The organism is Streptomyces tamarix, from assembly GCF_032423885.1.
GTDB classification, from domain to species: Bacteria; Actinomycetota; Actinomycetes; order Streptomycetales; family Streptomycetaceae; genus Streptomyces; species Streptomyces tamarix.
Genome location: NZ_JAWCTQ010000038.1, coordinates 1 through 57,671, shown reverse-complemented (window position 1 = coordinate 57,671; position 57,671 = coordinate 1). Strand labels below are relative to the sequence as shown.

General features: G+C 74.8%; 49 protein-coding genes (1 of these 49 running past the window's edge). 15 read left to right on the top strand and 34 right to left on the bottom strand.

Annotated features, from left to right (window positions below):
* Both RND61_RS24895 and RND61_RS24890 read left to right on the top strand, forming a co-directional pair.
* Positions 1-2,020, top strand: partial view of a hypothetical protein gene (locus RND61_RS24895; protein ID WP_315880319.1) — the 3' portion only. Its footprint begins 1,799 nt before the window's first position; only the last 2,020 of its 3,819 coding nucleotides appear in the window; the start codon falls outside the window, past its left edge; it ends in the stop codon at positions 2,018-2,020.
* On the top strand, positions 2,013-2,771 hold the full coding sequence (locus RND61_RS24890) for a hypothetical protein (RefSeq protein ID WP_315880318.1): 759 nt from the start codon (positions 2,013-2,015) through the stop codon (positions 2,769-2,771). Before RND61_RS24895 ends, RND61_RS24890 begins: the two co-directional genes overlap by 8 nt.
* A 49-nt stretch (positions 2,772-2,820) precedes the next feature.
* On the opposite strand, the gene RND61_RS24885 is transcribed toward RND61_RS24890, so the two are convergent.
* The 21 genes from RND61_RS24885 to RND61_RS24785 are packed head-to-tail and all read right to left on the bottom strand — an operon-like array spanning position 2,821 to position 27,242.
* The gene (locus RND61_RS24885; RefSeq protein WP_315880317.1) at positions 2,821-3,120 is read right to left on the bottom strand and encodes a hypothetical protein; all 300 of its coding nucleotides are present in this window, start codon (positions 3,118-3,120) and stop codon (positions 2,821-2,823) included.
* A gap of 5 nt (positions 3,121-3,125) precedes the next feature.
* Entirely contained in the window at positions 3,126-5,351 is a 2,226-nt protein-coding gene (locus RND61_RS24880; protein WP_315880316.1) for an ATP-binding protein, read from the bottom strand.
* 5 nt (positions 5,352-5,356) lie between these two features.
* Positions 5,357-7,066, bottom strand: a complete 1,710-nt coding sequence (locus tag RND61_RS24875) for a hypothetical protein (RefSeq protein WP_315880315.1) — start codon at positions 7,064-7,066, stop codon at positions 5,357-5,359.
* The gene (locus RND61_RS24870; RefSeq protein WP_315880314.1) at positions 7,063-7,599 is read right to left on the bottom strand and encodes a hypothetical protein; all 537 of its coding nucleotides are present in this window, start codon (positions 7,597-7,599) and stop codon (positions 7,063-7,065) included. Before RND61_RS24870 ends, RND61_RS24875 begins: the two co-directional genes overlap by 4 nt.
* Before the next feature lie 2 nt (positions 7,600-7,601).
* Positions 7,602-8,741: a hypothetical protein gene (locus tag RND61_RS24865; protein WP_315880313.1), complete on the bottom strand. Its 1,140-nt coding sequence runs from the start codon at positions 8,739-8,741 to the stop codon at positions 7,602-7,604.
* The gene (locus RND61_RS24860; protein ID WP_315880312.1) at positions 8,738-10,726 is read right to left on the bottom strand and encodes a hypothetical protein; all 1,989 of its coding nucleotides are present in this window, start codon (positions 10,724-10,726) and stop codon (positions 8,738-8,740) included. Before RND61_RS24860 ends, RND61_RS24865 begins: the two co-directional genes overlap by 4 nt.
* Positions 10,727-10,728: 2 nt before the next feature.
* The gene (locus RND61_RS24855; protein WP_315880311.1) at positions 10,729-11,994 is read right to left on the bottom strand and encodes a hypothetical protein; all 1,266 of its coding nucleotides are present in this window, start codon (positions 11,992-11,994) and stop codon (positions 10,729-10,731) included.
* Positions 11,995-12,006: 12 nt separating this feature from the next.
* The gene (locus RND61_RS24850; protein ID WP_315880310.1) at positions 12,007-13,995 is read right to left on the bottom strand and encodes a phage tail protein; all 1,989 of its coding nucleotides are present in this window, start codon (positions 13,993-13,995) and stop codon (positions 12,007-12,009) included.
* Entirely contained in the window at positions 13,992-16,031 is a 2,040-nt protein-coding gene (locus tag RND61_RS24845) for a putative baseplate assembly protein (RefSeq protein WP_315880309.1), read from the bottom strand. Before RND61_RS24845 ends, RND61_RS24850 begins: the two co-directional genes overlap by 4 nt.
* Complete coding sequence (locus RND61_RS24840; protein ID WP_315880308.1) at positions 16,028-17,968, bottom strand: putative baseplate assembly protein; 1,941 nt, start codon at positions 17,966-17,968, stop codon at positions 16,028-16,030. The genes RND61_RS24845 and RND61_RS24840 overlap by 4 nt, the downstream gene beginning before the upstream one ends.
* On the bottom strand, positions 17,965-18,387 hold the full coding sequence (locus RND61_RS24835) for a GPW/gp25 family protein (protein WP_315880307.1): 423 nt from the start codon (positions 18,385-18,387) through the stop codon (positions 17,965-17,967). The genes RND61_RS24840 and RND61_RS24835 overlap by 4 nt, the downstream gene beginning before the upstream one ends.
* Positions 18,384-19,085: a phage baseplate assembly protein V gene (locus RND61_RS24830; protein WP_315880306.1), complete on the bottom strand. Its 702-nt coding sequence runs from the start codon at positions 19,083-19,085 to the stop codon at positions 18,384-18,386. Before RND61_RS24830 ends, RND61_RS24835 begins: the two co-directional genes overlap by 4 nt.
* Complete coding sequence (locus RND61_RS24825) at positions 19,082-20,263, bottom strand: phage late control D family protein (RefSeq protein ID WP_315880305.1); 1,182 nt, start codon at positions 20,261-20,263, stop codon at positions 19,082-19,084. Before RND61_RS24825 ends, RND61_RS24830 begins: the two co-directional genes overlap by 4 nt.
* A gap of 10 nt (positions 20,264-20,273) precedes the next feature.
* Entirely contained in the window at positions 20,274-20,945 is a 672-nt protein-coding gene (locus RND61_RS24820; protein WP_315880304.1) for a CIS tube protein, read from the bottom strand.
* Positions 20,942-21,118, bottom strand: coding sequence for a putative phage tail protein (locus RND61_RS24815; protein WP_315880303.1), 177 nt, complete (start codon positions 21,116-21,118; stop codon positions 20,942-20,944). The genes RND61_RS24820 and RND61_RS24815 overlap by 4 nt, the downstream gene beginning before the upstream one ends.
* Positions 21,119-21,132: 14 nt before the next feature.
* Entirely contained in the window at positions 21,133-21,651 is a 519-nt protein-coding gene (locus RND61_RS24810; RefSeq protein WP_315880302.1) for a phage tail protein, read from the bottom strand.
* Complete coding sequence (locus tag RND61_RS24805; RefSeq protein WP_315880301.1) at positions 21,648-23,171, bottom strand: phage tail sheath family protein; 1,524 nt, start codon at positions 23,169-23,171, stop codon at positions 21,648-21,650. The genes RND61_RS24810 and RND61_RS24805 overlap by 4 nt, the downstream gene beginning before the upstream one ends.
* 1 nt (position 23,172) lies before the next feature.
* Positions 23,173-23,628, bottom strand: a complete 456-nt coding sequence (locus tag RND61_RS24800) for a phage tail protein (RefSeq protein ID WP_225830072.1) — start codon at positions 23,626-23,628, stop codon at positions 23,173-23,175.
* 31 nt (positions 23,629-23,659) lie between these two features.
* Positions 23,660-25,924 (bottom strand): phage tail sheath C-terminal domain-containing protein, encoded by a 2,265-nt coding sequence (locus RND61_RS24795; RefSeq protein ID WP_315880300.1) that lies wholly within the window; start codon positions 25,922-25,924, stop codon positions 23,660-23,662.
* A gap of 11 nt (positions 25,925-25,935) precedes the next feature.
* Positions 25,936-26,667, bottom strand: a complete 732-nt coding sequence (locus RND61_RS24790) for a carboxypeptidase-like regulatory domain-containing protein (protein ID WP_315880299.1) — start codon at positions 26,665-26,667, stop codon at positions 25,936-25,938.
* Positions 26,664-27,242 (bottom strand): DUF4255 domain-containing protein, encoded by a 579-nt coding sequence (locus RND61_RS24785; RefSeq protein WP_315880298.1) that lies wholly within the window; start codon positions 27,240-27,242, stop codon positions 26,664-26,666. Before RND61_RS24785 ends, RND61_RS24790 begins: the two co-directional genes overlap by 4 nt.
* 186 nt (positions 27,243-27,428) lie before the next feature.
* On the opposite strand from RND61_RS24785, the gene RND61_RS24780 reads away from it, so the two are divergent.
* Entirely contained in the window at positions 27,429-27,626 is a 198-nt protein-coding gene (locus RND61_RS24780; protein ID WP_315880297.1) for a hypothetical protein, read from the top strand.
* A gap of 146 nt (positions 27,627-27,772) precedes the next feature.
* Positions 27,773-28,528 (top strand): AfsR/SARP family transcriptional regulator, encoded by a 756-nt coding sequence (locus RND61_RS24775; RefSeq protein ID WP_315880296.1) that lies wholly within the window; start codon positions 27,773-27,775, stop codon positions 28,526-28,528.
* A gap of 153 nt (positions 28,529-28,681) precedes the next feature.
* On the opposite strand, the gene RND61_RS24770 is transcribed toward RND61_RS24775, so the two are convergent.
* Positions 28,682-29,164, bottom strand: coding sequence for a hypothetical protein (locus RND61_RS24770; protein WP_315880295.1), 483 nt, complete (start codon positions 29,162-29,164; stop codon positions 28,682-28,684).
* Entirely contained in the window at positions 29,161-35,262 is a 6,102-nt protein-coding gene (locus RND61_RS24765; RefSeq protein WP_315880294.1) for a DNRLRE domain-containing protein, read from the bottom strand. Before RND61_RS24765 ends, RND61_RS24770 begins: the two co-directional genes overlap by 4 nt.
* A gap of 577 nt (positions 35,263-35,839) precedes the next feature.
* On the opposite strand from RND61_RS24765, the gene RND61_RS24760 reads away from it, so the two are divergent.
* Positions 35,840-36,364, top strand: coding sequence for a hypothetical protein (locus tag RND61_RS24760; RefSeq protein WP_315880293.1), 525 nt, complete (start codon positions 35,840-35,842; stop codon positions 36,362-36,364).
* Positions 36,365-36,445: 81 nt separating this feature from the next.
* On the opposite strand, the gene RND61_RS24755 is transcribed toward RND61_RS24760, so the two are convergent.
* From RND61_RS24755 to RND61_RS24735, 5 genes are all read right to left on the bottom strand, one after another.
* A complete protein-coding gene (locus RND61_RS24755) occupies positions 36,446-37,471 on the bottom strand; it encodes a hemolysin family protein (RefSeq protein WP_315880292.1) in 1,026 nt (341 codons plus the stop codon).
* The gene (locus RND61_RS24750) at positions 37,468-38,832 is read right to left on the bottom strand and encodes a hemolysin family protein (protein WP_315880291.1); all 1,365 of its coding nucleotides are present in this window, start codon (positions 38,830-38,832) and stop codon (positions 37,468-37,470) included. The genes RND61_RS24755 and RND61_RS24750 overlap by 4 nt, the downstream gene beginning before the upstream one ends.
* A 661-nt stretch (positions 38,833-39,493) precedes the next feature.
* A complete protein-coding gene (locus RND61_RS24745) occupies positions 39,494-40,414 on the bottom strand; it encodes a hypothetical protein (RefSeq protein WP_315880290.1) in 921 nt (306 codons plus the stop codon).
* A complete protein-coding gene (locus RND61_RS24740) occupies positions 40,411-40,695 on the bottom strand; it encodes a hypothetical protein (RefSeq protein ID WP_315880289.1) in 285 nt (94 codons plus the stop codon). Before RND61_RS24740 ends, RND61_RS24745 begins: the two co-directional genes overlap by 4 nt.
* Before the next feature lie 235 nt (positions 40,696-40,930).
* On the bottom strand, positions 40,931-41,326 hold the full coding sequence (locus tag RND61_RS24735) for a VOC family protein (protein WP_315880288.1): 396 nt from the start codon (positions 41,324-41,326) through the stop codon (positions 40,931-40,933).
* Positions 41,327-41,529: 203 nt separating this feature from the next.
* Between RND61_RS24735 and RND61_RS24730 the strand changes: the two genes are divergently transcribed.
* From RND61_RS24730 to RND61_RS24720, 3 genes are read left to right on the top strand one after another with little or no spacing between them, the layout of a single operon-like run.
* Positions 41,530-42,213: a HemK2/MTQ2 family protein methyltransferase gene (locus RND61_RS24730; RefSeq protein ID WP_315880287.1), complete on the top strand. Its 684-nt coding sequence runs from the start codon at positions 41,530-41,532 to the stop codon at positions 42,211-42,213.
* Positions 42,197-42,412, top strand: a complete 216-nt coding sequence (locus tag RND61_RS24725; RefSeq protein WP_315880286.1) for a CDGSH iron-sulfur domain-containing protein — start codon at positions 42,197-42,199, stop codon at positions 42,410-42,412. Before RND61_RS24730 ends, RND61_RS24725 begins: the two co-directional genes overlap by 17 nt.
* A 3-nt stretch (positions 42,413-42,415) precedes the next feature.
* Positions 42,416-43,429 (top strand): iron-containing redox enzyme family protein, encoded by a 1,014-nt coding sequence (locus RND61_RS24720; protein ID WP_315880285.1) that lies wholly within the window; start codon positions 42,416-42,418, stop codon positions 43,427-43,429.
* 267 nt (positions 43,430-43,696) lie between these two features.
* Here RND61_RS24720 and RND61_RS24715 read toward each other — a convergent pair whose 3' ends face one another.
* Both RND61_RS24715 and RND61_RS24710 read right to left on the bottom strand, forming a co-directional pair.
* Positions 43,697-43,867, bottom strand: coding sequence for a hydrophobic protein (locus RND61_RS24715; RefSeq protein WP_315880284.1), 171 nt, complete (start codon positions 43,865-43,867; stop codon positions 43,697-43,699).
* Positions 43,868-43,988: 121 nt separating this feature from the next.
* A complete protein-coding gene (locus tag RND61_RS24710) occupies positions 43,989-46,403 on the bottom strand; it encodes an ATP-binding cassette domain-containing protein (protein ID WP_391654064.1) in 2,415 nt (804 codons plus the stop codon).
* A 419-nt stretch (positions 46,404-46,822) separates the two neighbouring features.
* On the opposite strand from RND61_RS24710, the gene RND61_RS24705 reads away from it, so the two are divergent.
* From RND61_RS24705 to RND61_RS24695, 3 genes are read left to right on the top strand one after another with little or no spacing between them, the layout of a single operon-like run.
* Positions 46,823-48,043: an FAD-dependent oxidoreductase gene (locus tag RND61_RS24705; protein ID WP_315880282.1), complete on the top strand. Its 1,221-nt coding sequence runs from the start codon at positions 46,823-46,825 to the stop codon at positions 48,041-48,043.
* On the top strand, positions 48,040-48,774 hold the full coding sequence (locus tag RND61_RS24700) for a class I SAM-dependent methyltransferase (protein ID WP_315880281.1): 735 nt from the start codon (positions 48,040-48,042) through the stop codon (positions 48,772-48,774). The genes RND61_RS24705 and RND61_RS24700 overlap by 4 nt, the downstream gene beginning before the upstream one ends.
* Positions 48,771-50,330: an FAD-dependent oxidoreductase gene (locus RND61_RS24695; protein WP_315880280.1), complete on the top strand. Its 1,560-nt coding sequence runs from the start codon at positions 48,771-48,773 to the stop codon at positions 50,328-50,330. The genes RND61_RS24700 and RND61_RS24695 overlap by 4 nt, the downstream gene beginning before the upstream one ends.
* A gap of 115 nt (positions 50,331-50,445) precedes the next feature.
* Here RND61_RS24695 and RND61_RS24690 read toward each other — a convergent pair whose 3' ends face one another.
* From RND61_RS24690 to RND61_RS24675, 4 genes are read right to left on the bottom strand one after another with little or no spacing between them, the layout of a single operon-like run.
* Positions 50,446-51,450 carry a DUF5914 domain-containing protein gene (locus tag RND61_RS24690; RefSeq protein WP_315880279.1) on the bottom strand — a complete coding sequence of 335 codons (1,005 nt, stop codon included), beginning with the start codon at positions 51,448-51,450 and terminating at the stop codon, positions 50,446-50,448.
* On the bottom strand, positions 51,447-52,436 hold the full coding sequence (locus RND61_RS24685; RefSeq protein WP_315880278.1) for a phytoene/squalene synthase family protein: 990 nt from the start codon (positions 52,434-52,436) through the stop codon (positions 51,447-51,449). The genes RND61_RS24690 and RND61_RS24685 overlap by 4 nt, the downstream gene beginning before the upstream one ends.
* Positions 52,423-53,991 carry a phytoene desaturase family protein gene (gene crtI / locus RND61_RS24680; protein WP_315880277.1) on the bottom strand — a complete coding sequence of 523 codons (1,569 nt, stop codon included), beginning with the start codon at positions 53,989-53,991 and terminating at the stop codon, positions 52,423-52,425. Before crtI ends, RND61_RS24685 begins: the two co-directional genes overlap by 14 nt.
* Positions 53,988-55,139, bottom strand: a complete 1,152-nt coding sequence (locus RND61_RS24675) for a polyprenyl synthetase family protein (RefSeq protein ID WP_315880276.1) — start codon at positions 55,137-55,139, stop codon at positions 53,988-53,990. Before RND61_RS24675 ends, crtI begins: the two co-directional genes overlap by 4 nt.
* A 524-nt stretch (positions 55,140-55,663) precedes the next feature.
* Here RND61_RS24675 and RND61_RS24670 point away from each other — a divergent pair.
* From RND61_RS24670 to RND61_RS24655, 4 genes are all read left to right on the top strand, one after another.
* Positions 55,664-56,308, top strand: a complete 645-nt coding sequence (locus tag RND61_RS24670; RefSeq protein WP_315880275.1) for a tryptophan 2,3-dioxygenase family protein — start codon at positions 55,664-55,666, stop codon at positions 56,306-56,308.
* Between the two features lie 218 nt (positions 56,309-56,526).
* Entirely contained in the window at positions 56,527-56,877 is a 351-nt protein-coding gene (locus RND61_RS24665; protein WP_315880274.1) for a PRC-barrel domain containing protein, read from the top strand.
* Between the two features lie 34 nt (positions 56,878-56,911).
* The gene (locus RND61_RS24660) at positions 56,912-57,061 is read left to right on the top strand and encodes a hypothetical protein (protein WP_315880273.1); all 150 of its coding nucleotides are present in this window, start codon (positions 56,912-56,914) and stop codon (positions 57,059-57,061) included.
* 183 nt (positions 57,062-57,244) lie between these two features.
* Entirely contained in the window at positions 57,245-57,625 is a 381-nt protein-coding gene (locus RND61_RS24655) for a VOC family protein (protein ID WP_315880272.1), read from the top strand.
* Positions 57,626-57,671 lie beyond the last annotated feature (46 nt).

The following is a 57,671-nucleotide window of genomic DNA, read 5'->3' as shown; positions in this document are numbered from 1 at the left end:
CCTCGCCAAGGCCGCCCAGGCGGTCATGCTGATCCTCAAGGACCCGATCGGCTTCCTGCGCAACCTGGTCTCCGCCGTCGGCGCCGGTCTGCGGCGGTTCCTCCAGAACATCGGCCGCCACCTCCAGCAGGGCATCCTCTCCTGGCTGCTGGGCAGGACGGCCGAGGCGGGCATCGAGGTGCCGGCGAAGTTCGACACCCAGGGCGTGGTGAGGATGGTCGCCGGGCTGCTCGGCCTGACGTGGCAGAACATCCGGGGGCGGATCACCCGCAAGGTCCCGGAACCGGCGGTCGCCGCGGCCGAGACGGCCGTACCTCTCCTCGCCGACGTACGCAAACGGGGCGTCACGGCGATGTGGGAGGACGTGCGGCCACGCGTCGGCGACCTGAAGAGGAAGCTGCTCGACGACGTCATCAAGTACGTCACCCCGACGATCGTGGTCGCCGGCATCATGTGGGTGATCTCGCTGCTCAACCCGGCGTCCGCGTTCGTCCGGGCCGTAAAGCTGATCATCGACTTCATCCGGTTCATCGTCACCCAGGCCCGCCAGATCTTCGACTTCGTCAACGCGGTCCTCGACGCGGTCATCGCCATCGCGCGCGGCGGCAGCGGCGGCGTACCGGCCCTGATCGAACGCGCCCTGGCCCGCTCGATCCCCGTCCTGCTGGGCGTCCTGGCGGCGATCCTGGGCGTGGGCGGCATCGCCGCGCGGGTCCGGCAGATCGTCCAGCGGCTCTCCGCCCCGGTCAACAGGGCGGTGGACTGGGTCATCGACAAGATCGTCGGCCTGGTCAAGAAGCTGTGGAGCAAACTCAAGTCCAAGCCCGCCAAGAAGAAGACGCCCGAGAAACCCACGACCGAGAGGCCGAAGAAACCCACGCGGCGCCCCCGCGGGCCCCGCCGCCCCGACCGCCGCAGGCCGAAACAGCGCAAGGATCGCCCCGACCGCAGGAAAGGCAGAGAAGACAGGAGAAAGGAGGCACAGCAGAAGAAGGACCGCGAGCTGCCGGTCGTCCTGGCCAAGGCCAAGGCGATCGCGGAACAGCACGAGAAGCGCGGCGAGTCCACGAAGGCCCTGCTGGCCGCGCTCGCCCCGCTCAAGCGCCGGTACTCCTGGGTCCGCAGCTTCCTGGTCGAGGGCAAGGGACCGTTCAAGGTCTGGCTGCTCGCGAGCAAGCACTCCGTCGACGCCAATTACTCGCCGTTCCTCTCCGAGAAAGAGGTCAAGCAACTGGTGTTCAGCGCGCTCCACAAGGTGCGCGGCGAGATCCTGACCCAGCGGAAGGAAGCCGGGCGGACCGAGCCGAAGAAGGACGACGAGCTGCACACCCAGGTCGAGCGGATGTTCTCGCGGGTGACGGCGGCGTACGAAGCGGCCTGTCGTCCCGCGCCTCCCGGGGCCGATCCGACCACCTACACGGGGAACGTCTTCACCTTCGGCGGCCATGAGTACTTCGTCGACCACGACAACAACTACATCGTTCCGAAGAGCCGGGTCGAGAAAGCCGTCAACGACAACGGAAAGATCAAGGTGGAGAACCGGGGGTTGCTGGACGAGTACCGGTACGGGAACTTCGGGCACTCGCCCTCCCAAATGCGGGACATGGCAGTCAAGATCTCCGCTGGCGCCCGTATAAAAAACGAGAACGATGTGAACATGATGCTCGCCGCGCTGGTCGCCGAAGCCCGCCGCAACCCCATTTCCCATGTGACGAACCTGCTGCTCCTGAAGGACGCGTCAAAGCTGGAGGGCACCTTCTACAAGCACGCCCCGATGACCGGCGGCGGCACGGACAACCCGGAAGCACCACGGGACCCGGACCTGACCGGCACGTGGGAGAAGGGACAGCCACAGCCACCGGTGAAGGTGACCGACGCCGAGTACGCTATGGTCCGCCGGCTCTACGAGAAGGAAATAGGCGAGAGCATGCTCAGGATCGAGAAGAGCGAGAAGGCCACGCACGAGGAACTCCTGCTCACCATGCTCAGGGAAAAGACGAGACTCACCTGGAGTGACTGACTTGCGCAGCGCCGACCATTGGGCGGAGGTGGCCCGCGACGCGCTCCGGGAGGTACGCGAGGAGTACGTGCGGGCTCTCGACGCATCGGGCCCCGGGGCGCCCGAGATCTCCTGCATGGGGGTCGGGTTCCAGGTCGACCAGGTGCGTCAGGTGATCCTCACGCCGGAGGACCCGGAGTACTGGGCGGAACGGGACGGCAAGTGGTACGTCCCCGCGCACTCGATGCTCACCTGCCTGTACCTGTCATCCGTGATCGGCACAAACCGCTTCCTGCTGGCGGGCGGCTTCGTCCGTGTCCTGACCCTGCTGTGTGCGGGGCCGCCGTGGCGGGCGGTGTCGGAGACGGAACTGGCCGCCTTCCTCAATATCACCGTGGTCGAGGGCGTCGCGAACCCGCGCTCCGAACGCGTGGTCTGGCTGACGGTCGCACGGGAACTCGCCGCCGGGCACGAGGACGCGGAGCTGCACGCGCTGCTCCCCGAGCTGATCACCGATCACGACGTTCTGTACGACCCCGGACTCCCCGCCCTGCAAGCCCCGGCGTCCCATTACGCGAAGCGACTGGTCCCGGGCAGGGCCGAGAAGTTCGAGGGCACCCCCGAGGCGTACGAACGTCGGCTCCTGGACGCCGTCCTGCCCGCCGAGCGCGGGCGCGCGACCGGCCCTGAGGCGTTCGCCGGGTACGAGGAGCGGCTGGACGCGTACGTACGGGACCACGTCTTCGGCCGCGTGGCGAAGGTGCTGGGCTGACGCACCCCTCCCTCGGGGCCACCCCTCGCTCAAGGCGCACAGGGGCCGTTCACTTCGCCTTCGGCGCGACGACCGCCACCGGTGGCGCCGCCGGTACCGGGTTGAGCGCCGCCTTCGCCACCGCCGCGTTGCCCGTCTGGTCCTGGCCCGCGAGGAGCATCGCGCCCGCCGGACCCAGGGCTCCGGCCGCCTGGGCCACCGAGGCGTTGCTCACCGGTAGGGCCACCGACAACGGCACCACGGCCACCGGCTCCCCTTGGCGGGCCGCCGTCGCGGTCTCCTGGGGGCGTGCCGGCGGGACCGGCGCCACCAGGCGGTGCAGGGAGAGCGGGGGTTCGGTGGGCAGCATGGGTGTCACCCCTGGGACGTGTCGCCGAGCAGGTGGGCGTGGGGACCGAGTTCGGACGGGCGCAGCAGGCGGGCCTCGCGCTGGAACTGGCGCGCCACTCCGCGTACGACGTGCCGCATGGCGATCGCGTCGCCGCCGCCGTCCGCCGCGGCCAGGGCGGCGGTGCGGGCCGCCGCGGTGATGCCGGCGCCGGTCATGTCGAGGCGGGCCAGCGCGTCCAGGTCGACGTCGGGGGCGAGGGGGGCCTCCTGGGGGAAGGCCAGCCGCCACAGCCTGCGCCGCTCGGCCGCGCCGGGGCGGGGGAAGTGGACCACGAAGTGGAAGCGCCGGGTGAACGCCGGGTCGATGTTGTCCTTCAGGTTGCTGGTGAGGATCACCAGTCCGTCGCTGGCCTCCAGGCGCTGCAGCAGGTAGCCGACCTCCATGTTGGCGTAGCGGTCGGTGCCGTGCTTCACCTCGCCGCGCTTGCCGAACAGGGCGTCGGCCTCGTCGAAGAGGAGCACCGCGTGGCTCTCCTCCGCCTGCCGGAACGCGGTCTCCATGTTCTTCTCCGTCTCGCCCACCCACTTGGAGACGACCTGGGCGAGGTCCACCTTGAGGAGTTCCAGGCCGAGCATGCCGGTGACGATCTCGGCGGACATGGTCTTGCCGGTGCCCGGCTCCCCGGTGAACAGCGCCTTGACCCCGCCGTGTGCCGAGCGGCGGGCGAAGCCCCACGTCTCGGAGATCCGGGGCCAGGCGCGGAACGCCGAGGCGATCTCCAGGATCTGCTGGAACTGGACGTCGGGCAGGACCAGGTCGTCCACGGTCCGCCGGGGCACGATCGAGCGCACGGTGCTGCCGCTGCGGCCCCGGGTGACGGTGGCGATGGCGGGTTCGACGTGGTCGGCGACCGGTTCGGGGCGGCCGTTGCCCGCCAGGCGCGCCCCGGCGTCCGCGACCGACGCCACGGCGCGCAGTTCGCCCCCGCTCATCCGGTACCGCGCGGCGAGGTCCTCCAGGAGGGGACCGTTCAGGTCCGGGAGCGCCGCCGACCACATGGCGCGCCGGTCGGTGAGACCCGGTGCGGGGACGGTGAGTTCCGCGTACGCGCGTACGGCGAGCAGGGCCGCCGGGCGCCACGGCCGGAGGCCGGTCAGGCACACCGGCACGCGTGAGCGGAGCAGCGCGGCGGAGACGGTGTCGATGTGCTCCCGCCGCGGTTCGCCGTGCAGGTCGTCGGTGGGGATCCACAACACCGCGCCCAGCGCGGCGGCCGTCCGTAGGTCGGCCTCGGGGTCACCGGTCAGCGTCCGCAGCGGTGCCCCGGCCGCCCGGGCCAGGGCCTGTACGGCGTCGAGCTGGCCGTCGGGCGGGCAGCCCCACAGCCCCGCGAGGTCGATGCCGCCCGCGCCCAGCGCCCGGCCGAGGCGGGCGAGCCGGTCCGAGGACAGATGCGGGGCGAGGAGGCGCGGGTCCGGCGGTGCGACCTCGCCGGGGTCGTGGCCGAGCAGGCCGACGTCGGTGCCCCAGCCGAGCAGGAAGTCCAGCACGCCGGGGCCCAGGAGGAGTTCCTGCGCGAGCTCGACCGCGGCTTCGCCGTAGGGCCGCAGCAGGCCGTACCGGCGCAGCGGCCCGGCCGGTCCGAGCGCACGGCGCAGGGCGAGACGGGCGGCCGCGCTGCCGTCCCGGTCGGTGCTGGAGGGGCCCGCAGCGCTCCCGGGCCCGCCGGAGCCGTCCGCGCTGCCGTCCCCTTCGCCTTCGCCCTGGCCCGCCGCCCTCCCGGGCCCGTCCGGGACCGCGCTCAGCGCCCCGACCGTGACCAGCAGCTCCACGCTCGGCAGCCGCCGGTTCAGGTTGTCCACGATGTACGCGTAGATCCGCTCGTAGCCGCGGTCCAGTTCGGGCGCGGCCACCAGCAGCAGCGCGTCCTGTTCGGCGCGGGTCAGGCCGAACCTGGTGGCGAGCGCGTCCAGCGGCAGGGTCCTGCCGTCGGCGGACGCGCGCCGCCTCAGGTCCCGTTCGGCCTCCGGCTCGGGCCGTCGGGGCGCGTGCGGCGCGGCCATCGCGTCGGTGAAGGCGGACACCTCACCGAGCAGCACGTCGACCTGCTCGTCGGTCACGCAGTACGGCGTGAGGTCCGGCCGGGTGAGCCGGGCCGCGATCCGCGCCTGCCGCTCGACGGCGGCGCGCAGCGCCCGGTGGACGTCCGCCAGGCGGATCCGCAGGTGTTCCAGCGCCGGTTCGCCCATGTGGCTCACCCTCCCGAGAACGTCAGGGTCCGCCCGCCCAGCCAGACCACGTCGGGCACGTCGGCGAGCAGCCCGCCGCGCAGCAGGTCCGCGTGGCGCCGTCCCATCGGGACGCGCACCCGGACGGCGGCGGGCTCGAACCGGACGGTGGCCTCCAGGTCGGCGAAGCGGTTCAGGGCCGGCAGCGGGTCGGGGATCTCGCGGTCGCGCCAGAGCGTCCAGGCGATCGTGGACAGGCCCAGGGCCGCGGCCAGGGTGACGGTGCGCTCCAGCGCGGCGTCCCGCGCGAGCGGCACCGCCCGGCGCTCGGTGACCAGGGCGGTGACCAGGCCCGCCAGCCGGTCGGCGTGGCCGGGCAGTTCGGCGGCGAGGCGCGGGTCGGGCCGTCGCCGCGTGGTGCCCGTCCACAGCGGCGTGCGCCAGGGCAGCCGCGCGACCGGATCACCGCGCAGCGGCCGTACGCCCGTCAGGAACGGCACGTCCGCCGAGGCCAGCTCGCGCAGGGAGCCGGGGGGCAGGGGGCCGTCGCAGACCAGCACGGGCGGCCGTCCGCACTCCCGCCAGTACGGCAGCAGCGCCGCTGTGTCCGCCGCCCAGGCGATCGGGAACACGCCCTGGGCGTCGACGAGGAGCAGCCCGTCACCGGTGCCGGTGAGTAGAAGCGGGTCGGCGGGGTCGTGGCCGCGGCACACGGAGAGCGCGAGGACGCCGTCGAGCACCGGGAGCGCGGGGCGTACGGCGCGGGCGAACGCGGTCAGCCGCTCCTCGGGGACGGGCGGTTCGAGCCCGGCGAAGGCGGCGGCCGCCTCGCTGTCCTGTTCCCCGCGGCGCCAGCCGCGCGCGGTCGCGCCCAGCACCTTGTACGCCAGGGCGGCGGCGAACAGCGGCGCTTCCTCGGCCAGTTCCACTCCGGCCAGGGCGGGGCCGATCGCGTCGAGGTACCCGATGCGCGCCAGGGGCCCGGCGAGCAGGAACGGCAGCGCGGACCGCACGCGGACCTCTCCGCCGGCGCGCGCCGCGACGGTGCCCCCCGCCCGCGGGGCCGGTTCCCCTGCCGCCCGGTCGTGCGGGCCGGTCAGGGACCGCACCAGCCGTGCCGCCTCCTCGCGGCCGGCCGATCCCAGGTACGCGGCGAGGTGCCCGGGCTGTGGCTCGACCGGCCCGCCGGTGCGGGCGCGCCGGACGAGCTCCGCGAGCAGGTGGGCCGCCGCCGCGTCGTCGGCGCCGAGCAGGGCGAGCGCGTACGCCCGGAGCGACTCCTCGGGCAGCAGCGCGATCAGCGCGTCCAGTTCGCCCCGTTCGGCGAGTTCGCCGAAGAGGGCGGCGGCCACGGGCTCGGCCCGCGGGCCCGCCGTCGCGGCGAAGGACTCCTCGAACGACACCGCGCCGGGGGGCTCCTCACCAAGGGCCTCCGCCAGCGGGACCGGTGCGAAGCGGACCTCGGTGGGCGCGCGGGTCCGGCCGGGCCATCCGGGCCCGCCCGGCCGGACGGTGACGGTCACCGGTTCGGTTATCTCCACGTCCGGGCCGTCGCCGGCCAGTTGCTGCGCGAAGTGGTCCGCCAGCAGCTCCGGGAGGGTGTCGATCACGTTCTGCACCAGGGCGCGCGGATCGGGTCCCCAGCTCCACCCGCCGCGCCGGACCACCGTCACCGTGCACCGGTGCACGGTGATCCCGCCGGTTTCCTCGGCGGTCCGCGCGGGCGGTCCGGTCACGTCACCCCCGCCTTCTCCAGGCGGCCCGCCCAGCCCACCACGAGCACCAGCACGCCGTGCGTACCGCCCGGGTCGAGGGTCAGGGGCAGGGTCACCCGGTTCTGCTGGGCGGGGATCTCCCCGGCCAGTACGCGGGTGTCCTGGTCGTCGGAGACCAGGGCGACCACCCTGGTGGGCCGGGCCGCCGCGACCCGTACGGTGACGGTGAGTCCGTCCGGCGCCAGCGCGACGCCCTCGCCGCCGCTCCACGCGGCCAGGCGCAGCAGCGTGGGTTTGGGCCTGCCCTCGGGGGTCAGTTCGACCCCGAAGGCCAGCGGGTCGGCGAAGACGGCCGGTTCGTCGTCCACGGTCGCCACGGCGAGTTCCCCGGCGTTCAGCGGGAGGGTGGCGGTCCGGCCGCCGCCGAGAAGGACGCGCAGCGGCAGCGCGCGCCCGACGAGCGCGGCCGCGTCGGCCGGTGCGTCGGCGCCGGTCAGGGCCACGGCGCCCACGACGTGGCCGGTGTCGGCCGCGTACACCACGGTGAGGGCCATCGTCAGCCACCGCCGTTCGTCGGCGCGACCGTCACCAGGACGAGGAAGTCGACGGCCCCGGGCCGTTCGACGACCGCGGCCGGGACGGCCAGCGGGTCGTACAGACGTGTCCGGCACCTGACCCTGCGCTCGCCGTCCACGGCGGCCTCCACCGTGCTGACCAGCGTGGAGTCCGTCGGGGGCGGCGGGGTGCGCGGGGTCAGCCGCACATGGACCACGACCCGGCCGTCGGCGACCTGGTCCGGGGTGATGCCGGGGGGCAGCGGCAGCAGCGTCCCGTCGGTGGCGGTACCGGAGGCCACCAGTGTGCTGCCGGTCGGCATCCGGCCGCTGAAGCCGCCCTCGACGGTGAGGTTGCCGTTGGCCGCGACGGTCATCAGCGGGGCGATCGTGCCGCCGCCCCGGTACAGGCCGAAGACCAGGCTCGGCTGGTCGCCGCCGGACAGCACGAGCGCGGGCCGGCCCTCCTGGGCCGCCGTGCCCGTACGCAGGGTCAGCGAGTCCGACCGGGCCGCGACGGTGTCCGCGCGCACGCCCGTGAAGCGCACCCCCACGCCGCGCGCCCGGGTCTCCACGCCGCTGAAGTGGCCGTCCGTCCAGCGGACGTAGCCGAGCAGGACGAGCCAGCGGCCGGGCGGATCGGCCGGCGGGGCGCCGATGGCGGGCGGTCGCTGCTCCTCGGCCAGCCGCTCGTCGCCGAGGCGCCCGAAGAGGATCTGGTACGACTCCTCCACCCGCGTCCCGGTGGCGCCGCCGGCGCAGGGGACGGGGCCCGGGGGTCCGCCCGGTTTCCGGTCGGCCGCGGTGAGGAACACCGGGTAGGGCTCGTCCGTGGGCTGGTCCGCGCCGTTGACCTCCTCGAAGTCGCTCTCGCGCAGCACGACCGACTCGGGGACGACCACCTCGCGGCCGGTGCCGTCGACGGCGATCCCCGGCGCCACGGCCACTTCGAGGTGGCGGGTGTTGGTCAGCGGGTCGGTACGGGGCTCGGTGACCAGGCCGAGCCCTTCGGCGACGCCCCACTCGTGCAGGTGGCGCGCGTGCCGGGCGGCCAGGCCGCGCGCGTACTCCACCGTGGCCGTCAGGTCCGCGGCGGCCAGTACCTGACCCTCGTGGAAGGCGGGGCGCAGCGGGCCGGTCATGGCGTGCCCCCGGGCTTCTGGCCACGGGAGGAACGGGTGCGCTTGGCCGGCGGCCTGGCGGGTTCGTCCTGGTCCGGCGGCCCGCCCGGCGCCTCCTCGGAGGTACCGGCCGCTCCTGAGCCCGACCCCCGGTCCGGTGCCTCGACCCGCTCCCGGAGCCGGGCCACTTCGGTCTGCGCGCTGCCCAGTCGGGTGCGCAGGCCCTCCAGCGCGGAGGTCAGGTCGGCGACCTGCACGCGCAGCACGGCCAGTTCGTGCATGCTGTCGGTCACCTCGCTCGGGGTCGTGTAGACCTGTTCGTGCAGCGCCTTGGGCGGGGTCTCCCCCGGCGCGGGGGTGAGCAGCAGGGACAGCATCTCCTCCAGGTCCCCCGTGCGCGGCCAGTCGCCGAGCAGCCCCTCGACGTACGGCCGTGCCACTTCGCCCTCCGGCGGGAGGGTCGGCCTCCGGTGCGGCGGCACCGGACGGCAGCACACCCGTTCGGCCAGTTCGCGCAGCCGGTAGAGCTTGGGCAGCCACTCGCCGTACGCCGATCCGCCCGGCAGCACCTGCTCCCGGGTGGCCGAGCAGACCCGTACGACGTCGCAGCCGTCCAGTTCCAGGTGGGCGAGCAGGACGTCGGTGTCCGCGCAGTCGCCGTACGGCGGGTTGAGCGTGGCGCACGCCGCGTCGGTCAGGAAGCGCCGCAGCGCGACGGTCAGTGCCGCCGCCGCCTCGGCGATCTGCTGCACCTCGGCGACGGTCGCCCTCTCCACGCTGCCCTGGGGCGGGGCCGGCAGCGGCGGCGGTACGTCGACGGCGGCGACCTCCGCGCGCAGCCGGCAGTCGCCGGTCCCGCCCGACTGGTCCAGGCGGCACAGCAGCCACTCCCGGATCAGGGCGAGGTCCGCCCGGAAGTCCACCCGCAGCGCGTGGCTCAGCGGGGTGCCCTGGGCCAGCATGCGCACCTCCAGCGGCGCGTCGGCGTCGCCCCGCTCCGGTACGACCCGGGCCGCCGTCTCGGTGACGACCGCGCGGGCGAGCGTGCGGCGCAGCGGGTCGGGCCACGCCGCCTCCGTGTCGGTGCCGCCGAGCCGGTCGCACGCCGTGCCCAGGACACGGCGGGCCTCCGCGACCGTGGCGAGGTCCGGGTACTCCCTCCTGAGCCGGTCCTGCCCGGCCGGGTCGTGGGTGTCGAACCGGGCCACGCCGCTGGCGAGCGCGCGGACGTGCTCGGTCATCTCGCGGGCCGCCGGCGGGGGCGGGGGGCCCTCGCCGGCCGCGTTCTCGCGCAGCCACGCCAGGGAGGTGGCGTAGCGCCTGGCGTCGGCGGCGTCGAAGCGGAACGCCCGGCCCGTGCCGGCCGAGGCCGTGGACAGCGCGTCGAGGTGGTGGCCGAGCCGCCGGTCCCGGGTGCGCGCCCGGTCGGCCCGCGCGAGGTCGCCGATGGCGGCGAGCAGCCGGGTGCCGGGGTTGTGGCGGTGGTCCTCGACGTCGCCGCACTTGACGACGAAGCGGAACCCCTCCTGGATCCGGGAGGGCACGCAGCCCGGCGAGGGGCAGGGCTCCTCCGTGGCGTACGGCGCCACCGGCTCGACGGGGAGTTCCTGGTAGCGCACGTAGAGCCCGTAGCGGCGCCCGCCGTCGTCGCAGTCCTCCGCGCAGTCCGCGCCGAGGGCGCCGATCCGCTGCTCCCGGACCAGGGCCTGCACGTCGACCTGTTCGGTGCAGGGCACCACGATGTCGTTCCCGGCGCAGTCGAGCGCGTGGCCGGGGTGCACCGCCACGGTTCCGCCGCCGCAGGGGGCGCAGGTGACGCCGAGGCCGCGGACGACGCCGGGCCCGTACAGGGAGCGGTTGCGCAGTCTGCCCTTCGCGGTCGTGTAGTCGATCAGGAGGCTGAGGTCGTCCTCGGTCAGCAGCTGGCCCGCGAAGAAGCGGGGGCGTACGAAGGCGGAGGTCCGGGCGGTGTCACCCCCGCAGCCGCATCCGCAGTCTGTTCGCATGATCAGCGCTCCTTCACGAAGAACCAGCTCTCGAAGACGTCCCCGCCCGCGCCGGTGCCGGACGTCCAGGGACCGACGCCCGACGGCGGGAGGCCGCATCCCCCGCGGGACGCGGGCCCGTCCGCGCCGGCGTCGGCTTCGGCGTCCGCACGGGTGCCGATGGTCGGTACGCGACCGCCGACGTGGGTGCCGTCGACCGGGCGGCAGCAGCGGTCCAGGACGAACGCGGAGCGGACGGTGATCATCACGCGGTCGCCGTCCTGCAGCGTCTCGCGCGTGGTCTGGCGGTAGCGGAACCGCCGCGTGAACTCGCCGCACCCGGAGTCCGGTTCGGCGAACGTGCCGCCCATGTACCAGGTGGAGGCGTTGCGGCCGCTGCCGCCCTCGATCACCTGGAGCTCGACCACGCCGGGTCGCAGCGAGTCGGTGCGCACGTCGGCGGAGAACCGCACCACCAGCCCGGCGCCCTCGTCCTGGGTGCCGAGCAGCGCCCTGGCCTCGTCGACGGTGTAGGTGTGTCCGTGGATCCAGTTGATCCCGGTGATCACCGTGGGCAGGTGGCGGCCGAACGGGCGGCGCACGTTCATGTGGATCCGGCCGCGGCGCACCGGCTCGTGCCAGTCCACGCGGTCGATCCGCGCCAGCCACAGCACCTTGTGCTCGCACCGTGAGCAGCAGGTGTCGCAGCGCTCGTCCACCGGGGGCTCACAGCCGGTGACGCAGATCCTGTAGCACTCCTCGGTCCAGCCGAACTCGCAGTCGGAGGTGTCCGCGCAGGCGTCGTCGTAGACGGCGCGGGTGGGCTCCACGGGCCGCTCGGCGTACCGGACGCCGACCCAGACCGTGTCGGTGTCCCGCTCGTCGCGGGGCAGCGCCTTCCACAGGTCGACCACGCAGCCGCCCCGCACCACGACCTCGTTGCCCTCGCAGTCCACGGCGAGGCCGGGGGTGATCCTCACCCTGGCCCCGCGCCGGGCGTGCTCCGGCTCCGCGCCGTCCTCCCCGGCCGGCACGGACGCGTCGGCCTCCGCCGCGGGCCCGCCACCGGGCGGGCAGCCGCCGTCCGGCGGCGGCACCGGCTCGACGAACAGGCCGCACACCACGCCGTAGCCGAGCAGGCTGCGCAGGCGCAGCCGCGACTTCTCGCGGTGGTAGTCCTGTTCGCGCTGGAAGTCGCGGGCGCCCAGCATCTGACCGTGGAAATAGCGCAACCTGCGCAGCGGCGGCACGTCGGGCTCCGCTGCCGCCGACGCTCCTGTCTCCTTCATCTTCCCGTCCTCTCACGACACTTGTGTATGCACACCGACGGCGGAGACGACCCCCAGGCCCATCCCCCGGCGCGGTCCTGCGGGTCCCGGCCTGAGCACCCCGTCGTGGTTCAGCCGCAGCGGGGCACCTCCGCCGAGCACGGGGGGCGGCAGCGGGACGAACGCCGTGTCCACGCCGACCGCGGACCGGGAGCCGACGACGAAGCCGGCGCCGCCGGTCCGTACCGTCCCCACCGTGTGCGCGGGTGCCTGGCGCTCCACCAGCCGCCGCAGCGCCCGTACGTCCGCCGACCCGGCGGGCAGGAGCACCCGGAACCGGTGGGCGTGCGCGGCGAGGGGGTCGCCGTCCGGATCTCCGAAGGCGCGCAGCGGTGCCGCGCCCAGGGCCGATCCGCCGACCCGGAAGCGGCTCGCCGACCGGCCGAACAGCCGTACGGAACCGAGTCCCCGGCCCGACTCCCGCCCCGTCTCCCCCGGCCCGGGGTCGTCGAGGGCCGCCCGCAGCCACGCCCAGCGGCGGTCGGCCGCCAGCTCGTCGACGACCGGGGTCACCCCGAACACGATGCGGACGGCCTCCCGCAGCGCCCACGGCGTGCCCCGGCGCCGGTACAGCTCCGGGGCCGCGGCCAGCAGCGCGCGCCGGGTCAGCGCGTCCCAGCCCGCCTCGAACGACAGGCCCAGCAGTCCGGCCAGCCACGGCAGCACGCGGTCGGGGACGCCCGCCGGGTCGAGGAGGGCCGGATACCGCTCGATGGCCCGGTCGAGCTCGGCGAAGGCGGCGTCGAACAGCGACAGGAAGCGCTCGGTGAAGTCGTCGGCCTCGGGGTCCTGGCGGAAGGCGGGCGGCAGCAGGTCGGCGCTGGTGGCCCGGGGGAAGTCCAGCCGGATCCGGTGGACGACCGGAGTCGCGCCGCCGTCGCCCGACAGCCGGAGCCTCAGCCGCAGGAAGCGGCCGGGCGGCTGGTCGACGAGGAAGTCCCCGGCCCCCGGCGCCGCGGCCTGCCAGTCGCCCTCCTCGTGGTGGCCGTCCTCGGTCACCACGATCTCGGTGCGGACCGCCGTGCCGGCGGGCACGTCGGCGTCGACGCGCACGCGGTGCCAGCGGCAGCGCGAGACACCGCTGTCGACCAGGGTGGTGACGTACGAGCCGCTGGTCACGTACGCGTCGGTCGCCGGCGGCACGGGCTCGCGGGGCAGACCCCGCCAGGTGTGGCAGTGGGTCTCGGGCCCGTCCGGGCCCTTCTCGTCCAGGCAGAAGCCGTCCTCGGTCGCCGAGACGAGCGCGGACGGCGGCAGCGCCGCGGCCAGTTCGTCGGCGGTGGCGGTGCGGAAGGGCCGGCCGGGGCCTCCCCGGTGGATCCCCAGTCGGGTGCCGTCGTCGGTGAGCAGCCACACCGTCCGCTCCGGTCCGGTGCGCAGGCCGACGATCTCGCCCCGGACACCGGTGCGCAGCACCCCGCGGAAGCCGCCCGCCGAGTCGAACCGGCGCAGGTCCGCGCTGCCCCGGCAGGCGACCAGGACCTCGTCGTCCGGCGCGGGCGCGGCCCACCGGGGCCGCCGCACCGGGATCACCCCGGCGAGCTGGGCGCCCTCACGGCGCCATACGAGCACCCGGTCGGACTCCACCACGGCCAGCCGGTGCCCGCGCGCGGCGACCGAGACCGGCTCGCGCAGCGTGCCGGGGTCGAGGGCGGGCGGCCACACGGGGGTGAAGGCGCCGCCGCAGGCGCCGCGGCGCAGCAGCAGCCGCTCCCCGGGGACCAGCAGGTACCAGGCGCGCGGCGCGCAGCCGGGCGCGAGCCGCGGGTCGGGGAACCACGGCAGCAACCGGGCCCTCGTGGGGCCTTCCGGCAGGGAGCCGCGGTGGGCGAGCCGGATCCCCGCCGGGTCGTCGAAGCCGACGATGCCGCCCGTGCCCGGTTCGCTCCCGGCGGGGGCCTCGTCCCAGCCGACGTACGCGTCGAGGAGGCGGAAGGTCGCGGGGTGGGGTGTGCACGTCATGGCCGGTCTCCTACGGGGATCAGCAGCGGGCGCTCCGGCCAGACCAGGTCGTGGGGCCCGATCGGGTGGTCGGCGCAGGACGGCAGCCGCACCCCGTCGACGGTGAGCGAGAGCCGGGGGACGGCCAGGACCCCGTCGACCGCGAGGAGGCACCGGACCAGGGGGACGTGCCGCAGCGTGCCGCCGAACGGCCAGCCCGCGCCGTCCTCCCCGCCGCGCAGCGGGTCCAGGTAGGCGCGCACCGCGTCGCCCGCCCTCGCCAGGACCGCGGCGCGGTCGTGGTCCGGGTCGAGGGCGACCCACGACTCGACGGCGACGCGGCGGTACGGCGCGGGGGCCGCGACCACGGTGACCCCGGCGGGGGCGGCCTCGCGGGTCAGGAAGTCGGCGACGGCCCGCAGCGTCGCGGCGGTGGGGACCGGGGGTTCTCCGGTGTCGTCGCCCGGGGGCACGACGAGGACCCCCACGACGCCGGGGATCGGCGCTCCGGCGAAGTCGGGGTGGAGGCCGGGCACGCCCCGGGCGCGGGCCACGGACGCGCCGGGCGCACGGGTGGCCAGCAGTCCGTAGTCGGCCGGGGCCACGGCCCGTCCGCGGGCGCGCAGTTGGCCGACGCCCCGGCGCATCGTGTCGGCGTCGGGCTCGGCGTCCGCACCGCCCGAGGACGGGAAGGGGTTGGTGACGCCGACGACGTGCGGCAGGGCGGTCACCACGGCGTTGACGGCACCGGCGCGCACGGCACCGGCGGCGCCTCCGCCCACGCGGTAGCGGACGGCGCGGACGTTGCGGAAGCCGGGCGGCACGGCCGCGCCGTGGACGCCGTCCCCGAACGTCACCTCGCCGCTCTCGTGGTCGACGGTGAAGACGCGGTCGTCCGCGCCGTGGGCGGCCAGGCTCTCCACCTCCCGCCAGCGGGAGGCGGAACCTGCCGTGGTGCCGAACACGTCGGCGCCGGGGTCGTCGTCGACCTCGATGACCACGGACCCGGTGAGGACGGGCACCTGGCTGAGCCTCATGCGGCGAAGACCGCTCCCCCCGGTCTCCTGGATCGGCTGGAGCGGTTCGTCCCTGATCGTGCGGGCGGCCGTGGCGGTGACCGTGTTCAGCCGCAGTCCGGTCAGCACCGGCGCGGGCCCGCCGAAGGCGCCGTGCGCCATCCGCAGGCGCAGCCAGCGCAGCGGGGGCCCCGGCCGGGTGCCGGGCGGGCTGCCCGGCGCCCACGCGCGCGGGACGCGCAGTTCGACGGTCCCGCTCGCCCGGAACCCGGCCGTGGAGTCGCGCACCAGCTCGGCGGGAACGAGCCGGGTGCCGTCCAGTACGTCCCAGCGCAGCAGCGGCGCGGGGGCCTGCGGCAGGGGCGCCGGGCCGCCGGAGTCCACGGGCGCGGGCGGGGCGGCGGCCACGACGAAGCCCAGCGAGAGGCGGGGGTGGGGGGCGGCCGTCCCGGCGAGTCCGATCCACAGGCCGTTGCCGGGCTCCGGGTCCCGGCCGAACGGCGCGAACGGGCGGCCGGGCCCGGCCGGACCCAGCGGCAGGGACTCCAGCGTGCCGCCCTCCTGCACGGCGAGGGCGGCGAGGACGGCCGGGGTGGCGTACAGGTCCTGGTCCGTCTCGTACACCACCTGCCCGGCCGGGCCGGACGCCGCGCTCTGGAACCCGGCCGGTACGAGGACGGAGGCGCCGTCCGGCGGGTTCACGGTGAACTCCAGGAGGGCCGTCGCCACCCCCGCCGGGCGCCGTCGCACCCCCGCCGTCGCCAGGTGCTCGGCCAGCACCTTCTCGGGCAGCCGGTTGACCCGCGCGAGCACGGGTTCGGCCTGGGTGCCGAAGAGGCGGACGAGCGCGACCCCGGCGTCCCGGCGGTCGGGGTCGGTCCAGTCCGGGGTGTGGCCCGCGATCCGGCCGCGTACCCCGGACCGGACCGCCTCGCGGGTCGCGTCGGTCAGCTCGGGCTGGACGCCGGACGGCCCGGGGCCCGGTACGATCCTCCCCTCCTTCTCGCGGGCGGCCTTCTCCCACCACACGTCGCCGGTCATACGAGCCCCTCCCCCGGTTCGGCGGCGGGCACGATCCGGGTGCGGACCGCCCGCAGGACGGGGAGTTCACCGGGGCCGAGCGGGACTTCCCGGCAGTCCTCGTCCGGGGCCGCCCCGTCGAGGCCGATCGCCACGGCGGAGACGTCCGCGAGGTCGCCCAGCGCGCGCTGCGCGGCCCGCAGCAGGGCCGCGGGCCGCAGCGGCTGCCCGAACGGCCAGCCGTCCCGGTCGTCGCCCCCCACCAGCGGGTCGAGGAAGCGGCGCAGCGCCCCGGTGAGCACGGCGGACACCCGGGCGCGGTCGGCGGGGTCGCCCGACAGGTCGGCGCGCACCGCCACGTCGCGGTAGCGGGGCGCGCGGACGAAGACCTCGGAGGTGAGCAGCCGGGCCCGCTCCAGCCGGGCGGCGACCGCGCACAGCGCGCCCGGGTCGGGGCGGGGCGCGGCGACGAAGTCCTCGCGGGCCAGGTCGTCGCGCGGCACCGCCGGAACGAGGTGCACGGTGACCGCCCCGGGCACCCGGGAGCACGGGAAGCCGGGGTGCTCGCCCAGGGCGGCGTGGGCACGGGCGACGGCGACGCCCGGCGTCGTACGGGCGAGGGTGACGAAGTCGTCGGCGGTGACCGCGCGGGTCACCTCGCCCAGGGAGGCGGCGGCGCGCCGCCGCGCCTCGGCGACGGTCTCCGGGTCGGCGCCGCCTTCGGCGCGTACGGGGTTGACGGCCGTGACCGCCGCCGGGGTCTCCTCGGCCGGGACCCAGTTGGCGGTCATGCCGCCGTTGCCGTCCCGGCCGCCGCCGACGGCGTACGCGACGTCCGCGTCGCGGCCCGGCCGGGGGATGCGGCCGGTGAGCCCGTCGCCGAACACCACCGCGCCCTCGGTCCGGTCGAGCACGAAGATCCGGTCGGCCGGCCCGCCGAAGGTGAGGTCCGGCACGGGCCGCCACTCCTCCCCCGCGAGCCGCAGGTCCGCCTCGACGAGCCGTTCGGCGGCCTCCGGCAGCACGAGGCGCTGGCCGGGCAGCTTGAGCCAGGCGTCGATCTGCTCCCGCAGTTCGGCGCCGCCCGCGGTGCGCCGCCGCAGGTGGCGCGCGGCGGACACGTTGAGGGCGAGTTGGAGCAGGCGCGGCGGGGCGGCGTGGGTCGCGGCCGGGGTGGACACGAGGACGCCGCTGTCCCGGGTGGTCCAGCCGGGGGGCGGGTGGAGCCGTACGACTCCGGAGCGCCTGAGCCCGGCCGTGCCGTCCTCGACCTTCTCGAACGGTCCGTGGGCGTCGGTGCCCGGGCGGAACCAGGACCAGGTCAGCTCGGCGGGGGGCGGCACGTCGGCGACCGCCCCGGGCAGCCACGACGGCGCGGACGCGGCGGGCGCGTCCAGCTCGAACAGCAGGCTGAGCGGGCCGGGCGCGGGGTGCGCCCCGGTGAGCGGCAGGGTGAACCGGACGTGCGCGGGGGCCCCGTCGGCGGCCAGGAGCGGGACGCCCCGGCGGGCCGGCAGGTCCGCCGTGCGGTCGCGGTCGGTCCACACGGTGACCTGCGCGCCCTCGGCGAGCGGGAAGACGGCCACGTCGTCGTCGAGGGTGAAGACGACCTGCCCGGCCGGGTCGCGGGTGAGCGCCGTCCCGGCGGGGACGACCGGGACCGCGGTGCCCTCCTGCCGGGCTTCGAGGCGCAGCACGGTGGCCGCGGGCCGGGCCGGGCGCGGGGGTTCGAGGCCGAGCAGCCCCAGCACGGCGACCACGAGCGCGTCCGGCACCTGGTCGAGCCAGTACAGCCGCTGTTCGAGGAGGTAGGCGAAGAGTTCGAGGAGGGTGACGCCGGGGTCGACGGGCGCGTGCAGCGTCCAGGCGCCGTCCGACTCGGCGGGGATCCGGCGGCGGATGGCCGCCATCATGTCGGCCCAGGTGAGGTCGTCCAGCTTGGGCGCGGGCAGGGTCACGGCGTCCTCCCCGTGGGGGCGGTGGGCCCGGTGAGCCCGGCGTAGAACGGGAACACGAGGTTCGCCTTGGTGTTGCTGCGCCGGACGCGGTAGACGACGGAGACGGTGATCCGCGACTCGTCGGCCGGGTCGGCCTCCGCGCGGACCTCGTCGAGCTCCACCCTGGGCTCGTGGTCGCGGACGGCGGCGGCGATCGAGTTCTCCAGGTCGCGCAGGTTCTGCACGCTGCCGGGCGCGAAGAGCAACTCGTGGGCCCGCGTGCCGAGTTCGGGTCGCATGACCCGCTCGCCCGTGCCGGTGAGCAGCAGCGCCCTCAGACAGTGCTCGATGCTCTCCTCGCCGACGGCGTACCCCAGCCGCCCGGACGCGTCGGGCAGGATCGGGAACCGCCAGCCGGTCCCGAGGAACTCCTCGCTCATGCCGTCCTCGACTTCTTGGCCAGTACGGCGGGGGTGAGCGGCGGGGCCGGCGGGCCGGTGGGCCCGGCGGCGGTCGGGTGGGTGTGCGCGTTGAACGCCTGGAGCAGCGCGTTGCCGAGCACGAGGGGCTCGGTGCTGCCGCCGCCGAGGTCGATGGAGGGGGAGTCGACCGTCACCTTCGGCGCCTTGAGCGTGATCTCCCCCTGCGCGGTCACGGTCACGCTGCCGCCCTCGGCGGCGGTGATCCGGATCGCCTTCCCCCGGTCGTCCAGCTCCACCACGTGTCCGGCGGCCGACGTGATCCGGACGGCGGCGTCGGACCGCGTGTCGTCGAGGAGCACCTCGTGCCCGTGCCTGGTCCGGATCGCCTTCTGGTCGCGGCCCCCGGTACGGGCGGTCGGCGGCTTGTCCTTGCCGTTGTAGAGGCCGCCGAGCACGATCGGGAACCGCATGTCCCCGTGGACGAAGGCGACGAGGACCTCGTCGCCCTTCTCGGGCACGAACACGGTGCCGTAGCCGTCCCCGGCGTACGGCTGGCTGACGCGGATCCAGTCGGTGACCGTGACGTCGTCGAACCACGGGAACCTCAGTTTGACCCGGCCCTCGTCGTCGCCCTCGTTCTCCACGACGAGCGCTTCGACGACGCCGTAGTACCGCTTGTCGGTGCTGCGGGCCCGCGGTGTGGTCCTGGTGGTCACTGGTCCCCCTGGTGGATCCGCCGTCCGGTGAACTGGGTGAAGAACCCGCTGGTGTTGAGCGTGTGCTCGACCCGTTTGACGAAGTACATGCCGGAGAACCGGCGCCCGAGGCCGTGGATCTCCAGGTTGTCGCCGGGCCGCAGTTCGGGCAGGCCCGCCACCTTGCCGGTGGCGGTGATGAACTCGTAGGCGCGCTCCCTCAGCAGGCTGATCGCCAGTTCGCGGGCCTCCTGGTCGCTGCCGACCGGCGCGTCGACCAGGACCTCCTGGCGGCCCTGCAGCGCGGACTCGGCGACCTGCGGCCCGCTCTGCCCGTCGGCGGTGTTCTGCCCGGCCGGCAGGTTCTCCGCGGTCGCGGTGAACGCGATGGGCTGTTTGGTACGGGGGTCCCAGCCGCGCACCGTGACCTTGCTGACCTGCTGCGACACGGTCAGGGTCGGGGTGAACTCCAGCAGGTTGGGGACCAGCCCCTCGGGCTGGGCGGTGGGGCCGGTGGACAGCCCCGGCGCGTAGGCCAGTCGGTACACCCGGATGGGGCGGCCGTCGCGGCCGTCGGTCGGCTTGATGAAGTAGAGCGTGTCCTCGCCGGTCCCGGGGTCGGGCAGGATGTAGCAGTCGAAGTCCAGCCGCTTGGCCCGCTCCAGCAGGAACGTCGCGTCGTCCTGGTTCTTCTGCACCACCCGGTCGTGGGTCGGCCCCTCGCGGGTGACCTCGACCCGGAGGTGGTTGCGCTGGGCGATCTGCTCGGCGATCCGCCAGTCGGGCAGGTGGCGGTAGATCTTGGTCTCCTCCCCGGTGGGTTTGCGGTCCTTGAGCCGCAGCAGCCCGTCCACTCCGCTGACCTGGACGGTGGGGGACGCGCTCTCGGTGAACTTCGGGCTGAGCGTGGAGATGGTCCCGGTGGCGACGGTGAGCAGCTTGTCGGCGTAGCCGAGCCGTACCGAGACCCGGCCGCCGAGCCGGAAGCTCGGCGAGTCGCTGTGCTTGAACCGCAGGTGGGCGTCGTCCCAGTTGTTGAGGGTGAGGTCGAAGCCCGACATCTCGTCGATGTCCCGGTTCACCTTGATGTCGATGATGTCGTTCTTGGTGGAGGGGTCCATCTCCAGTCCCTCGATGCGCACCTCGAACTCGGGCGCGTACCGGTCGGGCGGGGCCACCTCGGGGGTGGGGGTGGTCATCGCGCGCTCCTCACGGCAGCCGGGGCACGGTCAGCACCCGGCCCGGCCGCAGGTCCCGTGGATCGGTGATGCCGTTGGCGCGCGCCAGCTCGCGCCAGGCGTCGGGCCGCCGGTACAGCGCGTTCGAGATGGAGCTGAGCGTGTCGCCGCGGCGCACCACGTAGCTCTTCTCCACCGTGGGTGAGGAGCGCGGCCTGCCTGCGACCTGCACGGCGGCCGGGCGGAACTCCTTGAGCGTGAGGTCCAGCACGGCCCGCAGCGGTACGCCGTCGGGCCGGAACAACTGGTAGTTGACGTCCAGCTTCTCCACGACGCCGGTGAAGACCTCTTCGTCCCACACGAACCGCACGACCGGCGGCGCGTGTTCGCGGCTGTCGGGCCGCAACAGGTCGCGCAGGGCGTCGACGTAGGCGCTCCGTACGTTCTCCAGGGTGTCGGAGGTGTCGACGAGCGCCTGGACGGTGAGGGTCTCCGTGCCGCCGCGCACGTACTGCAGGGGCGGGGTCTCCAGGCCCGGGATGGTGATCTCGGCGAAGGTGTTGCTCTTGCTCAGCTTGTAGTCGGTCGGGTTGAACCGCAGCGGGATCCGTCGCCGCCGCTCGTCGGCGATCACCGGCCGGACGATCTCCAGGCGGGCCTGGGCCGCGCCCTGGCGGGCGAAGGACACGGGCGTCACGCTCACGGCCGGTCCTCCCCGTCGCCGAAGGAGCGTTCGGCCTCGGTCCGCCTGGCGCGGGCGCACGCGTCCTCGTACAGCTTCGACCACGCCTGGATGTGCCGGTTGAACAGGCGGGTGAACACGGCACCGTCGTCGCCGTCCACCTGGAACCGCACTTCGAGATGGTGAATGGTCACCTTCGGCACGTCGGTCACCTCCCTCGGTTCGGTCGCGGCGACAGGCCCGCCGCGGTGTCCTGGAGGACCTTGGTCAGTCCCTCGTGGGCGATCTCCAGCGACTCGATGGCGATCGCGTTCTGCTCGGCGTGCAGGTCCGGTCCGGTCCACTTGGCGGCCAGCCCGCCGTGGAACGCCCAGGCCGCGCCGGGCACCCCGTCCGGGCCGAGCACGATCACCGCTCCGTCGCGACGGGCGCCCAGCGAGTCGGCGAGCCCCGCCTGGTACCAGGCCCACAGGCCCGGGTCGCGCGCCACGCCGCGCTTGAGGGTGATCCGGTTCCACGAGTGGCGCAGCGGCAGTTGGTGCACCGAGTCGTTGCGGCCGCCCTCCGGATAGCTCGTCACCTCCAACTGCGCGCCGAGGCCGGCGACTTCCTGGAACGCGCCGGACGCGACCAGCGGCAGCAGCAGCGCCTGCGCGGGCGGCAGGTAGGCGTCGCCGGGGTCGAGGGTGACCAGGAAGCGGTACTTCGGCAGCGGGTCCTGGTTCATGCCTCGATCACCTCCAGGCCCCGGTCCTGGCCGAGGACGAGGCGCATCCGGATGAACTCCATGGGGGCGGCCGGGGCGACCTCGACCTCGCAGACGAGTTGCCCCGGGTCCTGCTCGGGCGGGTTGTTGGTGTCGTCGCACACCACCCGGAACGCCTGCTCGGGCCGCGCGCCGGCGAGCGCTCCGGCCCGGAAGGCGGAGAGCAGCACCGAGGTGATCGCCCTCACCAGCGCCAGCCGCAGCTCGGGCGAGTTGACGTCGAACACCAGCGGGCCGGCCACCCTGCGCAGGGCGCGCACCAGGAGGTGCACCAGGCGGCGGTGCGCGACGTGGCGGGTGCGGGGGTCCGCGGAGAGGGTGCGCCCGCCCCACACCACCAGCCCCCGCCCGCGGGTGCACCGCACCAGGTCGACGCCCGCGTCGAACAGCCGCACCTGCTGTGGCTCGGGGAACTCGGTCGCCAGGTCGACCGCCTCCAGTACGACGGCGTTGGCGGGCGTGTGGTGCGCTCCGCGCTCGGCGTCGAGGCGGGCGATGACGCCCAGGACGTGCCCGGAGGCGGGGACGGTGCGCAGCCCGTGCCCGTCGGGGGTGCGCAGCGCCGGGTGGTAGACGGCCGCGCAGCCGAGGAGCCGGCTGTCGCCCGTCGCCGTGAGCGACCGCACCCAGTCGACCGTCTCGTCCACGGAGGACAGCCGGGGCGGTACGTCGAGGACGGCCAGCCGGTCGTGCAGCGGGGCGATGCTCCGCAGGAGGGCGAGCACCACGTCCGTGTGCGCGCCCCCGGCCAGGTCCGTGCCGAGGTCCGGCAGCGCCACCAGCGCCGGTTCCGGCAGTTCGGCCTGGACGGCCACGGCCTCCTCGTACGCGCCGCGGGTGGGCGCGGAGTCGGTGCCGCCCGCGAGCGTCAGGTCCCAGGACATCGAGATCGGTCCGGGCCGCCCGGGCGGCGGCGGGGGTCCGTCCGGGACGAGCCGGACGAGGCGGGACGCGGTCAGCCGGTGCGCCGCTTCGGAGGGCGGCAGGCCGGGGAAGGACTCGGGCGGCTCACCGGGCACGTCGATCCGGATGCTCACCCTCGGCGGTCCGGCGACCGTGCTGGCCCGGTAGCGGACGGCGATCCGCCCGCCGTTGGCCCAGGTTCCCGGGCTGGTGGCGACCAGCTGGTAGCGCGTGGCGGGGAACCCGCTCAGCGGGCCGACCGTCCACCGGGTCCGGGCGGTGGCGGCCGGGCCCGACACGCGCACCACCCAGGCCGTGCGGCCGCCGTTCTCGAAGAAGCCGCGCAGGGCGTACGGGGTGGCGAAGGCGCCGTCCCGGGGGTTCCTCCCGCCCGGTGGGCCGGGGGGAGGCCCGAAGGCGTCCACGACGTCGTTCCAGCTCTCCACCCGCACCGGGGCGCCGACCGGGCCCCGGCGGAGCCGACCGAGGAAGGCCGCCACGTCCGTGCGCAGCGGTTGCTCCTCGAAGCCGCGCGGCGCGGACGTCAGGGACACGCCGGGAAGCGCTTCACTGGTCATGTCAGACGTCGATCTCCAGCTTCTCGACCGCGAGGACGAGCGTCTCCATGGCGATCTCGTTCTTGGTGGCGCTCAGGGTCGGGCCGGTGTACTTGGTCGGCCAGCCGCGGTCGAAGTTCCAGCGCATGGCCTCCTGGCGGTTCTCGTCGAGGAGCACGATCGAGCCGGAGGTGCGCCGCACCTTGCCGTTGAGCGCCTCGACCACCCAGTTCCAGAAGCCGACGTGACCGGTGATGCCGCGCTTGAAGGTGAGGTTGGTGTACTTCTTGAGCCCGGGGATCTTGCGGACGGTGATGTCCTCGCTCCCGTTGCGGTACTCGATCGGCGGGATCTCCAGTTCGAGGCCGCTGGCCTCGGTGAAGGAGCCGCTCACCGCGACGCCGTCGTCGCTGACGTTGGTCACGATGATCTGGAAGTTGTAGGACGCGTACGGGTCGTCCCTGGTCACGGGCGGCATGGCGGCCCCTCCTCGTTCCTCGGTCGGGTGCTCAGGCGAGCTGGGTCTCGCGGGTCTTCTGCTGGATCCGGAAGATCACGAACTCGGCGGGGAAGACCGGCGCGACGCCGACGACGCAGATGAGACGGCCGTTGGCCAGGTCGTCCTCGGTCATCGTGGTGCGGTCGCAGGCGACGAAGAACGCCTCGTCGGCGGTGGTACCGGCGAGTGCGCCGCTGCGCCAGACCGTGGTGAGGAAGTTGGTGACCGTCTGGCGGACCAGGGCCCACAGCGACTCGTCGTTGGGTTCGAAGACCACCCACTGGGTGCCTTCGTCGATCGACTCCTCCAGGAAGAGGAAGAGCCGCCGGACGTTGACGTACTTCCACGAGCTGTCCGAGGAGAGCGTCCGCGCGCCCCACACCCGGTGGCCGAGGCCGGGGAAGTACCGCAGCGCGTTGACGCCCCTCGGGTTCAGCAGGTCCTGGTGGCGCCTGGTGATGTCCTGGGCGAACCCGTCGGTCTGCCGGACGCCCCGGACGACCACGTTGGCGGGTGCCTTGTGCACGCCCCTCTCCACGTCCACCCGGGCGTAGATCCCGGCCATGTGGCCCGACGGCGGCACCTCGACGTCGCGGTTGGTCGACGGGTCGCGGGCGACCAGCCACGGGTAGTAGAGCGCGGCGTACTTGGTGTCGAAGGGCTCGCGGAACGCCTGGATCCCCTCGATGTCGAGACCGTCACGGGGGTCGAGGATCGCGAACCGGTCCTTGAGCAGTTCGCAGTGGGCGACCAGGCTCGACTCGACCGTGCCGGACCACACGCCGGGCACCGCGCAGACGGCGATCTCGTCGATGTCCTCCAGCGCGACGATTCCGGTGCGCCGCCCGCTGCCGCCGTCGGTGCCGACGAAGTCGGCCACGCTCAGGGACTCGTACGCGTCGTCGCCGTCCGCCAGCGTCAGCCAGGCACCGGTCGCGGGCACGGGGAACCTGGTGGGGTCGGCGGACAGGCCGGGCAGCGCGGTGGCCCGCACCAGCTGGGACCGGCTCTCCAGGACGGCCGTCAGGTTCGCCGGGGTGTCGCCGGAGAACCGCAGGTTGCCGAAGGTCTCGGTGACCGCGGCGCCGCCCGCGTCGGTGAAGCGGGTGCTGACCTCGGCCTCGATCAGGTGGATCCGGTCGGTCTCGAAGAACGTCCCCGGCACGTCGCGGTCGAAGGCGACGACGTCCCCGGTGACCGCCTCGACGGTCGCCGCGGTCAGGGTGGTGCCGTCGTCGAGCTGGACGACCGCGCCCTGGTACAGCCTGCTCGCGCCGCCGATCCGCAGGGTCCGTCCCGCCGCGGTGCTGCCCCGGCGCACCCGGCGCGTCGTCAGACCGGTCTCCCAGGCGGCGTGCGCGGTGCCCGCCGGGAAGGTGAGCGTGACCTTGCCGTCGGCCGGCCGGCCGACCTGGACCTTGAACCGGTCGGGGCCGATCTGCACCCAGACGTCGTCGGGAAGGGCGTCGGGGTCGAGCCCGGTCACCGCGGCCACCTCGACCGTCCCGCTGTCCTCGGGCGCGTCCGCGACCAGGCGGGTGACGAACAGCCCGCCCTCCTGCGGCTCGGGCAGCACCGGCAGCGCGGCGCCGACCATCGGCTGGACCCGGACCTGGACGCCCCCGCCCCACGCGCCGGGGCTCACCGCGGAGAACCGCAGCGTCGGCTCGTCGCCGCGCCGCCCGACCTGGACGTAGTCGCCGCGGGATGTCCTGACCTCGGTGGGCAGCGGTTGGTCGAGGGTGATGCGGCGGGTGGCCATGTCGTAGCCGGAGACGGTCACGGTGTGGATCGCCCGCTGGTCGTCGCCGCGGAAGACCTGGATCTCCTGTCCGGCCCCAGTGAAGCCGATCAGGTGGCCCAGTTGGAGGCGGGTGGCGCCCCGCGCGGCGTCGGCGGTGATCTGGCTGACCAGGCCCTGGCCCAGGGTGCCGGAGGCCGCCTTGGCTCCCCCGCCGACGACCCGCTTGACGTACAGGCGCCGGCCGCCGTTGTCGAAGAACCCCTTGACGGCGAGGGGGAACAGCCACCAGCGGCCGCCTTCGGAGGGGTCGTTCGCCCACGTGTCCCGTACGGACGTCTCGGGCTCGGGCAGGAAACCGCCGAAGGCGTTCTGGAACTCCAGGAAGTTCGTGACCAGTTTGGGCTTGCCGATGTACGGGCCGCGAGCGGTGACTCCGACCATCCCGGCGGTGCTCGTGCTCACTCCCGCGATCGGCCGCGGCCCCGCGTCGATCTCCTCCACGTAGACCCCGGGGCTCAGGTACTCGGCCATGAATGGGCTCCTCACTGCTCACGGATCTCGATGACGTGCCGGTGCTCCGCGTCCCGGGGCAGGCGCACGGTCAGCGACCCGGTCCGGCCCGGCCGCTCGGTGGCCTCCAGGCGGAAGGTCTCCTCGCCCGCCTGCTCGGCGGCCTTCTCCCCCTCCCACCGCAGGGCGAGCCGGAAGGCCCCCCGGGGGTCGGAGAGCGTGCGTTCGTGCCACGGCGCCAGGTCCTGGCTCGTGCGCCCCCTGGCCTCGACGAGCGCGTTCGCGACGGGCGCCCCGGTGGTGGCGTCCCGTACGGCACCGCGGACCGTGCGCGCGCCCGGCGGGTAGGGGAAGGCGGTCCCCGGCAGCAGCCGGACCAGCCGCGGGGACGCTTCGGCGGAGGGCGGGTGCGTGTCGTCGTACGGGTGCACCAGGAACTCCACGCCGGCGAGGTCGGCCGAGAACGGCCGGCCGTCGGCCGGGTACAGCGGCTGGTAGCCGGCGGCCGCGAAACGGACCCGGTGGCGCTCCGGCCCGACCATCCACGGCTCCGCCCGCCTGCCGAGGCCCGGGAAGGCGATGGCCCCGCCGGGGGTGCGCACCGCCCTGTCGTCCAGGGGCAGCCAGCCGCCGCCCGCGTCGTCGAACCGTTCGAGTCGGACCTCCACACCAGCCGTGCGCACCCGCCGCGCGTAGTCGTCGAACGGCACCAGCCACACGGGGCTGTAGAGCGTCGAGCGGGCCAGGGGCAGGAAGGCGCTCACGGCGTCGCCGTCCCCTCGATGGTCCGGCTGCGCACCGGCCGCACCGCCGTCTCCACGGCCGAGTCCAGGTCGACGACGCGGATCTCGTAGTTCAGCGAGAGCCGGTACGGCTTCTGGATCGCGTACCAGACCCAGGACTTCTGGTCGAGGGTCAGCGGCGTCAGGGTGACGTGCAGCGAGTCGGTGCTGGCCGCCAGGCTGCCGGACAGGCGCCCGCCGTCCAGGATCGCGTCGTCGTAGAAGGTCTGGAGGGCGCGCCCGAGCATCCGGTGCTGGGTCGCCTGGTCGCCGCCCCAGGGGGTGATCAGGTACCGCAGCAGCAGGGCCATCGGCGGCTTGCGGATGGTCGGTGGTTCGGGGGGCTGGGAGCGCACCGGGGGCCGGTTGCGCGAGGTGGGGTCCTCCGCGATCTCGTAGAGGAACACCGTGAGTTTGGGCGGCGGTGTCTGGACCGTCTCGGAGAGGTCGTTCAGTTCCGCGATCGGCGGTTCCACCTGGCTCAGCCCGCGCAGGGCCTGCGTCAGCGTGTTCACGACGACCGACGAGACGTCGGCGATCACACCGAAGTCACCCATGCGAAGCCCCCCTCGGTCCGGCGTGTGCCGACCACGTATGCCGAGAGGGTGCAGACTCCCCTGTGATCCGTCCGCGACTCACCCGTCGTACCGGCGTCACCCCCACGTCTTCGCGGCGTGCGACGGCGTCACCGGTCACGGATCGACGACGCCCGGGTGACACCGCCGGAGGAGACTCGGTCTCTCATGGAGACCCCCTCGACGCGTTCCGGCGTCCTCGTGCTCCGGGTGTGGTGGGAAGACGGCAGCCCGGACGGCTTCCGCGCGCGCATCATCCGGATCGTCGACGGGGAGCGGGAACGTCCCACCGCGGCGAGCGAGACCGCCGACGTCCTCTTGGCCGTGCGGGCCTGGCTCGATGAGCTGCTGGAACAGAACGGGTGACGTTTTCGCGACGTTCCGGTGATTCCTTTTTGACGGTCGACCCGCTAATGGTCGATCCCACGGTCGCGTCTTTCCCGTAGCATGGCTTCGAAAAGCCGATGAGCCGAACCGAAGATCACCAAGCCGACATCGGTAATGGGGGGTCGATGAACGGACAATCCCATTTTATTACTTTACGGCTACTCAAGGGCTTCGCTCTCGCGGTTAATCATACAAGCATTCCAGTCTGCTCCAGCATTCAACGACTTCTGGCGTTCCTCGCCCTGCAGGACATGCCGCGCTCCCGCGCCTACGTGGCCGGAACCCTCTGGCCGGACGTCACGACGTCACGCGCCAACGCGAACCTGAGGTCGTCCCTCTGGCGGACGGCGCAGATGGGCCACCCCGTCATCGACGTGTCCGCCCGTGAACTGGCCCTGTCCCCCCACATCACCGTGGACCTGCACGACGCGGTCGCACGCGCGCACCGGCTGCTCGACAACTCGCGCCCCTGCGACGACATCCTCACCATGCAGACGCTGGCGGACCTGTCGGCGGACCTCCTGCCGGAGTGGCCGGAGAACGACTGGATGTTGATAGAACAGGAGCAGTACCACCAGCTCCGGCTTTACGCCCTGGAAGCGATGACCGAGCGATTGACGTCGGCGCAGCGCTACGGCGAAGCCGTCGCCGCCGGACTCGCCGCCGTACGCGCCGAGCCCTTGCAGGAAAGCGCCCACCGCGTACTCGTGAAGGCGCATCTGGCCGCCGGCAACAGAGGAGCGGCGCTGCACCAGTACGAACAGTGCCGCCGCATCCTGCGGGAGGAACTGGGACTGGAGCCCTCCTCCTCGCTGAGGGACCTCGTGCCCCTGCGCGCCGAGCACGGCGGGCGGTCGCGGCTCCATGCCTCCGGCGCCTGACGGCCGCGCGGTGGGGCGTTGCGGCTGCGGCTCCCACGGCGGCGAGGACCACCCGGTGCGCGGTTGCCGTCCCCGCGCGAGAAGCACGGCCGCTCCCGGCCGCGAGGTGCGGCCGGGAGCGGTCGGGTCGGCGATCGGCGTGCGATCGCCGGGTCAGACGCGGTCGTCCGGGATGCCTCCCACCGTGTAGGTGTCGAACACGTCGAGGAGGTCCTCGTCCGGGTCCAGCTCCGCTTCCGGTGGCATGCGGCAGACCAGGGCGGCCAGGCGGACCAGGGCGGTCAGCCCCGGCAGGCGGGCGGTCCGGTCGGCCGGCAGCGGCTCCGCGCCGGGCCACTCGGCGGCGAGTGCCCGCAGGCAGTCCCGACGGGCGAGGCGCTCGTCGGTGACCGGCCGGTCGTCCGAGACGTGCCAGAGACCCGTCGTCGGGACCGGCCGGCACGCGGCGACGAGACGGCGCCGCAGCGCCGGGTCCGCGCCCTGCCACGAGGCGGGGAGGGGCCGGCCGGCCAGTGCCGACGCGGCCTTCTCCTCCGCCTCGGTCAAGCGGTCCGCGGGGACGCCCAGCACGGTCAGGCCGTACGGGGCGTCGGCGTGCCAGTCCAGCAGGCACGCGGTCCGCGGAGGGTGCGTCACAGGCACATCTCGTCCCTGTCGTTGATGTAGTTCTTGTCGTAGTTCACGACGGTCGCGTAGCCCTTGTTCCCGGAACCGTTCGGGCCGGTCGAGATCATGAACTCGCCCACGCCCTTGTAGTAGTAGCACGTGCCCCGCGGTGCCCAGTTGGCCACCTCACGAGCCTTGTACACGTTGTTCCCCGACTTGTAGTTGCTGTCCATCTTCTCCCAGCCGTACCAGCGTGACCGGTACAGCGAGACCTTGATGGAGTAGCTGCCCACCTTCTTCTTGCACTTCTTGATGTCGGCGTGCACGTTGATGCGGCCCTTGGCCGTGTGGGACGGGTGCGGGTTGTCCACCGAGAAGGTGCAGCACAGCTTGCCGGAGCTGCAGTCGCCGCCGAGGTCGGTGCAGTTGTTGCCGTCACCGGAGCAGTACTCGTACGGGTTGGCGTTGCCGCCGTAGACGGGGTCGACGGACAGGAAGCGGCCGGTCGTCGGGTCGTACTGGCGCACGCCCATGAGGATGACGCCGGACGGCGTGTCCGAGGCGCGCATGTGGGCGGCCAGCCAGTTGTAGCGGGCCGAGGCCGTGCCCTCGCGAACGTTGCCGTACTCGTCCGTGTCGGCCACCGCCGGCGGCTGGGCCGGGTCGAGCGGCAGCGCGACACCCGCGTCGCCGTGCAGGTCGGTGAGCTGGAGCACGGTGCCGCCGGAGGTTCCGGTGACGGCGGCCAGCTGGCCCGACAGGCTGGTGACGTTGCGGCTGCGCAGGTTCGCGGCCACGTCCTCCACCGTCCAGGAGGGGGTGTCCGCCCCGCTGCGGTAGTGGTTCACCGAACTCACCGAAGCGGTGACCGCGCCCTGTGCGTCGAGGGTCTCGCTGGTCCACGAGGCCAAACGGCCCTGGGCGTCGAGGTCCCACGTCCGGCGGCTGTCACCGGACGTCTGCTGCCGCACGAGGTCGTTGGCGTAGTAGCCGAAGACGGTGCCCGGCTTGGTCAGCGTGCGGCCGAAGGCGTCGTACGTGAGGCCGGGGCCGATCAGGCGGTCGGCCGCGTCGTAGGTGTGGTCCGTGGTCGTGGACGCGGGCGTGCTGTCCTGGTCGTGGGTGGTGACCAGGCGGGTCCGGTTGGAGTTGGCGTCGAAGCCGTACGTGCGGTGCTGCTGCCCGTACGCGCCGGACTCGTCGACGTCGGTGAGGCGGCCGGTGCGGTCGTAGCGGAAGCTCTGGCCGTTCCCGGTGCCCGCGCTGCGGGTGCCGGAGCTCACCTGGCCGTGGACCGTCGGGACGGCCACGTCGGTGAGCAGCGTCGCGCCGTCCGCGTCACGGGTGTAGACCCGCGAGGTGGTGAACCCGGTCTCGTCCGAGACGGTGCTGAGCGTGTGGCCGCCCGGCAGGGTCTCGCTCGCGACGAGGCCCGACGCGTCGTACGCGGCACCGAAGGTGCCGGCCACGGAGTCCGTCATGGAGGTGGGCAGACCGCGCGGGTCCTCGGCGGTGTCGTAGGCGTACGTGACCGTCGAGGGGGCGGAGTCGGAGACCTTCACCACGCGGCCGAACCGGTCGTACTCGGTGGTGGTGACGTTGCCGGCGCCGTCGTCGTAGGAGACGGAGCGGCCCAGGGCGTCGTAGCCGTGGACGGCCGTCTTGCCGCCGGAGGCCACACTGGTCAGCCGGCCGCCGACCGGGTCGTACGTGCGGATCGTCTCCGGGACCGCGGTGCCGAGGCCGCCGGTGACCGAGGTGCGGGTGACGCGCCCCGCGCCGTCGCGGACGACCCGGGTGACGCGCGTCGAACCGTCGGCGGTCGCGGTGGTCTTCGCGATCTCGCCGTGCACGTCGTACTCGTGGACGGAGGTGACGCCGGAGGCCGGGTCGGCCGGACCGGTGGAGCAGATCTTGTCCGCCCATTCGGGACGGCCGCCGCAGGTGCCGGTGCCGTCCGCCGTGTAGTAGGAGGTCACGCGCGTGCCGGCGGCTCCGCCCTTGGGCAGCGTCGTGGAGACCACGCGCCCCTGGGCGTCGTAGGCGGTGCTGGTGACGAGGTTCAGGCCCGACGGGTCCTCGGCCGTCGTCAGCGGCAGGCCCTTGGACCAGTCGTACGTGGTGACGGTCGTACGGGTGTCGAGGTCACCGCCCGCACGGCCGGGCACGAACGCACCGGCGGTCACGGTGGTGGGCTGGCCGCTGACCGCGGCGGAGGCGGGCCGGCCCTGGTCGTAGACGGTGGCGGTGTGCAGCCGCGCCGGGACCTCGGTCCCCGCGGGCAGGTCCGCCGCGCCCTGCTGGAGCTCCACCAGGTGCAGCGGTCCGTACGAGTGCAGCAGCCGGAACCCGTCCGCGCCGTACTCCTTGGTTTCGGCGAGCAGCGCGGCGCGCTCGGCGGACCCGGCGTCGTGGATGCCGAGGCGGGTGAGCCGGTCGAGGGCCGGGCCGGAGGTGGCCAGGGCCAGTTCGCGGTTGGCGGCGGACAGGGTGAAGACGACCGCGCCGCCGGCGTTGTAACCGGTGGTGGAGATGCGGCCGCCGGGGACGGCGGTGTTGACCTCGCGCCCGGAGGCGTTGACGTAGGTGATCGCGGCCCGCTCGTACGCGGCGGCCGTCAGGGCCGTTCCGTCGTGCCCGGCGGGGACGGCGTCGGGCGGGAAGACGGCGGTGGCGTCGGTCGGGGCGTCCCTCTGGCCCCAGTCGGCGACGTCGGCGGCGCCCATCGGATAGGGGGCGCCGGCGCCGGTCAGCGGAACGTCGTAGACGACGGAGTTGGTGACGGTACCGCCGTCGGTCTCCGTCTTCGAACCCTGCTTGAGGGACGGGCGGGACGCCTTGAGCAGCATGCCCTCACCGGCGGCGGCCGAGTTGCCGGCCTTGCCGTAGGTGAAGGTCCAGGGCAGTTCGGTGCCCGGCATCATCCAGTAGATGCGGTTGGCCGAGTCGTACGAGTACTGCACCTGGGTGGCCTGCGACAGGCGGGGGTCCCACTGCTGGCGCAGTCGGCCGTCCTTGTCGTAGCGGTACGTGGAGACGGTCTGGGCCGTGGCCGCGGTGGCACCGGGGGCCGTGGACCACAGGCGGATCTCCTTGACCTGGCCGGCGAAGTCGCCGAAGTCGGCCGCGGTGGTGTGCCCGGTGGCCGTGGTGGCCGTCGCGTAGACGAAGTCCAGGCGCTCGCAGCCCGCGGTGGCGGGGGTCGACTCGCAGACGGCGGAGGTGACGGCGGTGCTCGGGGCGATGACGTACTTCGGGCGGGCGAGCACCTTGGTGCCGGCCGGGACCCGTTCCGAGACGATCCGGGTGGTGGTGTTGTCGGTGGGCAGGCGGGTGGACTCCACCTGCCAGGTGTCGGCGGCCGAGTCGACCTTCTTGAAGACCGTGACCGTGCCGTCGTCGTCCGTGAGCGTGAACGCGTCGGTGAGCGCGCCGGTCAGGGTGAGGCCCTCGGCTCCCTCTTCGGGCTTCCAGCCGCCGCCGGTGGTGGCGGTGAAGCCGATCGCGCCGTCCTCCATGAGGACCTCGACCGAGGTGCCGGAGGTCTTGCGCAGGCCAGTGTACGAGGTGTCGGTGATCTCGGCGTAGACGCCGGAGACCCACTCCGGGCCGAAGATCTTGACCTGGCCGTCGTCATCGGGGTGGTCGTCGCGCGAGTAGGCGGTACGGGTCACCGCGGTACCCGCCCCGTTCGCGTCGGTGGCGCGGACGGTGAAGTCGCCGGTCAGGCTGTTGACCTCGCCCGGTCCCACGGGGAGCAGGGGCGCGGCGCCTGCCGCGCGGTCGACGGTGACGGAGACTTCGGGGGACGGTTCCGTGACGGTACCGCTGCTGAAGAGGGCTCGGACGTCGACCGGCCCGTCCTCGGGCAGCGTGGTGGTGATCTCCCAGGTGAGCTGCGCGGGCTTGCCGCCGCTGACGGCGACCGGCCAGGCCGGCAGCACGGCTCCCGAGGAGTCGACCCGCACGTGGGCCGCGGGCACGTCGTGCCAGGGGTCGGTCTCGCCGCGGCGGAACTGGTAGCGCACGCCGGTGTACGACGGGTCGCCCTGGGCCATCAGGCTGGTGCGGCGCGCCGGACGCTCGCCGCCGCCGGGAGCGGTCAGGGCCGCGCCCTTGCCGGCGTTGAACGCGTAGGTGGTGTTGGCGGAGACGTTGCCGGCCGCGTCGCGGGTGTGCGCGGTGACGGTGTGGGCTCCCGCTTTGAAACTGAGGGTCCTGGTCACGGCCGTGCCGGTGGTGGCGGTGGTGGTCCAGGCGCCCGCGTCGAGCTTGTACTGGATGTCCTTCACGTCGCCGGCCGGCGGGGTGAAGGTGAAGCCACCCGTGAAGTCACCGTTCGCGTCCGGCGTGCCGGACCACTGGCCGGCCGGGAAGGCCGTCGAGGAGATCGCGGTGTTGGCGGGCTTGGTCGTGTCGACGGTGAAGGTCTGCCACGCGGACCAGGCGCCGTTCCACGTCGTGCCGTCGTGGACGGACGCGCGCCACTTGTAGCTGCCCGGCGCGAGCGCCGTGGTGGGTGTCCAGGGCGCGTTGACGCCGGAGGCCGTGTACGCGGACTTGCCGGTCTGGAGTGCGGCGGTACCGCTCGCCGTCCAGATCTCGTAGGTCAGCTGAACGGTGTTGCCGTCGGGGTCGGTGGCCTTGCCCGTCAGGGTCGGGGTGGTGTCGTTCGTGGACGAGCCCGACAGCGGGGAGACCTGGGTGGCGGCGCCGGGCTTGGTGTTGTAGGTGACGGTCAGCGAGGGCTCGTAGGCCGCGTTGTGGGAACCGTCGGTCTGGTTGGCCGAGTGGTAGCGACGCCAGGTCAGGGCGTCGGTCTCGTCCACGGCGGCGATCCGCAGGCCGTAGTTGGGCTGGCCGTCGGCCCACGCCTGCACGATGGCGTCGACGTCCCAGGAGACGTGGCCGGCCGGGCAGGTGGAGTTGTAGCCCTTGGCGGCGGTGGAGGTCACCGCGCCGGTGGCGGTGGTGGCCGGCTGGTTCGACCAGGTGATGGCCGAGGGGTCCCAGGCAGCGGTGATCCGGCGCACCTGGTTGCCGGAGTTCGCCGTCGAACAGGTCGACGAGTAGGACGAGTACAGGCGCAGGTCCGTGTCGAGGATCTGCTTGCCCTTGTACTTGTCGACGTTGAACTGCAGGAACGAACGGGCCTTCTCGGCACCGTTGTACGTGCCCGACTTCAGCTCGGTGGAGCCGCGCTGAGAGGTCAGGTAGTCGTCGTACTGGATCCAGGTGTCGGTGACCGGGCCCATGAGGGAGTCCGTGGGGTCGATCGTCACCGGGTAGGTGAGGGCGGGGTCGTCGAGGAACGCCCGGCTCGGCTTGAGGACCAGTACCTGGCCCTTTCCGTCCTTGCCCTCCTCGATGTCGACCTCGACGGGCGCGATGTGCGCGGAATCGCCGGAGGCGCGGTCGTAGGAGGAGTCCCACATGACCGGGGCCGGCGCGGTGGCCCTGGCCCGGTTCTTCGCGTCAGACCAGTGCATCCGCTTGTCGGCGGTCTCCGAGAGCGTGAGGCCGTCGGCCTCGACGGGGATGCGGTACTCGACGGGGCCGTCGGGGCGCTCGTGGAGGACGACCGAGTGGGAGAAACCTTCCTTCAGGGCGGTGACCACGAGGTCGCCCCCTTCGACGGCGTTTTCGTACGTGGCCGTCGAGCCCTTGAGCACGGGCTTGGGGAGGTTGCCGGTCCAGCCGATGCCCAGCGCGTGCGGACCGCGCTCGACCTCCACGAGGGGCTCGCCGGAACCACCGTCGGAGAGGGCGATGTCCGCCGCGGCCTGCTGGGGACGGACGGTGTCACCGGCATCGACCAGGCTCGTGTCGATGGGCCGCCAGTGGCCACCGGCGTCCTTGGCGCGCACGGGGCCGGTGAAGGTCTCCACCGAGGACGTGCCGTTGGGCAGGGCGTACGTGGTCGTGGACGCGGTCCGCTCGCCGGTGATCTCGATCCGGCGGTTCTGGAGACGGGCCATCAGGAAGGCGGACGCCGCGTCGCGGGCCTCGGCAGGGCCGCGCTCCGGCTGGGCGGCGGCCCGCTCGGAAGCGGCAGGTGCGGCGGCTGCGGGAACGACGACGGCCGCGCCCTCCAGCATGGTCACGGTGGTGACGACGGAAACCGCCATCGCGGTCCGGCGTATCCACGCGGGAGAGGACCAGAGTCGTCGACCCGCCAGGGCGGGCGCACGTTCTCTCATCTGGTTCGGGGCTCCTCAGAAGTGCAAGAAATGAACCAGAGGAACGTACTGGCAGGTCACCGCGGCCCTTCGCCATTTTCGCGACAGTTGGACTGTTCGAATCCGATTGTGATGCAACCGTGTTGCCCCCATGGGGGAATCATGCATTCCGCTTCTCGGGAGCCAGCCGTTCCGCGAGCCGGGCGGCTCGACGGGTGACCGGGTCTCCCGTCCCTTCGCACCCCCGGGCCCGGCCAACTGACCCGCACCCGGCCGTCGGCGCCGTCGTCGCGGCCGGCACCGCACCGGCCACCGTGCTGCCCGCCTCGTTCGCCCCGCGCACCCGGCCGGTCGAGCCGGCGGGCACGCGCGAGCAGCCCGCGGCCCCAGCCGGGCCCCTGCCGCGTTCACCCGCTCGGGTCGAGGGACCGTCAGGCCGGCCTGACGGTCCCTCACAGGCCGTACGATGGCCGTGCGGATCCGGCGCCGGACCCGGACGCACCGCGCGCGGAAGGGGCGATGGCCTGTGACACTGCCGCTGGACGCCGAGAAGTGGCCGCCGAGCTACCCGCCGAGGACACCGCCCCCACCCAAGCGCCCCGTGGAGCCGCCCCGCCCGGAACCGCGGGACAGGCAGGTCGCGCTGCGGCCGCGGGTGCGGATGCGGATCGCGAACCGGCGCGCCGGGAACTGGACGTTCGACACGGCGCCGTGGGCGGCGGCCTCGGCGCCGGCGCGCGCGGGGCGCGCCGTCCTGGATCGCCTGCGCTCCTGGGGCCACCCCCTTCCCGAGCAGCACCCCGTCGTCGGCGTGACCGTGCGGCTGGTGCGGGCCGCGGTCGCCGACGGCGGCCGTCGCGCCAGTGTCCACCTCGCCGACCAGGAGCGCGACGGCCAGGTCGTCGTCCTCGTGCTGTCCCACGAGCCGTCCGGCGCCCCGGAGGACGACCGGCTGCTGCAGGAACTCGCGGGCCTGGGCGTCGTGTCGGCCGGCACGGAGAACAGCCGCGACGACGGCGCGCGGCGCCGCTGGGCCGTCGTCGCGGTGTGACCCCGGCCGCCGGGCGGTGGCGGCGGCACCGGTGGGGCGGCCCCGGCACACCCGTGGTTCCGGGGGCGCGCGGCGGACCGCTCAGAGCGCGGGCTCGGTGGTGGGGCCGACGAGTTCCCCCAGGACGTCCTCCATGGTGACGAAGCCGATGACGGTGCCCTTGTTGCCGGTGACGGCCGCCAGGTGGGTGCCGGCGGCGCGCATGGCGGTCATCGTGTCGTCGAGCGGCGTGTCGAGGGCGACCCGCGTCATCGGGTGCAGGGCGGTCCGGGGGAACGGCGCGGTGCGGTCGGCGGCGCCCAGGGCGTCCTTGATGTGGAGGTAGCCCAGGAGCGTTCCGCCGGGGCCGGTGACGGGCAGGCGGGAGAAGCCGTGGGCCGCGGCGGCGCGTTCCAGGTCCTGCGGGGTGATGGTGTGCGGGACGGTGGTCATGCGGTTGAGGGGGACCATGACCTCGCCCGCGGGGCGGGTGCCCAGCTCCAGGGCGTCGCGCAGCCGGTCGCCGTCCTCGGGGTCGAGGAGCCCGGCCTCGCTGGAGTCCTTGACCAGGCGTACGAGTTCGTCGTCGGTGTAGACGGAGGCCACCTCGTCCTTCGGCTCGACCTTCAGCAGCCGCAGGATCGCGTTGGCGAACGCGTTGATCCCGAAGACGGCCGGGCGCAGGGCCCGGGTCAGCGCGACGAGCGGGGGCCCCAGGAGCAGGGCGGTGGGCGCGGGGGCGGCCAGGGCGATGTTCTTGGGGACCATCTCGCCGACCAGCATGTGGAGGTACGTCGCCAGGGTCAGGGCGATGACGAAGGCGATGGGGTGGATCAGGCCCTCGGGGACGCCGACCGCGTGGAACGGCGGTTCCAGCAGGTGGGCGATGGCCGGTTCGGCGACGGCGCCCAGCACCAGCGAGGAGACGGTGATGCCGAGCTGGGCGGTGGCCATCATCGCCGAGAGGTGCTCCAGACCCCACAGGGTGGTCTTCGCACGCCGGTTCCCGGCGAGGGCGGCCGGTTCGATCTGGCTGCGGCGTACCGAGATCAGGGCGAACTCGGCGCCGACGAAGAACGCGTTGGTCAGCAGGGTCAGCGCGCCGACGAGGAGCTGGAGGGTGGTCATCGGACCGCCTCCTGACGGGTCGCGGCGATCGTGCCGGTGCCGTCTCCGGCGTTGTTCGGCGCGGGGGCGGTGAGGCGGACGCGGTCGGCGCGGTGGTGCTCGACGTGGAGCACCGCGAGCTGCCAGCCGTCGACGTCGAGTCGGTCGATCACGGTGGGGATGCGCTCCAGGCGGGTGGCGATGAGGCCGGCGAGGGTTTCGTACGGGCCGTCGGGGGCGGTCATGCCGATCTCGGCGAGCTGGTCGAGGCGGACGCTGCCGTCGGCCTGCCAGACCCGGCGGCCGTCGGGCGCCGGGGCGTCCTCGACGAGGACGGGCACCTCGTGCGGGTCGTGCTCGTCGCGGACCTCGCCGACGACCTCCTCGACGATGTCCTCGACGGTGGCGACCCCCGCCGTACCGCCGTACTCGTCGATGACCACGGCCATGGTGCGGGCGGCGCGCAGGCGGCCCAGCAGCTTGTCCACGGGCAGGGAGTGCGGGACGAGCAGCGGTTCGGTGGCGAGGTCGGCGACGGGGACGAAGGGGCGCTTCTCCTCGTCGAGGGCGAGCACGTCGCGGATGTGGACGGTGCCGACGACCTCGTCGAGGGAGTCGCGGTAGACGGGGAAGCGGGACAGGCCGGTGGCCAGGGTGAGGTTCGCGGCGTCGGCGGCCGTGGCGTGGACCTCCAGTGCCTTGACGTCGACGCGCGGGGTCATCACGTTCTCCGCGGTCAGCTCGCCCAGGTGCAGGGTCCGCACGAACAGCTCCGCGGAGTCCTCCTCGATCGCCCCTTCGCGCGCGGAGTGCCGGGCGAGGGCGACGAGCTCCTCCGGGGTGCGGGCGGAGGCCAGCTCCTCGGCCGGCTCCAGGCCGAAGCGGTGGACGAGCCGGTTCGCGGTGTTGTTCAGGTGGTGGATCAGCGGGCCGAACGCGGTGGTGAAGGCGCGCTGCGGCGCCGCGACGACCTTGGCCACCGCCAGCGGGCGGGAGATCGCCCAGTTCTTCGGGACGAGCTCGCCGACCACCATGAGCACCACGGTGGAGGCGGCCACCCCGAGGAACGTGGACACGGGCGGCACCACGCCGGCGGGCAGGCCGGCGGACTCCAGCGGACCGCGGAGCAGCGCCGAGGCCGACGGCTCGGCCAGCATGCCGATGACCAGGGAGGTCACGGTGATGCCGAGCTGGGCGCCCGAAAGCTGGAGGGTGAGGCGTTTGACCGCCTTCAGCGCGCTGTCGGCGCCGCGCTCACCGGCTTCGGCGGCGCGCTCCAGTTGACCGCGCTCGACCGTGGTGAGCGAGAACTCGGCCGCCACGAAGACGGCGCAGGCCAGGGTGAGGGCGAGCGCGAGGAGCAGCAGGAGGACTTCGGTCACCGTGCCACCCCCCGTCCCCTGGTCACGGGCGTGTGGAAGGCGGCACGGCTGGTACTGGGAGGTTCACCCATTGCGGGTCTGCTGTTCCTTCTGGTTCTTGAGGCCGGGGGTCTGCGGCCTCTGGCGGGCTTGCGGCGGGGCGGGCGCCCCGCCCCCCAATGGTAAAGGAAGGGCAAAGTCCCCGGGAAGGTCCACCGGCTCGGGAATCTCCGCCCGCGAGGTCAACGACCGCGCCCACCGGCGTGTTCCCGGCCCTCCCCCACCCCCGCCCCTCTCCCCGTCTTCGGCGGGCGGCGTCCCGCCGGTCCCCCGCCCCCCTCCACGGGCCGGCACGGGCACGGCGCCCGTCGGTACCGGTCCGGCAGGGGCGGCGGTCGGCTCCGCGTCGTCCGCGGTGCCGTAGCCGTGGCTCGTGCCCCCGTGCCCCGGGCTCCGCGCAGGGACCGCCGGGGCGCCGGTGGGCGTCGCTCGTGCCGCTGCCCCGGGCTCGGGGGTCCGTCACCCGGCGCCCGGGGGTGGGGGCGCGCTCCGGGTCAGGCCGGCGCCCTGCCGCCCCTCCGCCACCGGGGCCACCGGGGCCACCAGGGCCGCCGGGGCCACCGAGGCCGCCGGGACTGCCGGGGCCGCCGGGGCGGGGTCGCGGCCGGTCGCCGCCCCGCCGTCACGGGCCCTCGCGGCGGTCGGGCTCGGTGGTGTCGGGTCCTCCGGCGGCCGGCGGGCGTGCGGGGTGGTACGCGGTGAGGGCGTCGAAGACGAGCGAGGTGTTGTCGGCGCGCAGGCCGATCCCGCCCGCTTCGCGGAGTCGACCGGGCGCGGGGTCCTCCACGTCGATCACGTGGAGGCCGTTCAGGTGGAGGCTGATGTGGACGCCGCCGTCCGCCGTGTCGCGGACCAGCCCGGCGACCCGGTGCCACCGGCCGTACTCCAGGGGGTGCGGCACGGAGGCGAGGGTGGTGTACACGCCCTCGCCCGCCGGATCGTGCGGGGGTGGCGCCTTGCGTTTGACGGCGACCGTCCCGTCGCGGCGGCGGAAGCTGAGCGCGTACAGCTCCTGCGGGCCGTGGTAGCGCAGCCAGAGGTGGGCGCCGTCCCAGTCCCGCGCCGGGGTGCGCGCGGTGGTGACGGGCGGTTCGACCAGGGCGCGCAGGCGCATCCAGGTGTCGGCGAAGTCCCGGCGCCGGGTCGCCAACCGGAAGACGCACGAGCCGGTGCCGGTCGCGGAGTCCGGGCCCGGGGACGTGTCGTCGGGGACACCGGTCCAGCCGAAGGTCCACCGGCCGAACAGCGAACCGCTCGTGACGGTCCAGTCGGGGTGGGTGCGCGACGCCGGGTCGGCGGGGTGGCGGTGGGCGTACTCGTTGGTGACGAGGCCGTCCGTCGGGAAGTCCGCCGTGAACGCGTCCCCGCCGGGCCCGGCGGGGTCGGGCCACGGGCCGTCCCCGGGCGGCGCGGGCAGGGGCGTGGCGGCGGCGGGCGCGGCCGTACCGCACGCCGTCGCGGTGAGGGCGGCGGCGAGCACGGCGCGCCTGGCGAGCGGCGCGGTGGCCGCGGGGGGCAGCGACGGTCGTACGCGGCGGGTCATCGGACGGCTCCCGGTCTCCGCGCCGGCCGGGCGGGGCCGGTCGCGGTGGTCGATCGGTCCGGCAGCGGCGCGACCGCGAGCCGGGCGAAGGCGGGCCGGCGCACGGCGCCCGTGTCGCGCGGGCCGAGGGTGGATCCGCCGCAGGCCTGCCCCGGGGCCGGGGACGCGCCGACCGGTACGGCGGCCTGCTGCCTCCCGTCCACGAAGACGTCGGCCCGGCCCGCGCCGACGACGACGCGCACCCGGTGGACGGCCGCGGGCGCCGGGCGCCGCACGGACACCGGCGACGGGCTGCCGGTCCGCACGGTCAGGGCGGCGCCGCGACCGGTACCAACGGCTCGGCGGGCGGGAGGGCCGCCTCGGCCCGGCCGAAGGGAACCCCCGCTCTTCGTTCGGTCGTCTCCACGGCGCGGAATATGGCACGAACGGCGGCGGCGCGCCGGGACGCCGTTCCGTACACGCGTGCCGGTGCCCGCCGGTTCACCCGTTCTCCGGAGGCGGGGCGGCGCGCCGCCCTCAGGCGGGAGAGCGGCCCTCCCGCGCCACGAGGGTGAAGGAGTGCCCCGCCGGGTCGGCGTACGTCCGCACGTCACGGGGCCCCGAGTTCTCCCGGGTCTCCACCGGCCGCGCTCCCAGGCCGACCGCCTCCCGCTCCGCCTCGTCCATGTCGGCCTCGGCGACCAGGATGTGGAGGTGCGCCTGCTGCGAGTCGTCCGGGCGCGGCCAGCTCGGCGGCGCGTACCCGTGATCCCGCCGGATCGCCAGGTGGACGCCGTCGTGGCCGACGACCTCCACGAAGTCGGGGTCGGCGCAGCGCCGCACGTCGGCACCGAGCAGGCCGGCGTAGAACTCCGCCAGCGCCTCGGGTTCGGAACAGTCGAGGACCAGGACACTACTCTTCGCTACCGTCATGGCTCCCTTCTGCCCCCTGTCCTCCCCCCACACGCCCCGCAGAGCCGCGCGTCGGGGCGTGCGGGACGCACCGGGGGTCGCCTCCGCGTGGGGCCGTGGCCCCGGCCGTTCCCCCAACGGATGAAAACGGCACCAGCGGGCACCCGAGGATCAAGAAAGCCGGGCGGCACCGGGCCGCCGGCACGACCTTTCGAGGGAGCCGTATGCCGAGTCTGCTGGACACCGGCCGGGTCGGTGGGACACTGCTGCTCACCCCGGGGGTGTACGCGCCGCAGTCCGACACGTTCCTCCTCAGGGACGCCATCGAACGCGAGGAGCTGCCGGCCGGCGCGGAGGTGCTCGACGTGGGCACCGGCAGCGGGGCGCTCGCCCTCGCCGCCGCACGGCGCGGCGCCCGGGTGACCGCGGTCGACCGCTCGTGGCGCGCGGTGATCACGACCCGCTTGCACGCGCTCCTCGCCCGGCAGCGGATCCGCGTCCTCCACGGCGACCTGTTGGCGCCCGCCGCCGGCCGCCGCTTCGACCTGATCGTGTGCAATCCGCCGTACGTCCCCTCCCCGCGGAAGCGGCCACCCCGGCGGGGCGCCGCCGTCGCCTGGGACGCGGGCCACGACGGCCGGGCGGTGCTCGACCGGGTCTGCGACGGCGCGGCCGACCTGCTGCGCCCCTCGGGCGTCCTGCTGCTGGTGCACTCGGCGCTGAGCGGCGTCACGCCCACCATCGAGCGGCTGGAGCGGGCGGGCCTGGTGGCGGCCGTCGCCCGGCGCAGCACCGTGCCCTTCGGCCCCGTGCTGCGCTCGCGCTCCGACTGGCTGGAGCGCCGGGGCCTGATCGCTCCCGGCCAGGACAAGGAAGAACTGGTGATCATCCGTGCCCACCGGCCCTGAGGAACGCCCGCCCGCCCCGCCCTGCCGCGTCACGGTGACCAAGGAAGGACCCCTGCTGCTCGACGGCCCGGTCGAGGTCGCCCTCGACGACGGGACCGTCGTGCGGTCCGACCGGTTCGCCGTGGCGCTGTGCACCTGCCGCCGCAGCCGCACCTACCCCTGGTGCGACACGAGCCACCGCCGACGTACGAAGAGGTGATCCATGCAGGACCGGACCCCGCGGGCGGACGACGCCCGCGAAGGCGAGCTGCCCCCCGCGCGCGGAGAGGTGTCCGAGGGGGTGCTGGAGTCCCTGCGCGGCCCGGCGGGCGGACCGGTGCCCGGCCCCGGCGCCGTACGGGCCGCCGACCCCCTGGGCGACGATCTCCAGTTGGCCCTCTACGTCTGCTACGAGCTGCACTACCGGGGCTTCCACGGCGTCGACCCGGCCTGGGAGTGGGACCCGGGCCTGCTCGCGCTGCGCCGGGCTATGGAGGGCCGTTTCCTCGACGAGCTGCGCGCCCGGACCGATGACCGGGCCGACGTGTACGACGCGCTCGACGAGCTGCTCGTGGAGCCCGTCGACGGCGACGGCGTCTCGCACTTCCTCCGGGACAAGGGGGAACTGTGGCACCTGCGGGAGTACGCCGCCCAGCGGTCCCTCTACCACCTCAAGGAGGCCGATCCGCACGCCTGGGTCATCCCCCGGCTGCACGGCAGGGCCAAGGCGGCGTTCGTGGCCGTCGAGTACGACGAGTTCGGAGGGGGTCGCCCCGAACGGGTCCACGCGCGGCTCTTCGCCGACCTGATGACCGACCTGGGGCTCGACACCCGCTACGGGCGGTACCTCGACCACGCCCCCGCCGAGATGCTGGCGAACGTCACCCTCATGTCCCTCCTCGGGCTGCACCGGGCCCTGCGGGGCGCCCTCGTCGGGCACTTCGCCACCGTCGAGGTGACGTCGTCGCCCGGGTCCCGCCGGCTCGCCGAGGCCATGCGCCGCACCGGCGCGGGCCCGGCGGCCGAGCACTTCTACGCCGAGCACGTGACCGCCGACGCGGTGCACGAGCAGATCGTCCGCAGGGACGTCATCGGCGGGCTGCTGTCCGACGAGCCCGCGCTCGCTCCGGACGTGGCCTTCGGGATCGCGGCCACCGTCCTCCTGGAGGACCGTCTCGGGGACCACCTGCTGGGCGCCTGGCGCGAAGGCGCCACGAGTCTGCGAAAGCCGCTGTGAGGAAGCCGCTGCGAGGCGGGGGCGCGGCGCGCCGGTGGCGGCCGTGCCCCCGCCGGGCGCCGGTGGTCCTGGACGCGACCGCCCGCCGCGGCGCCCGCCCGGCCGGGCGGTACCTGCTCCCCCGCTCCGCCGCCACCGGCGCGCGTCGGGCCGTACCGTCGGGTGCGGACGGCGGGTCGCGGGGCGGGGCGGGGCGGGCACAACGCCGCGGCCCCGCCCTCGACGGATTCGAGGGCGGGGCCGCGGCGCAGGGCGTCCAGGGCCCGCCTACCAGCGGTACCAGCGTCCGCGCTTGCCTCCGGTGCCCGCCGAGCGCATGACGAAGCCCAGCAGCCACACCACCAACACGATGACCGCGACCCACCAGAGCGCTTCCAGTGCGAAGCCCGCACCGAACAGGATCAGGACGAGCAGAAGAACGAGTAGCAGGGGAACCATGATTATCAGCCTCCGCTCCCTCGTGTGCCCCGTCAGGACACGCACACACGTCCGTGTCTGTTCGACCGCGGGCCGCGGGCCGCCGCGCCGGGCGGGAGGAGCGCGCGCGGCGGCCCTCCCGTCACGCCCCGACGTACCGGGCCAGGTACTCGCCGGTCAGGGTGGACCGGTCGGCGACGAGTTCCGCGGGGGTGCCCTGGAAGACGACGCGGCCACCGTCGTGTCCGGCCCCCGGCCCCATGTCGATGATGTGGTCGGCGTGCGCCATGACGGCCAGGTGGTGCTCGATGACCACCACCGAGCGGCCCGAGTCCACGAGCCGGTCCAGGAGCGCCAGGAGGCGGGCGACGTCGGCCAGGTGCAGGCCGGTGGTCGGCTCGTCCAGGACGTAGACGCCGCCGTCGGACGCCATCCGCACGGCGAGCTTGAGGCGCTGCCGCTCCCCGCCGGACAGGGCGGTCAGGGGCTGGCCCAGCGTGAGGTAGCCGAGGCCGACCTCCCGCAGGCGCACCAGGATCCTGTGCGCGGCCGGGACGCTCGCCGCGCCGTCCCGGGCGAAGAAGTCGGTGGCCTCGGCCACGGGCATGGCCAGCACCTCGGCGATGTTCCTGCCGCCCAGGGTGTGCTTGAGCACCTCCCCCTGGAAGCGGTGGCCCTCGCACTCCTCGCACACGGTCGCCACGCCGGCCATGAGGGCCAGGTCGGTGTAGACGACGCCGGCGCCCTTGCAGGCGGGGCAGGCCCCCGCGGAGTTGGGGCTGAACAGGGCCGCCTTGACCCCGTTGGCCTTGGCGAACGCGGTGCGGATCGGGTCGAGCAGCCCGGTGTAGGTGGCCGGGTTGGAGCGGCGCGAGCCCTTGATGGCCGTCTGGTCGACGACGACCACGCCGTCGGCGCGGGAGACGGCCCCGTGGACCAGGGAGCTCTTGCCCGACCCGGCGACGCCGGTGACCACGGTGAGGACGCCCAGCGGCACGTCGACGTCGACGTGCCGCAGGTTGTTCCGGTCGGCGCCGCGCACCGGCAGCACGCCGGTGGGGGTGCGGACCCGGTCCTTGAGGGCGGCCTTGTAGCCGAGGTGCTCGCCGGTGAGGGTGCCGGAGGCGCGCAGCCCGTCGACGTCGCCCTCGTAGCAGACCCGGCCGCCGGCGGTGCCCGCGGCGGGGCCGAGGTCGACGACGTGGTCGGCGATCAGGATCGTCTCGGGCTTGTGCTCGACCACCAGGACGGTGTTGCCCTTGTCGCGCAGGCGCAGCAGCAGGTCGTTCATGCGGCGGATGTCGTGCGGGTGGAGGCCCACGGTGGGCTCGTCGAACACGTAGGTGACGTCCGTCAGGCTGGAGCCGAGGTGGCGGATCATCTTGACGCGCTGCGCCTCGCCGCCCGACAGCGTCCCGGAGGGGCGGTCCAGCGACAGGTATCCCAGGCCGACCTCGACGAACGAGTCGAGGGTGCGGCGCAGGTTCTCCAGCAGCGGGGCCACCGACGGTTCGTCGAGGCCGCGGACCCAGTCGGCCAGGTCGCTGATCTGCATGGCGCAGCACTCGGCGATGTTCACGCCGCCGATGCGGGAGGCCAGCGCGGCCTCGTTCAGGCGCGCCCCGCCGCACTCGGGGCAGGGGGCGAACGCGACGGCGCGTTCGACGAAGGCGCGCAGGTGCGGTTGCAGGGCGTCCTTGTCCTTGGAGAGGAGGGACTTGCGCACCCGGTGGACCAGTCCCTCGTACGTGAGGGTGGATCCGCCGATCCTGACCTTGGTCTGCTCGCGGTGGAGCAGGTCGTGCAGTTCGGTCTCCGTGTAGTCGCGGATCCTCTTGTCGGGGTCCAGGAAGCCCGAGCCGGTGTACACGCCCACGAGCCAGCCGCCGGGGGTGTAGCCCGGCACCCGGATGGCTCCCCCGGCCAGGCTCCGGTCCCGGTCGACGAGCGCGTCGACGTCGATGTCGGAGACCTGGCCGGTGCCCTCGCAGCGCGGGCAGGCGCCGGCGGGCTGGTTGAAGCTGTAGTGGAACGCGGGTCCCGCGCTCGGCACTCCGAGGCGGGAGAACACGATGCGCAGCATGGCGTGGGCGTCCGTGGCGGTGCCCACGGTGGACCGGGACTGCGGCGTCATGCGCTCCTGGTCGACCACGATGGCCGGGGTCAGCCCCTCCAGGACGTCGATGTCGGGGCGGGCGGCCTGCGGCATGAAGCCCTGGACGAAGGCCGAGTACGTCTCGTTGATCAGCCGCCGGGACTCCGCGGCGATCGTGCCGAAGACCAGGGAGCTCTTGCCCGATCCGGAGACCCCGGTGAACACGGTGAGGCGACGTTTGGGAAGGGTCACCGAGACGTCGCGCAGGTTGTTCACCCGGGCTCCCAGGACACGGATCAGGTCGTGGCTGTCGGCGGGGTGCGTCGTCGTGTTCACCGGATGGCCTCCGTTGCGCCGGGGTGGGCCGGGGGTTCGAGGGCGTCGAGGAGCCGCGGCGCGCCGGTCGGGGCGGACGCGGCACGACGGCGGCCCCGGCGGCCGGGACGAACCGGGGACCCACATGATCTGTACAGTGTACGCAGTTTACCGGCTCGAACCGAAACTTTGTGCGATTGAGGGTGCTCGGGCCCCGGCCCGTGACCGCCGGGCCGAGCGGCGGCCGGGGCCCTGCCGGGGCGGGGCGGCGGGGCCCTCGCGGAGGCGCTCACCGCCCTCGGAGCGGCCGTCGCGCGGCGACCGGCCGCCCGGGGGTCGCCCGATGGGGCTACGGCCGTGGCGGCGCCTGGCATCGGCGCCCGCGACGTGGTCCGCTGGACACCGCTCACGGCGTCCGCGGGCGGGCGGCCGAAGCGCGTACGTCAACGGGACCGCGGCAGGGAGCGGGGCATGGACATCGACAGGACGCCCGTGCCGGTCGCCGGCGCGGACGGCACCGGCCCCGGGCCCCGCGGGGGCGCGCCGCCCGCCGAGGGGCACCGCCGGTGAGCGGCGGCCCGGCCGGGCGGAGCGGGGCGGAGACGGACGTCGTGATCGTGGGGGGCGGCGCCTCGGGGCTGAGCCTGGCCCACCACCTGACCCGGACCGGCCGCACCGCCGTGACCGTGGTGGAGGCGCCGGACGGCCCGCTGCGCCCCGCGGAGCGCACCTGGTGCTACTGGGAGGAGGGGCCGGGCGAGTTCGACGAGGCGGTCGCCGCCTCCTGGACCCGGCTGCGGGTCCACGGCCGGGACGGCGACGCGATCACCGCGGACCCGGCGCCGCTGCGCTACCGGATGCTGCGCTCGACGTCCTTCGAGTCGCTGGTCCACTCCCGTCTGGCCCGCCACCCGCGGGCGCGGGTCCTGCGCGCGACGGCACACGACGTGCGCGACGGGGCCCACGGGGCCGAGGTCCGCTGCACCGCGCCCGACGGCCGCGGGCTGACCCTGCGGGCCGGGTACGTCTTCGACTCCCGGCCGCCGCGCCGGCTGCCGCCCGCCCGCACGACGCTCCTGCAGCACTTCCGCGGCTGGTTCGTGCGCACCGCCGCCCCGCGTTTCGACCCGTGCGTCGCGGATCTGATGGACTTCCGCGTGCCGCAGCCGCGCCACGGCCTCGCGTTCGGCTACGTGCTGCCCCTCGCCCCCGACCGGGCGCTCGTCGAGTACACGGAGTTCTCCCGCGCCCCGCTCGGCACGGCCGCGTACGAGGCGGCGCTGCGCCACTACACCGGCGAGGTGCTCCGGCTCGGCGCCCTGTCGGTGGAGTCGGCCGAGCAGGGGGTCATCCCCATGACGGACGCGCGTTTCCCCCGCCGTGCCGGGCGGGCCGTGTTCCGCATCGGCGCGGCGGGCGGCGCGACCCGCCCGGCGACCGGCTACACCTTCGCCGCCGTTCAGCGGCAGAGCCGGAGGGTGGCCCGCGCGCTGAGCGAGGGGGGCGAGGTGGTGCCGCCCCCGCACGGCCGTCGGGCCCTCGCCATGGACGCGGTGCTGCTCCGGGCGCTGGACACCGGCCGCGTGGACGGACCGGACTTCTTCACCGGCCTCTTCCGCCGCGTCCCGGCCGAGCGCCTGTTGCGCTTCCTCGACGGGGCCACCTCCCCGTGGGAGGAGTTCGGCATCGGCCTGCGCACCCCGGTCGGCCCCATGCTCCGCACCGCCGCCGAAGTCCCCTTCCTGCGCCGCCGCGCCCCCCACGGAACCGGAGAGAACCCCCCATGACGCTCCTGCGGGACCACGACCTGACCGCCGCCTTCGACCGCGCCGCCCCCGCCTACGACCGCCTGACGGCGGCCAACCCCGGCCACCACGCCGGTCTGCGGCGCTCCGCGCGGCGCCTGCGCCTCCCGGAGCAGGGGGCGGGGCTCCGCCTGCTGGACCTCGGGTGCGGCACCGGCGCCTCGACGCGGGTGCTGCTGGAAGCCGCCCCCCGCGCACACGTCACGGCCGTCGACGCGTCGGCCGGCATGCTGCGCCGCGCCCTCGCCAAGCCGTGGCCGGAGAACGTGCGCTTCCGGCACCTGACCGTCGAGGAACTGGCCGCGGGCCGCGCCGGGGAGCCGTACGACGCCGTGTTCGCCGCGTACCTCCTGCGCAACGTCACCGACCCCGACACCGTCCTCACCGCGGTGCGCGCCCTGCTGCGGCCCGGCGGGCGCCTGGCGGTGCACGAGTACAGCCTCAGCGGGTCCCCGCTCCACCGCGCGCTGTGGACCGCGGTCTGCCGGACGGTGATCGTCCCGGCGGGGACGCTCACCGGGGACCGGGACCTCTACCGCCACCTGTGGCGCAGCGTCCTCGCCTTCGACTCCGCGCCCGCCTTCGCGGCCCGGCTCGCGCGCGCGGGGTTCAGCGACGTGCGCACGCTGCCGGTCGCCGGATGGCAGACCGGGGTGGTGCACACGTTCCTCGCCGAAAGCGGCCACCGGAGCGGCCGGGAGGACGGCCGGTGAGCGCGGCCCCGCGGCGTTCCGGCGCCGCCCGCCGGGGCCGGGACCGGCGGGCGGAGGTGGTCCTGCCCGCCCCCGGCCGGGAGCGCTTCACCGGCGACCGGCCGAGCGCCGCCGTGGTCGGCGGCGGCATCGCCGGTCTCGCCGCGGCGACGGCGCTCGCCGAACGCGGCGCGCGCGTCACCCTCTACGAGCGGGAGGAGACGCTCGGCGGGCGCGTCAGGGGGTGGCGCACGCGCCTGGCGGACGGCTCGGAGGCGACCATGAGCCGCGGCTTCCACGCCTTCTTCCGCCAGTACTACAACCTGCGCGGCCTGCTCCGGCGGACGGACCCGGGACTGGACCGGCTCGTGCCGCTGCCCGACTACCCGCTGCGGCACCGTCGCGGGCTGACCGACGGGTTCGCGAAGGTGCCCCGCACGCCCCCGTGGAGCGCGCTCGGGTTCGCCGCGCTCAGCCCGACCTTCGGCTGGCGGGACCTCGCGGACATGGCCCCGCGGGCCGCGCTGCCGCTGTTCGACGTGCGCGTGCCCGAGGTGTACGAACGGTTCGACGGGGTGAGCGCCTCCGACTTCCTGCGGCGGGTCCGGTTCCCGGAAGCCGCCCGCCACCTGGCGTTCGAGGTCTTCTCCCGCAGCTTCTTCGCCGACCCGCGCCACCTGTCGGCCGCCGAGCTGATGGTGATGTTCCACATCTACTTCCTCGGCTCCTCCGAGGGCCTGCTGTTCGACGTGGTGCGCGAGCCCTACCCGCAGGCGCTGTGGGAGCCCCTGGGCGGGTACCTGGAGGGGCTCGGGGCCGACGTGCGCGCCGGGACGCCGGTGCGCGGCGTCCGCCCGGACGGCGAGGACCTGCTGGTGGAGACGGACGGGGGGCGCGACCGGCACCGGGCGGTGGTGCTCGCGCTGGACGCCGGCGGGCTGCGCGCCCTCGTGGCGGCGTCCCCGGGGCTCGGCGGCGCCGCGTGGCGCGACGACGTGGCGTCCCTGCGCGACGCGCCGCCCTTCCTCGTGTCGCGGCTGTGGCTGGACCGGCCGGTGCGCCGGGACAGGCCCGGGTTCCTCGGCACCAGCGGCTACGGCGGCCTGGACAACGTCAGCGTCCTGGAGCGCTGGGAGGGCGAGGCGGCGCGCTGGGCCGCGCGCACCGGCGGGTCGGTGGTGGAACTGCACGCGTACGCCGTCGACCCCGGCGCCGAGCCGGAGGAGGTGCGGGACCGGCTCGTCGACCGGCTGCACGAGGTCTACCCCGAGACGCGTGACGCGCGGGCCGTCGACGCGCGGCACGAGTGGCGGGCGGACTGCCCGATGTTCCCCGTCGGGACCCACCACCGGCGCCCGGCGGTCCGCACGGGGCACCCGCGTGTCGTCACGGCCGGCGACGCGGTCCGCTGCGACCTGCCGGTCGCCCTGATGGAGCGCGCCGCGACCACGGGTTTCCTCGCCGCCAACGCGCTCCTGGCCGGCTGGGGCGTACGGGGGCAGGTCCTGTGGACCGTCCCGCGCGCGGGGCGGTCCGCCGCGCTGCGGGCCCTCGCCGCCCTGGCGGGGAGCGGCTGACCGCGGGCGGCGCCGGGCCGCGTACGGGCGTCCCCCGGCCGCGGCGGGGCGGGCCGGCCGAGGAGCCGTGGGGACGGCCGGGGCGACGGGGCGGGCGGCCGGGATCGGCGGGCGGTCAGCCGGGGAAGCGGCCGCTGCCGCGCAGTTCCCAGCGCCGCTCGGCGTAGGCCAGGTCGTCGCGCCACAACCGGCCGGCCGCCCGGCGCACCAGGGGACGCAGCAGCGGGGCGGCGGCCCGCGCCAGCGCGAAGCCGCGCCGGTCGGAGGAGGCGACGACCGCCTCCACGACGGCGGTCCGCGGGCGGGGCGACGCCGGAGCGGTGAGCGGGGTGGCGTGCGTCTCCACCACCGAGCCCGCCCCCTCCCCCTCGGTGACGCGCATGACGACCGTGCGCGGCCCGGGTGCGGTGAACTCGGCGCGCACGGGGACGACGAGCCGTCCCGCCACGCGGAACGACACCTCCACCGCGAACGCGTCCCGCGCCTCCCCCCGCGGCGCCTCCACGACGCGCAGGTCGACGAAGGAGTACGGGTGGAACCACGCACCGTGCCACGGGTCCAGCCGGTTGGCGACCACGTCCTCCGGTTCGCACCGCCCCACCGCCGTGAACACGGCGTCCACCGCACCGCCGGGGGCCGGGCGCGCCGGGACCGCGGGGCGCTCCAGCGGCTCCTCCCCGCCCGCCCCGTCGAGGCGCACCCACACCAGCACCCCGTCGTCGTGGACGGGGAACGGCTCCCACCCGGCGAAGGGCCGGCCGTCCAGGGCCAGTCCGTGCCAGTGGCAGCGCAGCGTCCCGCAGACGACCCGGCTGTCGCGCAGCGGGGCGCCCAGGTGCGGGCAGGCCCCCGGCCCCGCCCGCAGCGCGCCCGATCCGCCCCGCCACAGGACGACCTCCGTCCCGGCGACCGCCCGCCCGTACGGGCGGCCGTCCGCGATGTCCCGCGAGGCGCCGACGACGAACCAGTTGCCCGACGGCCTCGCGGCGGCCCGTTCGAGCGCGTCGGCGATCAGGGCCGGCCCCGCCTCCCGCCACGTGGGCCGCTGATCCTCCCAGCGCGGACCCCGGCGGATCCTCAGCGGAGGGGTCCAGCCGGTCCTGCCGGTGGCTTCGCTCATCGGGCGCACCGCTCCCGTTCCGCCGGGGCGGGCGCCACCGGGGACGGCGGCGCCGTCCGGGCGCGCACCCGGGCGCCCAGGACGTGCGCGAGGCCCACCGCGGCGGTGGCGGCCCGGCGCCGGCGCGGCACCACCGAACGGCGGTGCAGCACGGCGTAGTCGTCGGCGGCGATCGCGTCGAGGATGCCGCCGTACAGGATGCGGGCCGTGCGGATGCAGGGCCGCGCGCGGGGGTCGAGCAGGGCGATGCCCGGCTCCGCCTCCCGGTACACGCCCCGGGTGAGGTGCTCCGCGGCGACGAGCGCGGCGCGGATGCGGGGGTCGCGGCGCCCGGTGCGCCGGCTCCACTCCAGCAGGGGGCGGTCCACGCCGTGGGCGGCGAGCAGGTCCGCCGGGAGGTAGACCCGGCCGCGGTCCAGGTCCTCCCCCACGTCCCGGAGGAAGTTGGTGAGCTGGAACGCCACGCCGAGGGCCGCCGCGTGGGGGGCCGCCTCCTCGCGGGGCGCGACCGTGCCGAGCACCGGCAGCATCTGCAGCCCGATCACGGCCGCCGAACCGTGCGTGTACGCGCGCAGGTCCGCGTACGTCGGGTAGTCCGTGACGCTCAGGTCGCTGCGCATGGAGGCCATGAAGTCGGCGAACAGCCGGTGGTCGATCCCGTACCGGTCGGCGGTGTCCGCCACCGCCCGCACCACGGGCCCGCCGCCGGCTCCGCGCAGCCCGTCCGCGAGGTCGTCCTCCAGGGCGCGCAGCAGCCGGTCGCGTTCCGGGGGCGTCCACCGGCGGGTCAGGTCGTCGACGATGTCGTCCGCCCAGCGGGCGAACCCGTAGAGGGCGTGCACGGCGGGCCGGCGCTCGACGGGGAGCAGCCGGGTGGCGAGGAAGTACGTCCTGCCGTGCCGGGCGTTGAGCTGCCGGCACCGCGCGTACGCCGCGCGCAGGCGGGGATCGGTGATCCCCGCGGCGTCCAGTTCACGGCGGGTCATCGGCGCTGCCTTTCCGGGAGGGCGCGACGGTACGGGCGGACGGGCCGGCCGTGGCCGGCCGCCGGCCTCGGCGGGGGGCGCCGGTGATCCGGGCGGCGGCGAGCTTGCCGCTGACGAGGACCGTGGGGACCCCCACGCCGGGGGTCGTCCCGCATCCGGCGAGGACGACGTTGTCCCAGCCGCGCACGAGGTTGCGCGGCCGGAACGGGCCCGTCTGCGCGAAGGTGTGGGACACGGAGAACGGGGTGCCCGCCGCGTGGCCCTGCGCCGTCCAGTCGCGGGGGGTGACGAGCAGTTCCCGGTCGACGGAGGCGTCGAACCCGTCCAGTCCCCGGCGTTCGAGTTCGGCCACCAGGCTGTCCCGGTAGCGGGGGCCGAGGTCGTGCCACGACGCGGACGGCGGGCCGGTCGTGGTGTTGGGGCAGGGGGCCAGGACGTAGTGGAGGTGGCGTCCCTCGGGGGCGAGGGACGGGTCGTGCGTCGTGGGCCGGGTGATCAGCAGCGACGGGTCGCTCATCAGTCTCCCCCGCCGCGTCAGTTCGTCGAAGGTGTCCTCCCAGGCCGCGCCGAAGGAGATCGTGTGGTGGGCGAGCTCCGGCCACGTGCGGCGGGTGCCGGCGTGGAGGACGACGGCGGACGGGGAGTGCCGCAACCGCACCGGCCGCCGGGGCGCCCGCCCCAGCAGGCGGTGGGCGACGGGCAGGTCCGGGGTGAGCACGACCGCGTCGCAGGCGATCCGCTCCCCCGTCGACAGGTGGACCGCGCGGGCCCGGCCCGCTCCGCGCTCCAGCCGCGTCACCTCCGCCGACCAGTGGAACCGCGCCCCCGCCCCGCCCGCCGCGTCCGCCATGGCCCGCGGGAGGGCGTGCACGCCGCCGCGCGGGAAGTACACGCCCGCCACGGTGTCCATGTAGGCGATGACCGCGTACGCGGCGAGCGCCCGGGCGGGGGCCACCCCCGCGTACAGGGACTGGAACGAGAAGACCCGCCGGAGGCGCGCGTCCGACAGGAACGCGCCGATGCGCGGCGCCAGCCGCCCGAAGCCGCCCAGCGCCGCGAGCCGGGCGAGGTCCGGGTGGAGCAGTTGGAACGGGGAGTCGAAGTTCGTGTCGATGAACCGGCCCATCTGCACCTGGTACAGGCGTTCCAGCCAGTTCCTGAGCCTGCGGTACCCCGCGGCCTCGGCGGGCCCGGCGAACCGCCGGACCTCCGCCTCCATGGCGTCGGCGTCGGTGTGGACGTCGAGGGTCGAGCCGTCCGCGAAGCACGCCCGGTACGCCGGGTGCAGCGCCACCAGCTCCAGCCGTCGGTACAGGCTGTCGCCGACGGCGGCGAACGCCTCGTCGGCCAGTTCCGGCATGGTGAGCACGGTGGGGCCGGTGTCCACGCGGTACCCGCCGAGGTCCCGTCTGCCCGCCCGGCCGCCCGGCCCGGCCTCCCGCTCGACGACGGTCACCCGCCGGCCCGCGCCGAGCAGGTGGAGGGCGGCGGCGAGGCCGGAGAGCCCCGCGCCGACCACGACGACGTGGCCGACCGGTCCGGGCACGGTCCTCACGCGTCCTCCCCGGCACGGTCCGGCGCGGTGCCGGCCGCCATCTCCACCGAGGCGGCGAACTCCTCCCGGGCGGCGCGGTCCGCGCCGGTCGCCGCGAAGTGGCGCACGCTCATGGCCGCGAGGTCCCCGATCTTCGCCTCGACGGCGGCGCGCGCGCCCGTCCGCTCCATCACGGCGCGCATCCGGGCGACCTCCTCGTCCGTGACGACCGGCCCCTCGGGCCGCAGGGCCTCGACCGCCTCCTCGTCACCGGCCTCCTCCGCCAGGGAGGAGGCGACGGCGAAGAGGTAGGTGAGCCTGCGGCCGCGCAGGTCCTCACCGGCCGGTTTGCCCGTCACCGCCGACTCCCCGAAGGCCCCGAGCAGGTCGTCGCGGAGCTGGAAGGCCAGCCCCGCGCACCGCCCGGCGGAGTGGAGCGCGTCCAGGACGGCCGCGTCGGCCCCGGCGAGGACCGCCCCCAGGGCGAGGGGCCGTTCGACGGTGTACAGCGCGCTCTTGAGCGCGGCGATGGTGACGGCCTCGTCCACGCCGGACGCGCCGGTCGCCTGGGCGTGGACGTCGCGGTACTGTCCCGCGACCATCTCGCCGCGCATGGCCCGCCACTCGGCCAGGAGCGGTGCCGTGTGGGGCGTGCCGAACGCCGTCTCGGCGAGCAGGTCGTCCGCCCACACCAGGGCCAGGTCGCCGGCGAGGACGGCGGCGGCGGTCGAGAAGCGCTCCGGGGCGCCCCTCATGCGGGCCGTGCCGTGCATGAGGGCGAAGTCCGCCTGCACGGACGGCGCCCCGCGGCGCATCGGCGACTCGTCCATGACGTCGTCGTGCACGAGGGCGCACGCCTGGAGGAGTTCGAGGGCCGCGCCGACCCTCAGCACGGTCCCCGGGTCGCCGGTCCCGCCGGCCGCGCGCCAGCCGCACCACACGAAGGCCGCGCGCAGGCGCTTCCCGCGGCGCCGGGTGAAGGCGGCGACGCGGTCCGCGACGTCCCGGGCGTACACCCGGTCCACCTCGCGCGCCTCGTGCAGCCGGGCGTCGAGGTGCTCGGCGAGGACCGCCTCGACGGCCGCGGTGGCGTCGCGCGCCGTGCGCGGCGTGCCGCCCCGCCCGGCCCGGCCGTCGCCGCGGGCCCTGGTCGTGCGCGTACCGGGCATGCGCGTTCCCTTCGGTCTTCCGGCCCCCCGTCGTCCGTGCTTCCGTCCCGGGCCCCGGCACGGATGCGCTCATTCCTGCCCCGTACGGCACCCTGTCGAGGGCCGGCTCACCGGTACGGCCCACAGGGGAGGCGCCCGGGCGGCCCACCGCGGGCCTTCCGGTCGGGCGAACGGGACCCGGTCGCCGCCGCCCTCCTGGGGCGGGGGCCTCCTCCCCGCACTCCGACGGGACCGCCTCGGCGCCCCGCCCGGCCGGGGGGAGGGCGGCCGGCTTCCGGGACCCGGTCGCCGTCGGGATCGAGTCGCCGCCGGCCGGAGCCGCGCCTAGCATGGGAAGCGGCTCCGCGTGCCGCCGTCCGGGTCTCCTCCCCTCCGGACGACGAGGCGCCCGGGCCACGGCCCGGCCCCTGCGGGGGACGCCCGCCGGACGGTTCCGCAGGAGGGCCGCCGAGCGGCCCGGACGCCGGGCCGGGGAAGGCGCACCGCGCCGGCCCGCACCCGGCGCCTACGGGAGCGGAAGGCACATGGGCACTGAATACGGTCGCTACCTGCGGCTCGACCGGCTGCTGGAACTGCAGCAGCCGGTGACCGGCCCCGAGTTCGCCCGCAGGCGCAGCAGCGAGCACTTCTTCATCGTGGTGCACCAGGCTTCCGAACTGCTCCTGAAGCAGCTCCTGGCGGACACCCACGCCGCGATCGAGGGGCTGCGGAGTCCGCGGGTCGACTGGCCGCGGGTCCACGAGGACCTGGAACGCGCCGACGCCCTGGTGGCGGCGTTGAGGGACCTCCTCCGGCTGTTCGACCACCTTCCCGTGGAGGAGTTCGCGGCTTTCCGTCCGGGGCTGGGAGGCGCCAGCGCCGCCCAGTCGCACCAGTTCTCCTCCTTCCTCTCCCTGATGGGGATCGACGGACGTCCCAGTCCGCTCACCGCGGCCCTGCGCTCCGCCGTGCGGCGGGAGGGGGCCGCCTCGGACGGCTCCGAGCGTGTCGTGCGGAGCCTGGGCGCGCTGGCGTCGACCGTGGAGGAGTGGCAGCGCGGGCACATCCGCGTCGCGGAGCGGTTCATCGCGGACGCGCCCGGGACCGGTGGAACAACCGGTGTGGCCTGGTTGCGGGGACGGCAGCGTCCCGCCCTCCCGGATCTGCCCCGGTCCTTCCCCTCGCCCTGACCCGGCCTTTGCCCATGGCGCTGACGAGGGGTCAGGACCGGGTGCGGGAAGGGGAGGGCGGAGCGGAAGCGCAAACCCGCGTGCGGAGCCGCCACCACGGTGGAACGGCTTGGCGGAGGGGTTGCCGGTGGCCGTGCCGGGCAGGTATGGACACCGGTCCGCGGGGCAGACGGGTGTCACACATCGACCCCCCAGCGGGGTGTGAGGAGGAGTGTGACGTGCACACGGACATCTGGGCCTGCCCCGAGGCGGCGAACTACGTGCCCGGCACCGACCTGACCGGGTACAAGGTCGAGGCGACGGACGGCACCGTCGGCAAGGTCGACAAGCACTCGGCCGAGGTCGGCGCGTGCTACCTCGTCGTGGACACGGGGCCGTGGATCTTCGGCAAGCAGGTCCTCCTCCCCGCCGGGATCATCACCTCCGTGGACAGCGAGCAGCGGCTGGTCCACGTCTCCCGCGCCAAGGAGGAGATCAAGAACGCTCCGGAGTACGTTCCGGACAAGCACGACCACGACGGTGGACACCGCATGGAGTTCGCCGACTACTACCTGGCGTTCTTCCGCTGAGCGTCCGTTCCCGTCCGTACGAAGAGGAGAGGTCATGTCCGGTCTGATGAATCGGCTCAAGGAGTTCGGCCGCAGCCCGCAGGGGCGGAAGCTGACGGACCAGGCGCGGCGGGCCGCCGCCGACCCGCGCAAGCGGGAGCAGGCCCGCCGGCTGCTCGGCAAGCTGCGCGGCGGCCGCCACTGAGAGCGACGGCCCACGGCCCTCACCCGCACGGACGGCGGCGTCCGTGCGGGTGATCCCGTCTTCGGGCCCCCGACGGTTTCCCTACGTCTTTCGGGACCCCCGATCTGGTCCTCGTGCCCGATCCCCCGTGCCGGCCCCCCGGCATAGCGTGAAGGCACCCGACGAGGTCAAGGAGGGAACACCGTGCCCGCACGTCTCGACCACACCATCGTCCGCAGCCGGGACCGCTTCGCCGGCGCCCGCTTCCTGACCGGGCTGCTGGCCGCACCGGACCCCGAGCCGTTCGGTCCCTTCGCCAGTGTTCCGCTCGACGGCGGAGTCACCCTCGACTACCTCGACGACTCCGGCGCGATCGTCCCCCAGCACCTGGCCCTCCTCGTCTCCGAGGACGAGTTCGACGAGATCCTCGCCCGCGTCAAGGAGCGGAACCTGCCGTACTGGGCCGACCCGCACCACCGGCAGCCTCAGCGGATCAACCACGACCACCAAGGCCGCGGCGTGTACGTCGAGGACCCCGACGGCCACTCGATCGAGTTCCTCACCCACACGTACGTCACCGACTGAGGGGCCGCGCGGCGGCCGGCCGAGCCGTCCGGGGCGCCCCGCGGGC

Coding starts and splice junctions, on each gene's coding strand:
- RND61_RS24795 (WP_315880300.1), bottom strand. CDS start 25,924: ATGGCCGAGTACCTGAGCCCCGGGGTCTACGTGGAGGAGATCGACGCG.
- RND61_RS24775 (WP_315880296.1), top strand. CDS start 27,773: ATGAACGGACAATCCCATTTTATTACTTTACGGCTACTCAAGGGCTTC.
- RND61_RS24870 (WP_315880314.1), bottom strand. CDS start 7,599: ATGGCCCTCACCGTGGTGTACGCGGCCGACACCGGCCACGTCGTGGGC.
- RND61_RS24730 (WP_315880287.1), top strand. CDS start 41,530: ATGCCGAGTCTGCTGGACACCGGCCGGGTCGGTGGGACACTGCTGCTC.
- RND61_RS24810 (WP_315880302.1), bottom strand. CDS start 21,651: ATGAACCAGGACCCGCTGCCGAAGTACCGCTTCCTGGTCACCCTCGAC.
- RND61_RS24835 (WP_315880307.1), bottom strand. CDS start 18,387: ATGAGCGAGGAGTTCCTCGGGACCGGCTGGCGGTTCCCGATCCTGCCC.
- RND61_RS24675 (WP_315880276.1), bottom strand. CDS start 55,139: ATGCCCGGTACGCGCACGACCAGGGCCCGCGGCGACGGCCGGGCCGGG.
- RND61_RS24885 (WP_315880317.1), bottom strand. CDS start 3,120: ATGCTGCCCACCGAACCCCCGCTCTCCCTGCACCGCCTGGTGGCGCCG.
- RND61_RS24670 (WP_315880275.1), top strand. CDS start 55,664: ATGGGCACTGAATACGGTCGCTACCTGCGGCTCGACCGGCTGCTGGAA.
- RND61_RS24710 (WP_391654064.1), bottom strand. CDS start 46,403: ATGTGGGTCCCCGGTTCGTCCCGGCCGCCGGGGCCGCCGTCGTGCCGC.
- RND61_RS24845 (WP_315880309.1), bottom strand. CDS start 16,031: ATGACCGGCGACGTGTGGTGGGAGAAGGCCGCCCGCGAGAAGGAGGGG.
- RND61_RS24660 (WP_315880273.1), top strand. CDS start 56,912: ATGTCCGGTCTGATGAATCGGCTCAAGGAGTTCGGCCGCAGCCCGCAG.
- RND61_RS24720 (WP_315880285.1), top strand. CDS start 42,416: ATGCAGGACCGGACCCCGCGGGCGGACGACGCCCGCGAAGGCGAGCTG.
- RND61_RS24860 (WP_315880312.1), bottom strand. CDS start 10,726: ATGCGAACAGACTGCGGATGCGGCTGCGGGGGTGACACCGCCCGGACC.
- RND61_RS24715 (WP_315880284.1), bottom strand. CDS start 43,867: ATGGTTCCCCTGCTACTCGTTCTTCTGCTCGTCCTGATCCTGTTCGGT.
- RND61_RS24765 (WP_315880294.1), bottom strand. CDS start 35,262: ATGGCGGTTTCCGTCGTCACCACCGTGACCATGCTGGAGGGCGCGGCC.
- RND61_RS24865 (WP_315880313.1), bottom strand. CDS start 8,741: ATGACCGGCCCGCTGCGCCCCGCCTTCCACGAGGGTCAGGTACTGGCC.
- RND61_RS24805 (WP_315880301.1), bottom strand. CDS start 23,171: ATGACCAGTGAAGCGCTTCCCGGCGTGTCCCTGACGTCCGCGCCGCGC.
- RND61_RS24755 (WP_315880292.1), bottom strand. CDS start 37,471: ATGACCACCCTCCAGCTCCTCGTCGGCGCGCTGACCCTGCTGACCAAC.
- RND61_RS24685 (WP_315880278.1), bottom strand. CDS start 52,436: ATGACCCGCCGTGAACTGGACGCCGCGGGGATCACCGATCCCCGCCTG.
- RND61_RS24880 (WP_315880316.1), bottom strand. CDS start 5,351: ATGGGCGAACCGGCGCTGGAACACCTGCGGATCCGCCTGGCGGACGTC.
- RND61_RS24745 (WP_315880290.1), bottom strand. CDS start 40,414: ATGACCCGCCGCGTACGACCGTCGCTGCCCCCCGCGGCCACCGCGCCG.
- RND61_RS24690 (WP_315880279.1), bottom strand. CDS start 51,450: ATGAGCGAAGCCACCGGCAGGACCGGCTGGACCCCTCCGCTGAGGATC.
- RND61_RS24700 (WP_315880281.1), top strand. CDS start 48,040: ATGACGCTCCTGCGGGACCACGACCTGACCGCCGCCTTCGACCGCGCC.
- RND61_RS24780 (WP_315880297.1), top strand. CDS start 27,429: ATGGAGACCCCCTCGACGCGTTCCGGCGTCCTCGTGCTCCGGGTGTGG.
- RND61_RS24825 (WP_315880305.1), bottom strand. CDS start 20,263: ATGACCACCCCCACCCCCGAGGTGGCCCCGCCCGACCGGTACGCGCCC.
- RND61_RS24850 (WP_315880310.1), bottom strand. CDS start 13,995: ATGACGTGCACACCCCACCCCGCGACCTTCCGCCTCCTCGACGCGTAC.
- RND61_RS24735 (WP_315880288.1), bottom strand. CDS start 41,326: ATGACGGTAGCGAAGAGTAGTGTCCTGGTCCTCGACTGTTCCGAACCC.
- RND61_RS24785 (WP_315880298.1), bottom strand. CDS start 27,242: ATGGGTGACTTCGGTGTGATCGCCGACGTCTCGTCGGTCGTCGTGAAC.
- RND61_RS24800 (WP_225830072.1), bottom strand. CDS start 23,628: ATGCCGCCCGTGACCAGGGACGACCCGTACGCGTCCTACAACTTCCAG.
- RND61_RS24855 (WP_315880311.1), bottom strand. CDS start 11,994: ATGAAGGAGACAGGAGCGTCGGCGGCAGCGGAGCCCGACGTGCCGCCG.